The following is a 57,671-nucleotide window of genomic DNA, read 5'->3' on the forward strand; positions in this document are numbered from 1 at the left end:
TTAACCATTCCATTTTTCAAAAAGATTTTGGGAAAAATGGGCCGAATCGATGAAGAAAGAGAAAAGATATCACTTGCCAACCCTGATCCTATCCTGTAGAATCTTTGTTTAGTCCATCTTAAGGTAAGGGTATATGATCAAAAAACTTTTGATACTCAGCACATTGACTTCGGTTCTATTCTTAGTTTCCTGTTCCTCTGGAAACAAAGTACAAGCGGGAAGCACTAAAGTCCATCCACACACAGCGCTTCGTAAATTGGAAATCGATATGATTAAAGTGGGGGACGGTTTGGTAAAAACAGAAGCTGTTCTTGGCAAATCGACTGAAAAATCAATCGATCCTAGCGGAACGGTTATGGTATGGTATTTTGCAGAAGATCGTGATGTTCCAGAACAATACTACACTTTGAAAGAAAAACCAGATGTTGTAGAAAAGTTTTTGAAACTCACATTTGATCCCAAAAACAAAATCACAGCCAAAGACTTCAAACTATAAAATCATTCTTCAGATTCGGATTCTGTTTCCGCATCGGTCGGCGCGGGGAAAGGAAAACCAGGGAAACTTGGTTTGACTTTTCCTTCCACATCATCATCTAACAAATCAACGGTGGTGAATCCTAACAAAAAATCAAATGCTTCTGCCACATTGAATCCGAGTCTCGCTCCGCCATACAAACCCGCAGCCAGCTCCACATTCCAAGAATAACCAGGGGGATACCCAAAAGGTTTTAAATCTTCCTGGGGAAGATACACTAAAAATTCTTTTTGTCCTGTTGCTGCCACCAAATCGTTTGTTAACTCTCGACGGAAATGCTCTTTTTTTCTTTTTTTGCGATCTTTCACTGGATCATACCAATAAGAATAATACCGCATCTTATAACTTTTTACATTGGCTCTTTCCTCTTTAGTAAGAGGAATTCCTTTTTTATCCACGAGCCAATTCCCTTTGGCGTCCATTGTAGGTAGGCCCGAATGGAAACTTTCACCACCTAATATACCAAAGACGAGCTGTTGGGAGTGGTAGGTTCCGAATTGGCCTCCTCGAAGTCCAATCCCTCGACCCAAATCTTTTTTCCCCATCTCGGATTCCCCACCTTGAAAAAGAACTCCAATGGGAAGTGGACCCACTTTAACAGCTGCTCCATACATAGGTGTTTCGGCACCAACAGTCACAATGTCTTGGAAATCATTTTTACGATTTTTCCAATAAGTTGCACATTGTAGAAAAAAGGAGAGGCTAAGGATGAGGCCTGTGATTCGCATACTTTTCCAGTTTTTTTCATTTTCTACTTTTCGGAATCAAAAAAACAAACAATTTGGGAAGATATGACTTCTTTTGAAGACTTCCCCATGATTGAAGTGAAAAAAATGAATGAGACTGAGGTTCGTCTCTTTGCACTACTTTTCAATCTCCTCCGCGAACCCAAAGGGATTAGTTTCCAAAAATTTCGTAACATCATGCCTCGGTTCTATAAAAATGAGGATATGGAATCAGATCGTAAAAAACTCTACCGCGATCTAAACCAACTCAAAAGTCTTGGATTCAATATCAAAGTAGCTCAGTTTGGTTACCAATCAGAAGATTTTTTCCCTTACTATTTAGAGAAAGAATCTCTAGATCGTGCCCTGAAGTTCACCAAAGAAGAGTTAGAATACCTATCTCATGTTTTGTTTTCTACAGAACCCACGCAGGAAGGATTCAGCCTTTCACAAAAACTCTTCTCTCATCATTTGGATCTCATTCCCAAATTTGCGAAACAACCAAAGGAAGAACCTACATCGGATGAAACTTTCGACTCTTCCCATACAGAAAAAATCCTCCAAGCCATCAAAGACAAAAGAGCCCTCACCATCCAATACGGATATGATGTAAAAGAAAGAATCATCGAACCCTATAGGCTCGTTCGCAAAAATACAACCGACTTCTATCTACTTGCTTATGACCGTGGGAAAAAATCGTTACGCAGGTTTATCCTTCCCAAAATCATTGTCAAAAAAGAATCCAAAGAAGAATTCCAATCCAATCTTAAAATCACAAACCAAGACCTAAACTTTCATCCGCTGCTTCTTACTAAACATCCAGAAGTCGAAATTCTTTTCCAAATTCATCCTGACTTTGAAGACCGTTGGAAATTATTTTTAGAAGGTGCGAATTTTGAAAAAGTGGGCGCCGAATACCGAGTGAGAACAACAAACCAAAATGCCCTCTTCCAATTTTTTGTCCTTTCTCCTGAAGCTCTTGTCTCTACTTCCGAAGGTTGGAAGAAAAACTTCCAATCCTATACAAAACATTGGGAAGATTTATATCAATTTGTTTGATCAACCGGTTACACCCGTTACCAAGTCTCAGTTTTTACAGTATTTAAGATGTAATAATGCTTTCCATTTAGTAAAAGAAGGTATAGTTCCCAAACCTTCTTCTTCATCTTACGGTGGTTATTTGGAATGGGGGGATTTTCTCCAACTTTGTAGAAACCAGTTCCCAACTTCAGTTACTATAGACAAAACTATGGACAGAGAAGAAAGTTTTCTAAAAACACAAGAATGGATTTTAGAAAAGAAGTCCATCTTCCATGCTCACCTTCGTTACAATCATTTTGTTTCAACCGTAGAGTATTTAGAATACGATCCAGAAAGGGACGGTTGGATTCTCTGGGATTTTCGTCCCATTGGTTCGGTAAAACAAGACATTCTCCGTTCCTTTTACTTTCACAAACAAGTGGCGGAAGGGATGTCACTGAATATCCTCGGTTACAAACTCATTCGCATCCAGACCAAATACCTTTTCCCTGGGGGCAGCATCACTCCAGAGGATTATTTACTGATAGAAGACATAACTCCCCGAATGGAATCGGAGGCAGGAACTCGTGCAGAAGAATGGAGACAGTTTCAAGAGGAAGTAGAAAGAACAAACGGACAATCTGTACGGTTTTCCTTCTTGGATTCCAAACGCAGTTGCCGATCGCTAAAAACCTGTTTATCCCCTAACCATTGTGCGGCAGGGAAAGAAAATGCCAAAGAAATCTTTGACTTCCGAGACAGTTCCGAACTAGCCAAACAGTGGTTTGCCTCGGGTTATCATTCTTATGAAACCGTCCCCGATTCGGAACTTACTCCCATTCAAAAGATTCAAAAACAGGCCCATATTACGGGTAATACTTACTTCGATCGAACTGCTTTTGAGAATTACCTAACGAATGTTACAAAAACTGTAGCATTTTTAGATTTTGAGTCTATCAATCCCTACATCCCTCTCTACCCGAATACTAGGCCATTCCAACATATTCCCTACCTCTATTCCTTACATATATGGGACACAGAGAATGATACCTTGACGCACAAAACGTACTTACATGAAGACTTGGGAACAGATCCCCGTGTCCCCGTCATGGCCCAATTACAAAAGGACCTACCGGAAGGGATTACCGTCTTCTCCTTCAATGATTTCTTTGAAAAACTGATCATCCAAGAGACATCCACTGCCTTTCCTGAGTTTTTAGAGTTTTGGGAGAGAGTCAAATCGCTGTTTATCGACCTGGCGATGCCTTTTAAGAAACTTTGGATCTACCATCCCGGCCAAAATGGCAAAGCATCACTAAAAGAAATACTGCCTTGTTTTAGTACAGAAAGTCATGGAGGACTTTCCATTCGTGAAGGACAAGACGCAAACTACCAATATTTGAGATTAATAAAAAAGCAGATGACAGCCGAAGAAAAAAAACGTGTTCTGGAGGATTTGAAAGCTTACTGCAAATTAGATAGTTACGGTTTGTTTTTAATCTATAGAATGTTATTAGAACGATTATCGGTTATTTAATGTTAGGTATCAAAAAATCAGTCGCACAACTTGTCTTTTCGTTACCAGAACATTGGATTTCCACTTTGGTTCGGAAAAATAACCAACCGGAAACTAGCGCTTTGGATCCGCATTGCGCATTGGCATGTAACATTGCCAGATTCCTACCTAAAATGGAACAAATGAGCCCAGAAAAGGCACGCCGGCATTACCGCGATCAAATGCGGATCTTCGATGAGCCGGAATTTCCTATCCCACACATCGAAGACAAACTCATTCCCACTCCCAGCGCCTCTTTCATTCCTATCCGAGTCTACAACGCAAACCCACAAAAAAGAAACCTTCCCACCATCCTTTTCTTTCACGGTGGTGGACTCACTATTGGCAACTTGGACACTCACGATAATTTTTGTCGTAAAATGTCTCATTACACAAAGAGCATTGTGATAGCTGTGGATTATCGTTTAGCACCAGAACATCCATATCCGGCGGCCCATGATGATGTATGGCTTGCTTACCAATATGTTCGTAACACTGCCTATCTCTTTGGAGGATCCCCCAATGCAATTGCTGTTTGTGGAGATAGTGCGGGAGCCTTACTTGCCACTTCCCTTTGTCTAAGGGCCAAAAAAGACAAAATTCCGGTTCCCGTTTTCCAAGCACTTCTCTATCCCATGCTTGATACGTCGAAGGAATCGGAAACTTACGAACTCTTTGGGGAACGTTATGTCCTTACACGTTCTCTCATGCGGTGGTTCATCCAAAACTACCTTCCCAACAAAAAAGATAGGCTCCTCCATAACAACTCACCAGTTCTCGCCGACTCCAAAGAACTAAAAGGACTTCCTCCCACTTACATAGGAATTGCTGGTTTTGATCCCTTACGTGAAGAAGGGGAAACCTATGCAAAACTCCTGCAATCTGCCGGTGTGAAGGTGGAAGAACGACTTTTCCCTTCTCTGGTCCATGGATACATCCAACTGACAGGACTCATTCCGAAAGCCAAAGAAGCGGAAATGGACCTTTTCCAATCTTTCATACGATTTTTTTCACAAATAAAAATCTGAGTAAGTCCATTCAAGAATCGACAAGGAAGGATTCGATACTATAAAAGACAGAAATCTCTGAGGTACGTCATGATTCTACGATTCTCCATCGCTCTCTCTTTCCTACTTGGGATTTCGGCACTATACGCTGAAAAACCGGCATCTGCTACTTTGAAGGAACGTGAGACACAAAAACAAATCGATCTTCAAAGAAAAAACGGGTTTGGTGATAACGAAATTGATACCTTACATGCAAGTATCATTGGAAACTTACGCAAAATGAAAAAACTCCAGGATTTGGGAGTTGATAAAACAGCAGCGCAATACTTAGCACAAACTCCCGATGAACACAAAGAACTTTATAAAAAAGATAAAGACGGTAAACCTTACCTGGAAATCAAACTTCCACAAGGGCAGTCATACATTGATTACCCGACAGTGTTTTTGTATGATGGAATTGCCTACATTTATCCTAAAGAAGACTATAGCGACCTAGATAAAATCATCCTAACCTTTCGTCGTGTGAATGCAGATGGAACCATCCATGTAAAGGAAATGCGAAGACTAGTAAACCCATCTCCAAAATCAGAAAGTTCAGACAAAGATGAAAAAGGGGAAGCTAAATTAGATACAAATTCTGATATCCGATTGGAATACTATAGATCCTTAACTTCTGATACTATTTGGCCAAATGATCCAGTACAACCCGCAGAACCAGACATTGCCATGGTTTTGAATGATGAAAAAGATCCGCTTCCTTATGATAAACAAAAACATATCATGAGATCTTACAAAAAGATGTTACGTAAAATCTCGAAACAAACGGCCTTCAAACTCAGAAGTATCGAATTAGATCAAAAACAAATGATCACAAAAATTTTGGACTACAATACAAACTAAAAGAAGAACCCTTCCTTTTAAGTTTGTTGTTTTTCTCTCCGACTGATGAGGAGTTGCGAAATCGTTTGCTCCTCTGTCACATACTTCCTCTTTAAATACGAAAGTGCATTGTTTATAAAACGAGGCACTTTTTTTTCTGCATCCAATAGATCCATCTTCGTTAACATAAGTTCATCGATGGTAGCCAATGCCAAATTTCTTTGGCTTTGGTGTAATTCAAAATCGTCTTCGTCTTCTACTATCATGTTTTTTCTTGGAAACGATTTGCCGCCTCCACTCCCCTTTCTTCGTTTACAAATAAGTTGATGAGTAAGGATAGAAAATAAAAGAAAGCAACTACAAGGAAGGCATTTCTTAAGGTGACTAATGTTTGGATGTAGCCAAAAAGAAATAGTCCGGCAGCTGCGGCAATCTTACCAGAAAGTCCCCACATTCCAAAGAACTCTCCCGATTTAGATTCAGGACTAAAGATACCTACAAGGGCTCTGGAGGCAGACTGAGTAGAACCAAGTCCCATTCCCGCAAGAGAAGAAATAAACACAAAAACCCATTGTACTGTCCAAGTTTTACCAAGAGTGGCATTAGCAAAGTTAGTAAGATCGTGCACAAAATAAATCAAAGCACAAGTCACAAGCCACAGAACAAGCGTCAGGTTGAATGTTTTTTTAGCGCCAATACTATCTTGGATGACTCCGAAGGCAAGAGCACCCACTGCGGCAAAAATTTGAATAAAGATAAACATGGCTTGTTTGTGTTCGGCCTCAATATGAATTTCTTGTGACCCATAAATGAAAGCAAAAGAAATCACAATGGCAAGAGCCGCCATAGTAAAGAACAAAGACACTAAATAAATCATCAAATCTTTGAAGTGGCTTGCGTCTTTTAAGGTTTGTACCACGCGATCCTTTCCAATCTTAAAATAGTTTACATGATGAGAAACACCGAGTGGCAAATGTGGTTCTCTCAGAAAAAGGAATGTCGGAATGGCAGCAACCATAAAGAAAACGGCAGTGTAAGGTCCCACTAACTTTAAGTTCTGGAAATTATCCAAAGTATAATCACCAAGCGTTGTTGCAAGAGCAACAGAACCTATTCCGCCGAAGTAACCAATCCCCCAAGCATAACCAGAAATTTTACCTAAGTCCTCTTTGGAACCAAGGAAGGGTAAAAAGCTGGAAGCAAAGTTCTCGCCCGAGGCAAAGAAAAAATTGGAAAGGGCAACAAGGACCATTCCAAGCCAAATCATTCCTGGTTCCACATAGTAGAGTAGAAAGGTAGCAACAACACAACCCACATAACTAAGGAAGAGAAAGAGTTTTTTCTTAGAACTATAGTCCGTAATGGCACCAAAGATGGGACCTGTGGCGACTACAAACAAATACGATGCCGCAAGTGCCCAAGCCCAAAGGGAATTTCCCATTCGGTACGGACTGTCCGAGGTCATATCTGCAGGAACAACGAGTCTTGTAAAAATCTCACAATAAACAACACTGATGATGACGGTGGTGTAGGAGGAGTTCGCAAAATCGAACATACACCATCCAAAAATTTCACGGTTTTTTTTCTTTTTGGCTTCCGGGTTTTTGTCTTTGGACATAGAGGGCGTTTGAATTTTCCTTGGTTGAAAGTAATTAAAGAGTTTCCCTCCCTTTCGTAAATCTGTCAAATGAATAGTTCAGGTATGGATCCTTTCGATTTAAATTCCCTCATGAGACCCAAACGGGTCTGTTTATGTCGAATGGTGACTGAAGATGAATTAGTCCGTGCCATCCATGCGGGCGCCGTGACAATGGAACAAATCAGAGAAACAACAAGGGCCTCTACCGGCTGCGGCACCTGCTCCATGCAGGTGTACCACATCCTCCAGCGCGAATTGCAGAATCTCTCACGGAGGAAAATTTCATGAAATTATCGATCAATATGGCTATGACCTTGGACGGGAAGGTCGTTCGACCGGATGGTCGTTGGTATGGCCTCACATCCAGCGAAGACAAAACCCAGATGGATGTCTATCGTTCCCAGTCAGACGCCATCCTTATAGGAAAAAACTCTATATTAAACGACAATCCCATCGTCAAAATCCGAGCCATACCCAATGTTTTAAACCCAAGACCAGTCATTTTGGTTCGCAAAGGAACCCTCCCCCCTGACAAACATGTCTTCGAAGAATCTGACCATATCCCCTTAATTATCTGTACAAAATCGAATTTGAAAGAGATCAAAACAAGCCTGGAGAACAAAGCCGAGATCTTTGCTCTGGATTCTGACGACATTGATCCTAAAAAAGTCACCGGGATTCTGAAACGAAAAGGATACAAAAATGTCCTTTTGGAAGGCGGGCCCAAACTCAATTTTTCCTTTTTGGAAGCGGACCTAGTGGACAGAATCTACGTCACCGTGGTTCCTTTTATCATCGGAAAGACAGGACTTGCTGGGATTGCCGACAGGAATTCTGAACTCCCCGGTTTTGACAAAAACAGTTGGACCCTAAAAGACCATTTTGCCAAAGGAAATGAAATCTTCCTAGTTTACGAAAAAGGCTAAATTTTTTTAAAATTAGGATTGACGAGTTCCATCAGCATCAAATAGTTTGATATTAAACTATTTAGCAATAAGAGGTTCTATGTTTTATAAACTACTCGCAACAAACAAAGACATTACACTCACCATCCTCCGTGTCACTCTCGGATTGGTGATCCTTCCCCACGGAGCTCAAAAAGTTCTAGGTGCATTCGGCGGATTTGGATTCGAAGGAACTATGGGTTTCTTTACAGGAACATTGGGCATTCCATACTTCTTTGCTCTTCTTGCCATCATCGCTGAATTTTTTGGCGCACTTGGTCTTATCCTTGGACTTTTCACAAGAGTAGCTGCGTTTGGAATTTTTTCAACCATGCTTGTAGCAGCAATTCTAGTTCATTTACCAAATGGATTCTTTGCTGATAAAGGTGGATACGAATACCAACTCTTAACTTTTGGTTTGGCAATTCCTCTGATCATTAAAGGTGCTGGTTCTTTTTCACTTGATGATATCATTGCGCATAAAATCGAAGGATAATTAGCAAAATCATGACTGATACTATCTAATAGTGTTAGCCAAACTTTGACCTCTCTGATTCCTTGTCTTAAACCATCGATAAGGAATCGGAGATGAACCAAATCAACCTATCTACTCTCCAGTCACTACTACCAGAAGCAAAATTTCAAAATACAAATAGTATCGTTTCTGTTTCTTTTACTGGACTCACCTCACTTTCATTAGCGACTGCAAACGAAATTTCTTTTGTAGCATCCAAAACCTTTGTTAATGAAGCAAAAGCTTCTAAAGCTCCCGTACTCGTTGTATCTTCCGATGTTGCGGATTCACTCACAGAAAAAGCTTTGATCATAGTTCCGAAAGTAGAACTAGCGACAGCAAAAATCATTCGCCACTTTTTTCCAGAAAAACAACCTACAGGAAAACAAAGTACACATATCGTCATTGATCCCACAGCTAAAGTCGGATCCAACACAGACATCGGACATTTTGTAACCATCGGCAAAGATTCTACCGTTGGAAAAGATTGTATCATTGAAGATGGAGTAAAAATCGGAGACCGCGTTCATATTGGTGATGGTGCTCGCATTGGCAAAAATTGTGTATTTTTTGATGATACCATTGTTGGTAAACGTTTCATCGTATTTGGAAATTCTAGTTTCGGTGGCGATGGGTTTGGATTTGTATTTGCCGAAGGAAAACACAACAAAATCCCACAAGTGGGTCGGGTTGTGATTGGTGATGATGTGGAAGTAGGAAGCAACTGTACCATTGATCGCGGTGCTCTTACAGATACAACCATCGGAAACGGATGTAAATTTGACAATATGGTTCATATTGCTCACAACTGTAAGGTGGGAGACCATGTCATCATTGCAGGCCAATCTGGTCTTGCCGGTAGTGTCACACTAGGAAACCACGTAATCATAGGTGGTGCTTGCGCCATTAGTGACCACATAACACTCGTCGAAGGAACCATCATTGCTGGTGGATCCAGCCTACGCACTTCTCCCAAAACAAAAGATGTTTATGTGGGTTGGGATTTAGGACTTACCTTCCCCGAGTTTCAAAAGTATCGTGTGAATATCAAAAACATTGTGAACTTAAACAAATGGCTGAAACGCATCGAAAACATCGAAAAAAAAGTGGGGATTGAGACTAAGGAATCTTAAGTCAAAATTCATTCCTCTTATCATTTAAGAAATCGAATCTATATACAATTGGATTCGATTTTGGATGTCTTTGTGAATGGACGGGTCGGGAAAGGGGACAGGATTTCCTTCTGGATCAGTCCAATGAAATTCACCCCCATCTTTTTTTCTAAGACTCAAATAAAAAATAGGAGCCGGGTTTCTTCGATTCCCTTCTACTCCACCTAACCGAAGAGTGACGGAACCCATATCCGAAACCACCCATTCCAAAATCTGCCCCATTTGTTCCGTCTTCCAACGAATGGGAAATTCGATGTTCTCATTGGTATCAATTCGATTCTGTGATTGAGAAATTTTCGTTTCTGGGGATGGATGGTCCTTCAATTCCTGAGTAGGAATCTTCATTTCCTCTATCTCTGGATACTCTGCGAATAACCAACGGTAAACATGAAGAGACTCTTCTTGTAAAAATGGTAAATCGTTTAAATCAAGAGAATGCATCATTAGTTTGGATTGGATCCTTTGCGGTTGGAGATTTTATTTCCTTGTATGGTGGAATTAGCATCGGATGTGATTTCCGATTTTATTTTAAGTTGTAACTTTGCTTGGTCCCAAAACAAATCGAGTTCCTCTAAGGAATGATCCTTTAAAGTTTTTCCGGTTTGCAAAACCAAGTCTTCTACTATGCGAAACCGAGTTTCAAACTTTTCATTGGCACGACGAAGGCAGGTTTCTGGATCAATCGATAGTTTGCGGGATAAATTTACTAACAAAAAGAAGAGATCACCTAACTCATCTTCCACTCTTTCGTCATAAGGTAATTTTTTGGAATCGAGAGACCCTTTGGATTGTAATTCCACATCCAGTTCCTTAATTTCTTCCTGAAACTTTTCAAAGACACCAGAAACCGTGGGCCAATCAAACCCTTGTTTGGTGACTTTTGATTGAATCTTTTCCGATCTTTGGATGGCAGGGAGTGCTCTTGGAATTCCTGCGAGAATACTTTTGTCGGAATCTGTTTTCTCTTTGGATTCTTTTTCTTTTTGTTTTAACTGGTCCCATTGGTTCAGGACCTTTTCACCCGAATCAATTCCTGATTTGTTTCCATAAACATGGGGGTGGCGAAAAACTAATTTTTGGAATACATCGTTTGCTACATCTTGAAATCCAAAAGCACCGCGTTCTTTGGCAAGTTGGCTATGGAAAGTGATTTGGAAAAGTAAATCTCCCAGTTCTTCTCTTAAGTGGTTGTCGTCTCCCCGTTCGATGGTATCCACCACCTCATAGGTTTCTTCCAGTAAATGGGGAATGACAGAAAGATGGGTCTGTTCTTTGTCCCAAGGGCAACCCTCGGGGCTTCGGAGGTCGGCCGTGAGCGCGAGTAGGTTTTCCAAGGGAGAATCAAAATTAGGAGGGTTCACTGATTGTATTTTTCCCGAACCTTGCGGGAAGCAAACGGAAATTTTATCTTGCGAAAGCCCCCCCCCTTTACGAGTCTATCCCTATGTTCCAATCCCGTGTCTCCGTTGCCATCCTGATGGTGATCGCTACTGTCATCAGCCGTATCCTACCACACCCACCGAATTTTACGCCGATTTTGGCTGTTTCTTTGTTTTCGGGTGCTTATTTGACAGACAGACGACTTGCTCTTTTCGTTCCTATTTTGGCTATGTTCGTTTCCGATTTCTTTATTGGGTTTCATGACCTAATGCCAGTGGTTTACGGATTTATGATCGTGGCTGTCCTTTTTGGAAAACAAATTGGATCTTCGCTCACCAAATCTTTCGCTTTTACAGTGGCAGGATCGGTTGTATTCTTTATTCTCACAAACCTTGCAGTGTGGGCAACGAGTGGAATGTATACTTTGGATGTTTCTGGCCTTGTGACTTGTTTTACACTCGCCATTCCTTTTTTCCAAAACTCGATTGCGGGAGACTTAGTGTATTCGGGAATCCTTTTTGGATCTATGGCTTTTCTCAATAGAACTGTTTTCGTTACAGCAAAACAAAACGTTTAAACAAAGTTTATTAGTTTATTCTTTTTACAATTCTTGAAACATTCGGTGGACTCTAGTAGCTGGACCATCTGCCGAATTCTTTATCCTCTCCACTAACTGCAAACGATCTCGTAACCCCATCCGGTTTGCAATTTGAATTCCAAGTCCTGGCCTTGCGTTCATTTCCAAAAGTAAAGGACCTCTCGATTCATCGAGGACAATATCCACTCCTAAATATCCTAAACCGGACATATCGTAACACCGAGAGGCCATTTCTAAAATGGTTTCCCAATGCGGTAGGATCCGTCCGCTTAATTCCTGTTTTGTGTCCGGATGGATATGGATGATTTTATCATTACAAATTGCGTGAGTGAGTTTTCCTGTGCGAAGATCCACTCCTACACCGAGGGCTCCTTGGTGTAGGTTCGCCCTTCCCCCTGATTCCTTTGTGGGCAATCGTAACATTGCCATCACTGGATATCCTAAAAATACAATTACACGAATGTCTGGAATCCCTCGAAAGGAAATTTCCCGAAAGAAAGTATGGCATTCCAATCGTTCTTGTAAAACACAAGAATCGGAGTTTCCATCTAACGAATAAAGTCCTGATAAAATTCCTGAGATATGATGTTGTAGTTCTTTTTCCGAAAGGATTTTGTCATCTACCTTGTGGTATTGAATAGATCCGTTGGCCGCTTCCGACTCACGGACAATCACAAGGATCCCATTTCCCATTCCACCGTTTGCTGGTTTCACAACAAATCCCGGTCGGTCTTGGATGAGTTCCCGAGTATTACGAATCCCACCAAAAGTATCCACAACTCCATAATGGTAGGGCATAGGAACATGGAACTGCCTTGCGAGTTCTGCTGTTTTCCATTTATCATCAACTAACGGATAGTATTCTCTTGGATTATAAGGTAAAATATATTCACCAATCCTGCGGTTGATTCCAAGGATTCCCTCCTCTTCAAATTTTTTGAAAAGAGAAATCACGACTTAAATATTTCCTTAAACCGAAAAAGCTCCGATACACGGTAACCTTTGTATTGGCCAAGAAGGATTTGGATAGCAATCACCACGAACAATAATTCGGGATGTGTGAAAAAGAGAATTTGTAAGGACCCAAAAAAGAATATCATATAGCTGATAAGAGCGATCAGTAATGTCCCTGCTAAAGTGGCAAAGGAATGCATAATCCCTTCTTCAATGATCATAATCGAAAATCGTTCGATAAAAATCGTTGTGATCACAATCGGAAATAAAGTTACACTCATCTGATTGAAAAAAGAAATTTCTTCGTTTAAAACAGAAAATAAAATCAACGTAATAACGGTGATAGTGAGTAGGATGGAAAGTCTAGGAACTGCGAGTAGATAGTATTTATCCAATGCATACCTTTCAAAAAAACCAAGCGCTATCATCAAAAGAAAAAAACCAATTCCAAAGAGGAGGTTGGTTTCATAAAAAAACATCGCAAGTAAAATAGGAGTAAAAATTCCAAAGGTAGGGATTCCAATCATATTCCTTGCCACAGACAAAACCAAGGCTCCGATAGGAATGAGGATCACCAAACGAAACAGATTTTGCAGTGGTGTTGGTAGACTATATAAAGAATAATACCGTAAAAAACTATTACTAGAAGCAACTTCTTCGCTATATTCTTTGAAATTATAACGATTTACATTGGACTTTGTGATATAAGTCGTATAACGAAATGTAGCTGGTTCTTCCCCAAGAGAACGCCTTTCTTCCACAGACTTCCAAAGAGGCAGATATCCGTTTACGCTATGAGCAAATATATTTTTGTATGTAGACACAAAATACCATTTTCCATGGACTCGGATCTCATTCCAAAAACTGAGTTTAACCTTATTATCTTTTGTGTTTTGTTTGGACAAATCGAAACCGGCAACTGTTCTAACCTGAATTCCTTTCATACGGCAGAGTAAGGAGAATAGCATTGCCTGAGTGTAAGCGCTGCCATTGTTCAGGCGGATTGTATCTGCGAGTGTGATCTCTTTGGTTGTATTAAGAACTTCCTCAGAAATAAAATAGTATATTTGTTTGGCAGAAGCGACATTGTCTTTGTCGTAGGGATGGATTTGTTCAAACAACTTTTTTGCTAAACGGATTTCTTCTGGAGAAAAGTTTTTTAAAGAGAGATAGTATGGCTCTTTGGCTGGTTGTTTTCTATTTTCAGTAACAATTTCTGGCTCTGGATTGGTATGTGAATAAGGCAGGATTTTTATTTTTGCATAATATCCAATAGAAGAATTCCAATCCTCTCCTTCCCAAATTCCTAAATGACCATATTGTTTTTTCTGCAATCGAAAATCTAAATCTTCCATTTTGGTATTGGATTTTAGAACTCTTGATTGGATGAATTGTTTTGGAATTGGGAAAGTTACTTCGGATACAGCAACATTTTCTTTTGGCTGAATCACTACTTGTAAGTTAACAGTATCATCCACTTCCATCGGAAGTAAGGACAGTTCAGCAATTTTCAACTTATAAAGAATCGAAACAACAGGCAAAATAATGAGTATGAATACTGTAATAAAAGTTTTACGGTCCAAATCAATCACCTAATGCATGTGACAATGAAACATCTACAAGAAACTTACCCATTAGATAGTTTCGGCCAATGAGTATAGGATAGGTAAGATTGGTTCTATCATTCAAGTTTATGATAACTTCTTCCTTATATTTTCCCATCTTCATCACTTCACTAATGATAATTCTAGTTTCAGATACACCCGAAGTATTAGTTACTTTTGCTTCTTTGACAAACTTACTTTTCAATCGAACTGGTTTTTCGTCTACAAAGGTATCAAATAAAACAAAAACTTCTCCATTTTCCGTGATCCTTTCGATATTGACCGCATGAATCGAACAGGATTTAGCACCCGTATCAACTCTTGCACGAAGTTTGAGTTTCCAATTGGGAAATTCGGCCCATTCCACTCGACCAATGATGGGTTTTAAATATTGCGGAGGAATGACAATCGGTTTGATATGAGAATCTGGTTTTTTCTCAATGATTTGTTTAGATCCAAAACAGTTGGCGAATAAAAAAAACTGACTAAGTACGAGAAAGTATAGGAAACATCGGAAAAATAATCCCATTGGGGGTTGTAGATATTTCATAAATTGACCGACGATTCTCATACTGACTTACGCTGTTTATTTTTCACTTCATTTTGGTATGCATTGAATAGATCAATGTATCGCAAATAACCCAAACATTTACCATCTTCAACAATTGCAAGTTTGTCGACATCATATTCTAATAGAATTCGAAGTGCCTTACCTAAAGTGTCATTCGTGCAAACAGAAGGGACATCTTGTACAATTTCTCCGCAAGTGATCAGGTTTTTCAAATCTGCTTCAAATTCTGGAAGGATTCTATTTTTTCGAAGTGATACAATGCCCTTATACTCATCGCCCGTTCCGAGCAATATAAAATCACTGGCTTGGATTCCCAGCGCATTGGATTGTAATTCAGTGAGCGAGAGATTTTCGGAGACCATAGCATACTTACGAAATTCAGAAAAATGGTCAGTGATACGAATCCTGTCCATAATGTCTTGGTTCATATCCCAATGATGGGAGGGAGATAAAAATCTATTTTTGATTTGGTTCCTATAGATAGAGGTTCGGTGAGACAAAACTACTGCAATGACTGAGACAATCATCAGCGGTGGCAATAGTTCATAACTTCCAATCATATCGCAAACCATAATCATCCCTGCAATGGGAGCTCTGGCTACACCTGCAAAAAATGATCCCATTCCTACCAAAAGAAAGGGAAAGATGATGATGTTTAGTTCAGGAAATAACACTTGCGCCATAGATCCAACAAAGGCACCTAACATACCACCGATGGCAAAAGAAGGTCCAAGTAATCCTCCAGAACTCCCTGAACCAACAGTGAGAGAAGTGGAAAATACTTTAAACATAGCCACAGCCAAAAGAAAAAAGGGACCAGAAAATCCAAAACTAGTGGATTCTACAACTTCTCCATTAATCATTTTTTGTATAAGACCAAAACCAGAACCTAAAACTTCAGGAAATAATAAAGCAATACAACCTACAAGTAATCCGCCAAACGCTGGTTTTAGATAGTTTGGTAAAGGAAGTTTGGAAAATACATCTTGTACTAAATGATAAACTTTCACAAAAAAGTATCCCACAACATAACAAAGAAGTCCGAGCACTACATATAATGGGATATGTCTATAGTCATTGAGACTATATTCTTGTACTGAAAATATAGAACCACTTCCCGCAATACTTGTATAGGTTAAATAGGCCGTCACAGAGGAGAGAATGCAAGGTACAAGAGAATCACTTTCGATATCTTCTTGGTATACCATTTCAACCGCAGTGATGGCTCCGCCCAGGGGAGCACGAAATATGGCCCCAAGCCCACCTGCCGTTCCGGCTAACATCAACGTCCTTCGAGCCCGGGCTCCTGCACCCAAAAACCCAGCCAAACTAGAACCAAATCCAGCTCCAATTTGTGCGGTGGGACCTTCCTTTCCTCCTGACCCACCGGAGCCTAATGTAAGTATGGTGGCAAGTGCCTTATAAAAAGGAACTTTGGCCTGAATTTTTCCTTCATTAAAATGGAATGCATAGATGAGTGAATCTGTCCCACCACCCTGGGCTTCTGTACAAAAGAAACTAGTGATGATGCCAACAAGGAGTCCACCGAGTGCGGGTAGAAAAACGACCCAAAGTGGGGAGATGGGCCCAACCGAGCCTATGGAATGGAAATTTGAATCTCCGGTTGGAATGCCTGGATCATAACCCATCAGGTTACCAAAGGTAAAGGATTCTGTCCAGGTTAAGGTCCAGTTGAATCCATAAGCCCCAAATCCAGAAAGTAGACCAATGAGTAGAGAATAGACATAAATCGATCGCGGTCCCTGGATGGAAAACACGCCCTTTAGACCGAAATTTGACCCCATACGGCAAGATTGTAATTTCGCTTAAAATTCCCAAGGAAATTCTGAATCCTCTTGACCCAAGAATGAATTCCTGTGACGATTGGATGGTATGTTCCGATCCATTGTTATTCTTTTGGCATTTTCCTCAATTTTTCTCGCTTGTGGTTTAAAAAACGAAAACAAAGCGGAAATAACGATTTTACCAGAGGGAGAGGCTTCCCTCTACTTTTTAGGGGAAGTGGATAACGACGTTACAACGAGCTGTGGACAAGCCACTCCCGCAACAACGACTACGACAGGAACTGGAACTACAACCGGAACCACGGGAACTACAACAGGCAACACCAATAACACACGTTTTACGGTCATTTCTCAGTTAATCTTTAAAACAAAAGAAACTCTCAACCTACGTTTTACTTACGACAGTACTCAAATCCAAGGGAAAATCGACCCACAACAGGGTTTTGTCCTTGCGGGTGGAGCTTTCGGAAAAACCGTACAAGGAACACAAGGGACTGTGGAGTGGTTCAACCAAGGGATCAATATTGATACAGCACTCCAAAGTGCACAACAGATATCCTTCTTTAACTTAGAAGTTACACTCAATGGAACTTACAGTACTTCAACAACATCTACAACTTCAGTGCTTAACTCTTGTAATACTCTAGATAGTGTCAATTGTACTTCCGGAACATCCACAACACAATGTTTTACATCTGATAACAAAACTTGTTTAGTGCAGAACACGAATACAGATGCAAAATCGGTTATCATTCGCGGAACATTAAAATGTAACGCGCCGAATATCGTTCCACAATAAAATCCAAACAACGATCTTTAAGATTGTATCGATTCTTCTTTTGCCTTTTTTTTCTTCCCCTTTCGCTTTGGGCGGAAGGTGGTGTAGGTCTTTGGCATTTAGGAACAAACCCAAATACCAAACTATCAGAGCTTAGTTCCAAGGACCACAGTTCCCTCTTCTATTTCGGATTCACAAAAGATAGCCACTATTACCAAATTGATTTAGACGAAAGCCCTTCGAGATACTTTCATTTTGAAAATGGAATGATTTCTGAATTGGATTACGAGTTATTTCAAGATGGAAAAAAAATCTCTGAAATCAAAACTGGATTGGTTAGAAAAAAACTACCTGAAGTATCTTTTACAGGTGGATTTGTATTTCCTGCGAAAGAAAAAGGAACTTACCTATTTCGAATTCGATCCGAAGACACTCACAGAATCAATTTTCGAATCCGCGACGAATTCAGCTTATTACAATATACGAAATCCATTTCTCTTTGGCAAGGTTTCTACTTTGGACTTTGTATCTTAGTTTGCCTTCTTTCTGCGACTCAATACATCATCCTAAGAGAAAGAATTTATCTATTGTTGACCTTCGCAACAATAACAATTCTATTCACAAATGTTCTTAGATCGGGCCTCTTTTATGAATATGGTTTTAGTAACTGCGTTTGGTTTTATCGATATGTTCCTGGTCTTGTCTCTTTAAGTCCTTTTGGGCTCGTTCTTTTTTTGCGTGAGTTCATTCAAACAAAACAAAAATATCCCAATGCAGACAATTACATCATTTTCTACGCCTATTCTTTGTTTGTTTCCATTTTCATAGTTTTGATAGACTTGCAATTATACTTTCGATTCATATATGCGAATAGCCTAATGTTATCAACTGCAAATTTCGGTTTTGCAATTTACTGCATGATTAACAAAAAAGAAAATGCGAACGTTTTGTTTTATGCATTTTTGGTTAGGCAGATCAGCACAACATTACTAATTTTTGCCAATCTTGGATATTTACCTTCTTTTCCATTCTTAAGTTCTGCAAATGAAATTGGTGCCGCCGTACAGATGACAATCTTTACGATTGCGATTTCTAAATTTCAAATTCAGAACCGTATCAAAAAAGAACAAACTGTAACCAAAGAAAATGCAGAATTGGAAACAATGGTTTTGGAACGAACCAAAGAGATCCAAACCCAAAAAGAAAAATTAGAAAAGGCATTATTACAAATCAGTCATACAGAAAACCAATTAGTATTTTCAGAGAAGATGTCTGAACTGGGAAAACTTGTAGCAGGTGTAGCACATGAAATCAACAACCCGCTAAGCGCCATCAAAGCCTCAATAGAAACCTTAATTGAATCCAAAGACAATGAAATTAAGAATTTAGGCTCCAAAGAAAATATATATTCATCGTTGGATCCAACTGAAATAAAAACCATCAAACAAATTCTCACCTACCAATCTGATTTTGGTCTCGTAGCAAGTTACACGGAACGAAAAGACAAAAAGGCAAGTCTTAAAAAAGTCTGCAAAGACAATGGCTTAGAACTCGAGGAAAGTATGTTGGAAAGGTTTTTGGATGTTGGGATTACCAAGTTATACGATGAAGAAATAGCCTTACTGAAATCCGGACAAGAAAAACTTTCTAATCTAATTTTTGAAGAAAAAAACTTCAAACTCCACTTGTCCATCATTCAGATCGCAGTAGATAGATCTTCGAAAATCATCTTAGCTCTAAAAAACTTTTCTCGTGTGACAAAAGTAGAAGAAAGAAGGATATTTACTCTTCTAGAAAATATTGAAACAGTGCTTACCATTTATCAATATAAAATGCGAGGAAAAGTTTCCCTTAAGAAAACATTTTTAACAGATGCGACGATCCTGGGTTGGCCAGAAGATTTAATTCGCGTTTGGACAAATTTGATTTTGAATGGATTGGAAGCAATGAACCAAAAAGGAAACCTTATGATCACTACAGAAAAAAAAGGTGGTTTGGTGGAAATCAAGGTGATAGACAATGGTCCAGGTATCTCATCAGAAATTCAGAATAAAATCTTTGATCCCTTCTTTACCACCAAAAACCACGGCGAAGGAACGGGAATGGGGCTGGGAATTACAAAATCAATTATCGAAAAACACAAAGGAAATATATTCATAGAATCAGAACCGGGTAGAACTTGTTTTTCCATCCAACTTCCGATCATTGAGTTTATAGATCCCAATGAACCATTCTCGGAAGATTGATTAAGTAAGCCGATCGAGTTGTTCTACAAATAACTGCCGTTCGGAGCTATTTGGAAATTGATTTAAAAAACCCAGCAGATAGTTTTTTTCTAAACTGAGTTCTTTGTGCAACATTGCAGAAATTTTTTTAGATTCCATCAAACCAAGAATATAGGATTCATCAGAGGAATTTCTTTCTTCTTTTTTGAACACAGATTCCAATTTTCTTTTTTCCATAAGCCCTAGATGGTTGCGAAGGACAAGAACAGGATAAGTAAATAACCCATTTTTGAAATCTTTTAAAAATTCCTTACCACTTGTATTTGAATCTACAAAATAGTCTAAACAATCATCTTTCTTTTGGAAGAGTTTACCCAACCTAACACCGAAATCACGAACGAGAGATTTTTCTTTTTTGGATTTACCGGCAAGGATCGCTGCCGATTCCGTACAAACTCCAAAAAGAGAAGCTGTTTTTCCATAAATAATAGAATCGTATATTTTTAAGGATATCTTAGGGTTTTTTTCCCATTCCATCTGCAAGAGTTCACTTACAGAAAGATCCTTTAATACTTGTGAAAAAATTTCCATAAGTTCCGGATTTCCAAGGGAGTTGAGCCGACTGATCCCACAAGCTAACAGATAATCGCCGGCAAGGATGGCCGTCTTGTCTCCAAACAAAGATCCAATGGTTGGTTTGCCACGACGGATGGGCGCATTATCCACCACATCATCATGCAGTAAACTAGCAGCGTGGATAAGTTCGGCAACACTTCCTACATCTAGCCAATTTTTATCTTTTACATTAAGGAACTGACAAAATAGATAATGAGAAAAGGGTCGAATCCGTTTTCCACCAGAAGTGATTACATGTTTTTTGATTTTTTTAAGAACGGGAATATCTTCTTTAATGATTCCATCCAAATTTTTATCAAACTTAGCTAAGATGGATTGGATTCGAAGATTTGATTTCATTCGTTATTCCACATGAGTGGATCGGCTTTCTAGAATCTGCAGGTGGTCCTTAATTGTATTCTCCATTTCTTTGGTTTGGTTGTCCCTGTAGATATGGATGAGATTTCTGCACATACGTTTGATCATGGAAAGTGTAGAAGCTTTTGTAAAATATTTTGGTGAATTGGTGTAGCCATTCGCTTCCAAAAACTTTTCACAAGTGAACTTATCTAACAAAACACCACCATGAAATGGATCAATATAGGTAAAGTAACCTTCCGATTCATATTGTAAAAGAAAATGAAGTGGGAGATTGGTTCCGTAGAGTGGAAGGCCCAATCTTTGACCAACTAACAAATAAACTACGGACAAAGAAATAGGAATTCCTAACCTGCTTTTGATTACCTGAAATAAATAAGAATTACCGGGATCATTATAGTTCTGAATATTCCCAACAAAACCTTCTTCCTGAAATAAAACCTGGCAAAGAATTTGGACTTTAAGCTCATCAGTTAGATAACCGGAATGGTCATCATACAACTCAGATACACGAAGTGCAATTCGGTCCAACTCATGTTTGATCTCTGCATAGTTTTGATCAGGAAAACCAATGCTAGACAACTGTACCGCCATCTCTTCTAAATCTTTATAATGATTTGTATTCCCACGTAACGTGAGTTTGAAGAAGGAATGACGTAGTCTATGACGAGTGATTTCTGATTTTAAATTGCGAGCTTGGACGCGAAGGTAAGGATCTTTTACTTCATCCAAAGCAGATTCCAATTGGATCTGCCATGGAATTCGAGAAGCGATGAGTTTTAATAAAAAACGTTTTTTTTCAGGAGGGGCAACTTCCCAATCATACAATAAACGAGTGATATCGTCCGGATAAAAGTCTGGAAAGGAAGTTTGTCCCATGCAAAAACTATCTGTATAAAAACAAAAATGTCAATCGAATCTAAAAGATTATGCTAATTCCGCAAGTGCTTGCGCTTCTTGTTCTTTGTTCGGAGGAGTTCCGTGCCACTTAGGATTGTTTTCCATATAAGAAACACCTTTTCCTAAAATAGTTCTAAACACAATGAGAGTTGGTCCGCCTGTATGTTGTTTCGCTTTAGCAAAAGCAGCAAAAATATCATCCATATTATGTCCGTCAGCATTGATTACGTTCCAACCGAACATTTCGAACTTTTTATCCAAAGGTTCTAACTTCATTACTTCTTCTGTGTTTCCGTCGATTTGGATGTAGTTACGATCCATAAAGGCAATGAGGTTATCTGTTTTGAAGTGGACTGCTGATTGTGCCGCTTCCCAAGTCATTCCTTCGCCACATTCACCGTCAGATATGCATGTATAAATTTTATATGTCTCTTTTTTTAGTTTCGCACCGAGCGCCAAACCAACAGATACTGATAAACCTTGTCCAAGAGATCCGGAACTAGATTCGAGTCCCTTCATATAACGAGTGGAAGGGTGGCCTTGGAGATACGAATTGATATTACGAAATGTAAGTAAATCTTCTACAGGGAAATAACCGGAAAGTCCCATGGATGCATACCGAACCGCACAAACGTGGCCGTTGGAAAGAATGAGCCTGTCTCTTTCTGCCCACTCAGGATTTTTAGGATCATGATTTAAAATAGAAGTATAGAGTGCAGCATAGATATCAGCAAGTCCAAGAGGACCACCTGGGTGACCAGAGTTGGCAGCCGTAACCATTTTGATCACTTGGATTCGAATATCTTTTGCAAATTTTTTTGCGACTTCAATTTTTTCCATGAACATTCCTTAAAGCGGTTTTGATTGAAATAAAAACAGACCGGAGATATAAACAATCGTGTACAATGGCAAAAAGATGTAATGCAATTTTACGTGTAAGTTTCGTTTTCTTTTCCATCCCAAATAACCCATACACAACATAAGAATTAGGGCTATGGCTGCAAAAAAACGGTGGGTGTGAATGATGATTTCAGGCGCCGTGGGATAAATTTGGTGTTCCGCAATACCACCTAACAAATATTTCATGCCGAGCAAATAGACAGCTGCGGAGAGATTTGCCAAAATCCCAAGTGAATTGAAAACCTTGTGCCGTTTTTGGTCAGTCTTTCGAAAGAAATAACCCAAATAGAATCCAATTATGGAGATCGTCATGAGAGAATTGACTAAAAACAGTGCCATCTCCTGTCATTCTGAAAGAATCCACCTGCGCTCAAAGAATTTTTATTTGACCTTAACTGCATTTCCCAAAAATTGGAAATGCATGCCGCCTTAGCTCAGTGGTAGAGCAGCTGTTTTGTAAACAGCCGGTCGGAGGTTCAAATCCCTCAGGCGGCTTCATGCAACTTCTTCGGGTAGGTACTCAAGTGGCCAACGAGGGCAGACTGTAAATCTGCTGGTTTTACCTTCGAAGGTTCGAATCCTTCCCTGCCCAAACTAAGTTCCTTTTCAACGGAACAAATTTCCCAACTAACAACTGATCGAAGGATTCGAATAGAACCCGAGCGACTGCGACAATAGGAGCAGTTTCCGCACGATGCGGAAAAGCGAGCGGTGACGGGCCCGAGCGAGCGAAGCCAGGATGGCGGAGCGAAGGGTGGGCGAATCCTTCCCTGCCCAAACTAACATCTGTTTACTTGTAAACCACTAATCAGCCCATCTAAAATCTACTTGCAAAGACATCTAATGTCCCATTCTCTCTAAGTCAATACTTGGTATTTTCACACGATTTAGAATTTAGGGAGAATTCATGAATAAAGAAGAACTCAAAAAACTAGAGGACAAACTTTGGAAGTCGGCAGACACGCTTCGAGCCAATTCGGATATGAAGGCTTCTGAATACTCAACTCCTGTTTTAGGTCTTATTTTTCTAAAATTTGCTGATAATAAATATAGTTCTGTGGAAAAAGAGATCGAAGCGGAATTTGAATCTCTTAAAAAATCAAGAATATCCAAATCAAAAGCAGAAATAGCAATTGCCAAATGTGGTTTTTACCTACCTGGCGAAGCTCGTTATGATTATCTATTAGGACTGGAAGAATCAGAAGATTTGGCGTTAGCAATCAAAAATGCGATGGCGGCCATTGAAGCACACAAACCAGAACTCGAAGGAGTATTGCCAAAGGAAGAATACTCACGTCTCAATCGAAAAAAAGATAGTTCGGGGAATCTAACTTATGATAACTCAATCCTGATACGATTATTAAAAAATTTCAAGGACATTCCAAAAGACGCAACAGGCGATATCTTCGGTCAAATTTATGAATACTTTCTCGGAAACTTTGCCCTTGCAGAAGGACAAGGCGGAGGAGAATTTTTTACTCCTAGGTCTGTTGTTCGTTTGATGGTAGAAATCATTGAACCAAAGGAAGGAAGAGTCTTTGATCCGGCATGTGGATCTGGCGGTATGTTTGTCCAATCGGCTCATTTTGCAGAGTCCCATAAAGCTGCTGGAAATCAGTCTGATTTTTATGTGATGGGCTGTGAAAAAACAAGAGAAACAGTAAAACTTGCAAAGATGAATTTGGTTGTCAATGGTCTGAAAGGGACAATTGAACAGGCGAATAGTTATTACGAAGACCCGCATCAAAGTTTTGAAAAGTTCGATTATGTATTTGCCAACCCGCCATTTAACGTGGATGATGTGAACCTTTTGCAAGTGGAAAAAGACCCTCGTTTCAATGCGTACGGTGTACCAAAAAACAAATCGGCTATCAAATCCAAAGACAAAGGAACTGTCACCGTTCCCAATGCCAATTATTTATGGATCAACCTCTTTGCCAGTTCCCTAAAACCAAAGGGCCGCGCTGGCCTTGTCATGGCAAACTCGGCCTCAGATGCAAGACATAGCGAAGCTGAGATCCGCAAAAACCTGATCCAAAACAATTTGATTTATGCGATGGTGACTCTACCATCTAACTTATTCTATACGGTGACATTACCTGCCACACTTTGGTTTTTTGACAAAGCCAAAACATCCAAAGACATCCTTTTTATCGATGCACGAAATATCTTTACACAAATTGACCGGGCTCATCGTGAATTTTCCGAAGAACAAGTGCAAAACATTGCCACCATTTGTCGATTGCAAAGGGGAGACAGAGCCTCCTTTGTCCATCTGGTGCACGAGTACCTAGAAAAAGGTCACCTAGGCCTAAAAGAACACAAACAAAAATTAGCAGATGCCTTCCAACAACTCAAAGGGCAATTGAAAGCGAATCAATCCAAGGAAAGTTTTGAGGAATTGGGACTTATCAAAAATATGGAAAAAGCCCTCTCTCTTTTAGAATCCTACCAAAAATCTGTGGATTTGGCCTCGGTAGACAAGGCAAACAAAGCACAAAGAAAACTCATCGAATCCATCACACCCGTCTTTACTGAGTTACACGAAGTGATGAAGTCCGTGGACAAGGCTGTCCGCCATTTGGAAAAAGAAAATAACAAATCTAAGGATTTAAAAAACTTAAAAACCGAACTCGAAATTCTCCACAAAGAAGCCAAGGCCAGCGAATATTATTTTGGACATGTGGTATGGCTAGAGGAACGATTCCCCGAAGCCAAATACGAAGATGTAACAGGCCTTTGCAAATTGGCAAATCTAACCGAAGTGGAAGAACAGGAATACTCCCTGAACCCTGGCCGTTATGTGGGGGTCGTCATCGAGGAGGATGGAAAAACCGAAGAAGAATTTATCTCGGAGATGATGAGCCTCCAAGAAACATTGGAAACCTTAAATAAGGAAGCCCATGGTTTGGAATCCATCATTGCCAAAAATATCCGTTTGGTGGCCGGGGAAGTATGAAGGATTGGGAATTTTTTAAAAATAGCGAATTAATTTCAGAAAAGATTCTTGAAATAGGTGATGGTTATAGAGCAAAGAATACGGAATTTGCGAATGAAGGACTACCTTTTGCGCGAGCAGGAAATATAAACGATGGATTCCAATTTATCACGACCGACTTACTTAATCCTAAAAGTGTTCTTAAAGCAAGAGAGAAAATCTCAAAAGTTAACGATTGCGTTCTAACTACCAAAGGCACATTTGGAAGGGTTGCTTACGTTCGAAAAAATACACAGACCTTCGTTTATTCTCCGCAATTATGTTACTGGAGATCGAACGATCAATCTAGATTAAATTCCAGATTTCTTTTTTATTGGCTTCAGGGTCCAGAGTTTCTGATTCAAGCAAACCAAATTAAAAGTTCTACCGACATGGCGGATTATGCCAATTTAACGGATCAAAGGCAAATGGAAATCCACCTCCCTCCCCTCTCCATCCAAAAAAAAATCGCCGCCGTTCTTTCCGCCTATGACGACTTAATCGAAACCAACGAACGCCGCATCCAAATCTTAGAAACGATGGCGGAAGAATTGTACAAAGAATGGTTTGTACGATTGCGATTTCCAGGACACGAAACAACAAAGATCGTCAAGGGTGTGCCGGAAGGTTGGGAGGTGAAGAGGGCAATAGATATATTTAATATTCTCGGTGGCGGAACACCAAATACGGACAGGCAGGAATATTGGAATGGAAATATTCCATTCTTTACTCCGAAAGATTCACACCAGGGTTACTTTTGCATGGTTACAGAAAAAGGGATTACTCCTCTTGGTTTAGAAAATTGTAATAGCAAGCTTTATTCAAAATTTACTATCTTTATAACAGCGCGAGGTACTGTGGGTAATATTTCATTACCATGTAAACCGATGGCGATGAATCAATCCTGTTATGCTCTCGTTCCAAAGGAAAATGATAATCTTTATTTTCATTTTCTTGCATTAAAGAATTCAGTTGATGTTATCAAAGGTCGATCAAACTCGGGAGTGTTCGATAACATAATTACTGACAGCTTCAAAGTTTTCGGATATTTTATACCGGACGATTCGACGTTAAAAATGTTTAGCAATATAATTAATCCTTTTTTCATTCAGCTAGAAAATCTACTTAATGCAAACTCCCTTCTCAAAACCTCCCGTGACCGCCTACTCTCTCGTTTGGTGTCGGGGAAAATTGACCTTTCTAATTTGGACATCCAATTCCCACCGAGTATGAAAGAGGAGATCAACCATGGTTGAACTGTCTCCTCTCTATTTACATGGACTTGTGGGAGAGCTCACCGCTTTGCCACGGGAGACAGAATGGTTGGAGTTCAAAACAAATGACGACAGGGAGTCGGAAATTGGGGAGTACATCTCGGCCCTTGCCAATTCAGCTCTGCGACTCGGAAAACCCAAAGCCTATTTGGTTTGGGGAGTGGAAGACGGCACCCATCAAATGGTGGGAACAAACTTTCGACCTACTGCCAAAAAAGTGGGAGGAGAAGAACTTGAGAATTGGCTTTTGCAAAGGCTCTCTCCTAGGCTTTACTTTCGTTTTTATGAGTTAGTTGTTGATGAGAAACCAGTCGTTTTACTAGAAATAGACCCGGCATATGGCCACCCCGTCCGTTTCTTAAATGAAGCCTATATCCGAGTGGGAACTTACAAAAAGAAGTTAAAAGAATTTCCCCTGATGGAAAAAGAAATCTGGCGGACACTGGACAAAACTCCTTTCGAAACCCAAATTGCCGCAGAAAAAATTTCGGGAGATGAGGTCTTAAAGCTTTTGGACTTCACCTCATACTTTGATTTGATGCAACTTCCACTTCCTGACGGGAACCATGCTATCCTAAATGCTTTAAAAACGGAGTCCCTCATCCTAGATTGTCCCGCCGGTGGTTATAATATAACCAATTTAGGAGCCATTTTGTTTGCTAAAAAAATAAGCGAGTTCCCTTCATTCAAACGAAAGGCACTGCGCCTTGTCCAATACAAAGGGAACGACCGCATCCAAACCCAAAAGGAACAAGACGGAACCAAAGGGTATGCCACTGGGTTTTCGGGGTTAATGGACTTTATCAAAGCAATGCTCCCCGCAAACGAAGTGATAGGTGAAGCCCTTCGCACAGAAACTCCGATGTATCCAGAAGTCGCCATCCGTGAGTTAGTGGCCAATGCCCTCATCCACCAAGATTTTTCTGTCAAAGGGGCAGGTCCTATGATTGAAATTTTTTCGGATCGGATGGAGATCACAAATCCAGGGACGCCTTTGGTTTCCGTGGATCGATTTTTAGACTCGCCACCTAAGTCGCGTAATGAGATACTTGCCTCACTGATGCGGCGACTTGGAATTTGTGAAGAACGTGGCAGTGGGATCGATAAAGTGGTGTTTGAAACCGAGTTCCATGGACTCCCTGCACCACTCTTCGAAGTTCCCGAAGAGTCCACACGTACCGTACTCTTTGCACACAAAGACTTTGATGCCATGACCAAAGACGATAAAGTCCGCGCCTGTTACCTGCACGCTTGCTTACAGATGGTCAAACGAGAAAAGATGACAAACAAATCATTACGAGTTCGGTTCGGACTAGAGGAATCTAAGAACTCTATCGTGTCTCGTATCATTGCAAACACAATCGAAGCAGGACTTGTAACCCCAGACCCCATGTCAGAATCAAGAAGAGATTCTGCTTATGTCCCCTTCTGGTCGAGTTCTAAGGAGCTCGGAACCTAAATGAAATGTGATTTCGCCCATTTGCAAAAACACAGGTTGGGAATGGGATTTCCATCCTTAGTGTGCATAAATAGTGTCCGAATGGCGCATTCAGGCTCTTCTGTGATTTCGCCCATTTGCGCATCAGCGAAATTTCCAAAGATCTGTAGAGCAAAGTAGGAACGTTTGATGTCCAATCCGATCACCGAAGACTCACTCGAAAAAGCAACGTTAAAACTTTTAACAGAAACCTATGGATACAGTCATCTCAATTGTATGACGGCAAATCCAGAAGATAAAAACGACCGATCTAGTCGGAGTTCCAAAAAGGAAGTTATATTCACATCCATCCTCCATAAGAAACTAGTCGAATTAAACCCAACCATTCCCGAAACTGCCATATTAACAGCCATTAGTTCCCTTGGTGCTAAACGATATGGAGTGAATCCTCTCGTTACCAATAAAGAAATGTACAGTATGATCCGTAATGGTTTGCCCATATCTTATGTTTTGGATGGGAAAGAAGTATTAAGTCATTTATTACTCATTGATTTTAGTGAACCGGAGCCGAATGAATTTACGGCTGTATCTCAGCTTTGGATCCAAGGGGAAAGACAAACAAGACGCCCCGATATTCTCATCTATGTAAACGGGCTTCCCCTTGTATTCATAGAACTCAAAAACGCCAACGTAAGCACCCAAAATGCATACGCTGACAACCTAACAAACTATAAATTCGACATTCCCCAATTATTTTATTACAATTCCTTTTGTATTCTTTCTAACGGAATTGAAACAAAAGTAGGAAGCCATTTAGCAAGTTATGAATACTTTTTCAATTGGCTAAGGCCTGATGACGAAGAAGAAAAAATCAGCAAAGAACAAATTTCGAAAGATGGAACCAGTTTGGAAAGGGTGATCCACGGCCTACTTCCCAAAAAGCGTCTGTTAGACTATATTGAAAATTTCATTTTATACTACAAAAATGCGATCAAAATTATCGCACAAAATCACCAGTTCATTGGAGTCAATCGTGCTATCGAATCTTTCAAATCCAGAGACGGTAAAAAAGGTAGGTTAGGTGTTTTTTGGCATACACAAGGTTCGGGAAAAAGTTATTCCATGATATTCCTAAGCCAAAAGGTGTTTCGAAAATTTGGAAATCATTTTACCTTTGTTATCATCACGGATAGAGAAGATTTGGACAGTCAAATCTATCATAACTTTTTAGATACCGAAGCTGTCCAAAAATCCGATGTGGCAAGACCTAAAAACTCACAAGAAATGCGAGGGTTTCTTGGTCAAAACTTACGGATAGTATTTACCCTCATCCAAAAATTTCGTTTCGATAAAGGGAAAGAATACCCAGTTCTTTCTGATAAAAAAGATATCATCGTCATTGTGGATGAAGCCCACCGCACACAGTATGCTGACTTAGCCGCCAATATGCGAAAGGGACTTCCCGGAGCTCAATACTTTGCCTTTACTGGCACGCCGATTCTCGGTAAAGGAGACGAAAGATACAAAGGCATCACCTACAATTGGTTTGGTGATTATGTTAGCCAGTACAACTTTTCTCAATCCATTGATGATGGTGCCACAGTTCCATTATTCTACCAAAAAAGAGTCCCTGAAGTATTAAATCAAAACTCCAATCTGGATACCGAATTTTATGATTTGATTGAAAACGAAGATATCGAAGAAAAATACCAAGAAAAACTCGAAAAAGAATTTGCCGCCGAACTCCAAGTCATCAAACGAAGTGACCGTTTGGAAACTATCGCCAAAGACATCGTCGAACATTTTCCTACACGCGGTTATCTCGGCAAGGGAATGGTTGTTTCTATCGATAAATTCACCTGTGTCCGAATGTATGATTTTGTAAAAAAAAATTGGGATGAAAAAATCAAACAACTCGTAGGTGAAATCAGTAAAGAAACCAATACCTATAAAAAAGAAGAAAAACAAAAACAGTTAGAGTTTATGCGATCTGTTGAGATGGCAGTTGTTGTGAGTGAAGAAGCCGGAGAGGAAGAAAAATTTAAAAAACATAACTTAGATATCAAAACCCATAGAGACAAATTAAATACCCCTGATTCCCATGGCCGGTCCATTGAAGATCGATTTAAAAAGGATGAGGATAATTTAAAATTAGTCTTTGTTTGTTCCATGTGGCTGACGGGATTTGATGCACCAACAGTTTCCACTCTGTATTTGGACAAGCCGATGAAAGACCACACTCTTATGCAAACAATCGCCCGTGCCAATCGGGTCACTTCGTATCGAATCAACGGCAAATCAAAAATCAATGGTGAAATTGTAGATTATTTCAATGTATTTCGAAATATGAAGCAGGCTCTCAAAGACTTTGGGAAAGGAAGTTCGACAGAAGAACCAAATGAAATTGCAACCAATGAAGAGTCCCAAGTAAATGAGAAAGAAAAACTTTTTGATCTTTTAGATACGGCAATAGCCGATGGACTTCAATTTTGCAAATCCATCCAAATCGAATTGGAAAAGGTTTTGGAAAGTAAAGAAGTATTTTATAAAATCCAGCTTTTTGATTCGTATGCCAATCAAATCTTAGCCAAGGATGAGTATTGGAAAGAGTTCAAAGTGTACGAAAATACAATTTCTTCACTTTATGAAGCCGCAAGACCAGAAATTTTGACAAACACAAAAGACCGAAAGCTTATTGCTGTCTTTGCCTATTTACGCGGTGTGATCGATGGCATATTGGAAAATACAAAACTAGATGACATCAAAGCAAAAATAGGGCGTTTACTTGACCAAAGTATAATCACGAAAGACGAAGAACAGTTTTTCCAAAAACAAAGTGAATCTTACTCTTTAAAGAAAAAGGGAAAAATTTGGGATTTAAGTAAAATCAATTATGATAAATTAAAAGAAGAGTTTAAGGATTCAAAACATAAAAATATTGAGATTGCCGACTTAAGACAATTCATCCAAAAAAAATTGGAAGATATGCTCGCTGAAAATTCAACTCGAATCAGTTTCATGGAAAAAATGCAAAGTATCATCGAAAAGTACAACTCTGGTGGCGCAACTACCGAAAACTATTACGAAGAACTCATACAATTTGCAGAAGATTTAACGAGTGAGTCCGAGCGTCATGTCAAGGAAGGACTCACTGCTTACGAATTAGAAATTTTTGATCTTTTGAAAAAAGAAAAAATGACGAAAGACGAAGAAATTAAAGTCAAAAACGCAGCGAAACATTTACTTCATAGATTAATAGAAGAACAACCCAAAGTTCTTGTCCAAGATTGGTATAGAGATTCACAAACCCAAGCCCAAGTCAAATCGGAAGTGGAAAAGATTTTAGACCAAGACCTACCTGCAACCTATGACCGAGCTCTCTTTGCAAATAAAACAAATTTATTATATCAGCTTATCTTTGATTATTCACAGAAAGGAATCAAGTGGGCAGCATAAAGTATATCTAAGTGATCAAGTATTATTCAAAAATATAACAACCTACCTTCTAGATCACCCAGTTCTGCATCTTAGTGCGATAGAAAAAATAGGCTCCGTCTTTTTTCCTTTGTACTTGAACTCCGAATTGTCCGCGTTTGGAGCGCACCACTGATATCAAATTCATTGGCTCTTGTCCTTCCCAAGATACTATGGGAAACAGTTGTTTACTCGATCCATCATAGAAGGCCCATTGTGTCTCTTCAGTGTCCGTAAGTTCTTCCGTAAAGAACTGATCCAAATTCACCTCTGTTTCCGGTAGGAACTGACATGCGAGAGAAGGAGAAATGGCATTTCGCCCAAACACTTGTGTGGGCTTTTGTTTACAAAAACGAATTTGATCTCTGGAAGATCCAACAAGTTCCAATCGTAAGTTCTGTTCTGGTGTGACTAAAAAATTAGCTAATGCTGGATAAGTGAAAAAAATAAAGCTCAAAATGAGAGAATAAAAAAAGAAATTACGTTTCATTGGTTTATCCCAGGAAAAAGCAAAGTTAAAAATTCATTCCCTTCTCTTTCCGCTAAGATACGAATGCTTGGTTCATAAGGTTTCCAAGAATTATTGGCATTCGGAGAACAATAGAAGTATAAAAGAGTTTCGATTTCATCCGTGGATGAAGGAGTGAATTTGAATGTGGAACACATCTCTTTTGTATTTCCCTTTAGTACAAGAGATTTGGTAGTTTCCAAATCGGCCCTTGGTTTGGATCCGAAACTACCACTCATTCGAAAGTAACGAGCAGACAATTCATATTCTGTTGTTTGGCGGTAGTATACCCCCATCAAATACAAAACATCTGACTTTTCTTGGTCTGTGCGTTCACTTTCCGATTCTCCGAGTATGGTTTTCAAAAATTCCTTACCAGAATCGGCTCCAATTTTAAACTCAGAAATCCCTATAAACAAAGGGGTTTTGGCCATCGACGGATTTTCAGCATAAATGGATAAAATCACTTTGTATTGTTTGCGTTTCAAAAGAAGAATGGATGCAAATTCATATAACTTTTGTGCGTTGGATATTTTCAAATGTTCGGATAGTTCGGAGAACTTATCGGAAGAGGCCTTGGATGCTAATACATAAGTAGCCGAAAGTTCGGATACTCCAATGGGTTTATAAATTTCTGTTAGGTGAGACCAAATCCAACTTCTTTCTTTGGAGGGGATGAGCGATGGATACTTGCTCCCCAAAAACAAAGCATCCAAAAGTTTTCCATGTTTTTTATACAAAAAGAAAAGTCTTGAAACCACTGCCTTTTGTAATTTCCCAGATGGTTTTTGACTGAGGGCTTTTTCATACAAAGGAATAGCAAAGAGAGTATTCATTTGTTCCATTTCATACCCTTCCTCATAATACGAATTGGCAGAAAGCGAAAGGGTAAATATAAATGAGAATAGAACGCTGCCAAAAGAAATGAACTGTATGTAACTTGTTTTCAATTAATACAATCCTTTCATCAAATCTTTATTCTCTGATTGAACAGACTTATGATCTTCCGTACAAATTCCTTCTGGTGGATAATCAGAAAGATAGAGTTCATTTGCCACAGGGCAGGTGGGGGATGCTAGTTTTCCTGTTAAGGAACAAATTTTATGCGATTTTGCATACACAGGCTGACTAAACTGGATTTTTGGAATTATATTTTTTTTATCGATAGCAGAAACTATCTCTCCCCAAAGTGGTGCGGCCACAGCCCCACCAAGTCCACTGCCACCCATTCCAAATTTTGGATTGTCGTAACCAATCCATACTGCCAAAGCTAAATCGGGTCTTGCCCCCACAAACCAAGCATCTTTATAATCATTTGTCGTTCCCGTTTTTCCTATAAGGTCTCCCGCATAACCACCGTTTCGTACTCCACTAGCGCGACCACTGTCTTTAAGTAAAGACACCATCACCTCGGCAGTATCGGGACGAATCACTTGGCGCTCCGGAGGCAATTTTAATTTAAACTCGTCCGTTCCACCCGCTTCATACAAAATCACACCCTTTGCATTTTTTATTCTTTGGATGAGATAAGGCCTCTTTACGGTTCCTTGGTTGACAAAACCAGTAAAGGCAGAAGCCATCTCCAGTGGGGAGATCTCTAAGGTTCCGAGAGCCAATGACAAATCACCTCGGTAGCGAGCTTTCTTTTCCGCATCATTCGGGAAAAAATATTTTGTAAAATAACGTTCAATCCCGGCACTTCCCAATCGTTCTGCCACTTGAACGGCTGCTGTGTTTTTGGATTTCACAAGGGCTGTGCGAAGAGAAATCTCACCATCAAAACTTCCACCCAAGTTTTCGGGAGCCCACTCCTTCCCTCCCCCACCACGATAGTATAAAGGTGCATCCAAAATTCTTGTTCCGGCTTGGATTACACCTGCGTCAATTGCCGAGGCGTATAACACTGCCTTGATGGAACTACCCGTTTGCCTACGCATTTGTGTGGCCCGATTGAACTGGTTTTGTGAGTTAAATTCCTCACCCCCATGAATGAATAGCACCTGACCCGTGTTTGGTTGGATTCCTACAATGGCAGCTTGGACTGCACTGGTATCTTTTTCTGAATCCAAACTGTCCGTATTCCAAACCATTTCGTTTAAGATAGCAACTTCTTCCATCTTTTGTCGAAATGCTAAATCCATGGGTGACTCTGGTTTCAATCGGATTCGTTTTTTTTGGATTTTTCCAGACTTTCTTGTTTTGTTTAGATACTCACGAACCATCGGACCAATCAATTCCTGTGCCCCGCGATCCAAAGTGGTTTCCACTGTATAGCCACCACTTTCGTAAATATTCTTATCTCCTTCTAAGGAGGAAAGGATTCCGCGAACATGTTCTGTTACATAAGGAGCGATGTCTTGTCTGGAACCAAAAACAGTTTCATTCGGAGAACGAGTAGAGAGATTATGATAGAAACTAACGAACTTTTCACGATCCAAATTAGGATAAATTCCACGATTGCGAAACATCTGTAAAATGGCCCGAACACGAGTATAGGAATCTTCTGGATTTTTGAGTGGAGAGTATTTGTTCGGAGCCGATGGAAGTGATGCGAGAAGCACCATCTCTTCTTTACTTAACTCCATCGGATTTTTTTGAAAATAAAATTTAATTCCTTCCCCAAATCCAAAAGCTCCATGCCCCAAATAGACATGGTTCATATAGGTTTCCAATATTTGTTCTTTGGTTAGCACTGATTCTAAAGCAAAGGCAAGTTGTGCTTCTCTCCACTTTCTATTCAAACTTTTGCGACGATCATCCAATATGATTCGTGCTAACTGTTGAGTGATAGTAGAGGCCCCTTGTTTATAACTTAGGTTGATGATATTTTTAAAAAAGGCTCGAAGGATTGCCGAATAATCAACTCCTCCATGAAAGAAAAACTTTTGATCTTCAATATTCAAAAGGATTGAAATCATATCTTCTGGATAGTCTTGCAAATGTAAGGTGGAAGTTCGTTTTTGAAAAATTTCACTAACCATCTGTCCGTTACGATCCAAAATTTTAGTGGGAATGTTTTTGGAAAGTGACTCCAAATACATTGGCACTTCTTTTTTAGTCGCAAGCACTCCCGCCACAAAATAAGAAAACCCGAGTATAAATAAAAACAAACAAATAGAAGTGACTGTAAACGCAAGTTTCACATAGGAAAATGATGGAGTTTTTCCTCTTCCACTAATGAGTCTTTGTTTTAAGGGTTTAGGTTTGAAGGCCCGAACTTCTGGTTCTCTTTCAAAGACCACCTTTCTTTCCCAAAATGGTTTTGATTTTGGCTCTGATCTTTCCTTAAAGGAGTTTGGTTTGGTGATGGAAGGTGTGGGAATTTTAAAGGGTTGGAACGACTGAGTCCCATCAGAAACCTCTGGTTCTCTCGGAACCACCTGTAAAATTTCAAAACGATAATCTGTAAAATTAAGAATTACCTTTTCCTTACAGTGAGCACATGTTAGCTGAAATTTACCGTCCCTAGGGATTGGCTCTGGTAGCCGAGATGCCTTTTGGCAGTGGGGACAAAGGTATTTAGGAGAAGGTGCCGACATAGGTTCTCCCTAATCTTATCGGCTGTTTGTTAAAATTACAAAATCAGCGATTTTCGCAAATTCACGACTCTCTTCCCGATCTTTAACAAATCCAGAGAGAACTAAGACAGAAAGCCCCATTTCCCGTAGTCTGTGGACGACACCGCCTGTGCGATCTGAGTGGAACCTGCCATTTAAGTGAACCACCTTCTTTCCTGTTTTGTAGAATTCACGGGAAATTGCCTCGGCCATCCCTTGGTCCCAAGTGGCTTGCCCGAGAACAAGGTGTTGGTTTCCCATACCATGGCCTCCTTCATGCCCTTCCACAAAAAGAGCCGTTAACCTTTGTTTGTAATCTTCGGTAAGATACTTTTCCAAACTATAAGCAGGCGGTAGGTATTGTATGGCCCCGTCAGAAAACTCCCGATAGGCGGACAAACCCTTTCTTGAAATTAAATTTACATAACGTCTAGGGGGATTAGCAGCAACCACATTACATTTTTTATCTTTTGCAATGGAAACTAACGGCAAATAATCTCTTTTGAAATTTTTCCATTGAGTTACAGAAGAAAGAAAATGGGATTCCGAAATGGTTCCTTTCATAAATTCATTCACTATATTTTGTTGGTCTTGTTCCAACATTTCCAAAGACAAAGAAGTGGATTCTAGATCGGATATACTTTTAAATAGAGCTTCATAAAAACGATGGAGGTCTTCGTTGTCATGTTCTTCTCCCAAAACAATGACGTCATACTTGGAAGATTCCTTTACAATTTCCGTGATGGAAACGGTTTCTGCTGTGGAAGTCCGAACAATTTGTACGGATAAGGGAATTTCCTCAGCAGAAATTTCGTAAGTCACGAGAAGAACTAAAAAAATCGAAAACCTAAACAGACTAGAGAAGAGCTTCAATCGCTTGTTTTAACTCCGCACTTTCCGGTTTAGTTCCAGAAGGAAACCGATACATTACATTCCCTTTTTTATCGATCAGGAATTTTTCAAAGTTCCACTTCACATCCCCTTTTTCCTTAGAATTCTCTGTTAGAAATTGATAAACGGGATCTTTGTCATTTCCAAGAACTTTGGTTTTTTTCATAAGATCAAAAGTGACCCCAAAGTTTAGTTTGCAAAACTCGGCAATTTGGGATTCTGTTCCAGGTTCCTGACCACCAAAATCATTGGAAGGAAATCCAACCACTTTCAATCCTTGATCCTTATAAGACTGATGGATTTTTTCTAAGCCTTCATACTGTGGCGTATAACCACACTTAGATGCAACGTTGACTACCAGGACAGGATGTCCTTTGTATTCGGAAAGGGAAACTTCTTTCCCTTGGATTGAAACTGTTTTGAAATCATGGAATGACATCTTTTTTGCTCCAGCATAGATATGAAAACCCATAAAGAGAAAAATGGCAAACAAAACTTTTCTTTGCATGGAACCCCCCTGTTTCATGTTTAGACTATGTCTGCATTGTTTTTCGCTGTTCTTTCCGAGGCCAAACCATGGTTGGAACTATTACAAGCGAAACCTTTGTCCCATTCTGGCAAATTTCGGATCTTCCAAAAAGGTTCTCATTCTATTATTATTTCCGGCACAGGAAAACTTTCCATGGCCTTGGCTGTTTCGGAATTTGCTCACACCTTATCTAAAGAAGAAAGAAACCAAATGAAAGTTTGGAATTTGGGAATTGCCGGTGCCACTACATCCGAACTATCATTAGGTGATTTTTTTTGGATTCATAAAATTACAGATACCGCAACAAAAAGAGATTTTTATCCCGATCGAATCGTAAACTCTCAATTGACTAAGGAAACAGATCTCAAAACCTTTGATCAGCCAGTCACCAAAGAAAAAAACGTAGACAGGTTTTTATCTCTCACAAAAGAAGAGTTCGCTGGAACCAGTCTAGTAGATATGGAAGGTTCTGGTTTTTTTGAAGCAGCTTCCCTTTATTTTCCCTTAGAAAACATTGCAGTGGGGAAAATAGTCTCAGATCACCTCGAGGGAAAGTTTTGCCAAACGGAAGATGTGGAAAAGATGATGGCAAAAACTGCCGGGACTTTATTCGAAGAATGGATTTCTCCTTTGCCATGGGTTTGTGTTGACGAAATCGAAACCATTGACTGGCCAAAGGTGGAAAATTTTATCCAAAATCTTCGCCTAACAGAAACTATGAAACATGATCTAAAAAAATCGATTCGTTTTTTCCGATTACGAAATCCCAAGGCTCAACTTCCCTTTCCCGATGAATCAACAAAAGCAAAATTAGAATCCAAAACCGATTTAAAAACCTACTTTGAATCATGGAGAAACTCGCTTCATGTTTAAATCATTTTCTCATATTTATATTGAAGAAGGGATTAAAGACCACTTTCGAACCAAAGAGATATTAGATAAGTTTCCAAATGCGATACATATTCCGATTCGTCATTATAAAGATAGTTTCAATCGCAATTCTCAAAACTTCAGAATCCAAAAAGAAACTCCCAAATTAATTTTAGCCGCAAAAAAAGATCAATTCTTATATCCAGGAAGTGATTTTTCACCGAACTTTTCTCATCCGCATTTTTACTATAATACACTAGCACTCAACTGTATTTATGACTGTGAATATTGTTATTTACAAGGGATGTTTCCTTCCGCAAATCTCGTGTTATTCGTGAACTGGGAAGATTTTTTTTCCGCAACAACTGATTTTATAGAAAAAAATCACTCACTTTACCTCGCCTTATCCTACGACACAGACCTGCTTGCGTTGGAATCATTTTTCCCCGCAACGAAAACATGGCTCAAATTTGCCGAATCACAGCCAAACTTAAGTTTAGAAATCCGAACCAAGTCAACTAACTACAGTCAAATTGCCAAATCCTCTCCCAATCCCAATGTAATTTTAGCTTGGACTTTGAGCCCTCAAGCCATCATCGACGTTATTGAACATGGAACCCCATCGCTACAAGCTAGATTGAAAGCCATCAACCAAGCAGTCTCTGATGGTTGGAAGGTTCGCATTTGTATTGATCCGATCCTACGAGTTCCCAACTGGCAAACCCATTACCAATCGTTAGCCGACAAACTAGGGAAAGAACTAAATGTTGAGGGCATTACAGACATTAGTTTTGGCGGATTTAGAATGAATATTGATTTTTTGAAGAGAATGGTAGAGGTAAGAAAGGACTCTTCCATTTTATTTCATGCTTTTGAAAAAAAAGATAAAATAGTTTCTTATTCAAAATTAGAAACAGAAGAAATTTTAGAACTAATGTCATCGTCTCTGAACAAACATTTCTCTCCTTCGCAAATAAAAGTAAGTTATTCCTGAATTTTTCCTTTTCTTTTCTGTCACTAGTTCTTAACCTTAGTGCCTACCTATGAAGAAAAGAGCCATTTTACTATTCCTATCCAGCATGTTCTTTGCGTTATCCGGCTGTGCGGAAGTCAATCGCAACAAACCTATTGCTAAGGAAGGGAAGTTGGATTTATCTTCATGGGACTTCACAAAAGATGGAAACATCACTTTGGATGGAGAATGGGAATTTTATTGGAAACAAACGGAGAAGGGAATCCAAATTGACACCGAACTCGGCAGAGAACCTAAGTACATCTACCAAACTGTACCTTCTAATTGGAAAGGTGTCGATTGGTTTGGAGAACCTCTTGGTGGATTTGGTTATGCGACATATAAGTTAAAAGTATTTTTCCCAGAAAACACCCCTAACCTCGCCTTTCACAACCTTGATCTTTCCTCTGCGTACAGATTGTACATCAATGGCAAATTAGTTGTGGAACAAGGAAGTTTCGGAATCAATCCCAACTACTTTGAGCCATCTTATAAATCCGTTCTTATGGATTTAGAACCGCTTTCTGGCGAAACCGAAATTGTATTTGAGATTTCGAACTTCCACTACTCCAAAGGTGGATTTTGGGAAAGTATGGAACTCGGCGAAAGACGAATGTTATATGACAAAGTCAACCGAAGTTATCAAATCACTTCCTTTCTAGCTGGAAGTATCTTTCTCTGGGCTTTGTATCACTTGGGTTTGTTTGTTATGCGCAGACAAGACAAAGCCAGTCTCTTTATATCTCTTTTTAGTTTACTTATTGTCATGCGGCTTCTTACCATCGGCGAAAGGAATATTCTAAACATCTTTCCTGGGATGCCTATGGATTTTCTCATTCGATTGGAATTTGCCACTATTTATGTCGCAACCATTGTCTTTGCTTTTTTTTATAGGTTGGTATTTCCCAATACAGTGGGTAAAAAAACGATGTGGGTTCTTGGTATCCTCATCACACCATTTCTTGTTTCTATATTTTTGCCAGTTGCCTTCTTCAGTGCCCAAATTCATTACTTCCAAATCTTTTTGATACTAGTTTGTGTAAGGATCACTATCGCCATCGTCATGGCTTACAGATCCGATACAGTGGGTGCGGGTTTATCTCTGATTGGGTTTAGTTTTGTCTTTGGAACTGTTGTCCATGATATCCTTTACCAAAACAATGTAATCAACACAATGAACCTTACTCCCTTTGGATTTTTGGGTTTTATTTTATTCCAAGGATACATTCTTTCTTATGGATTCACAAGAGCCTACCTTTCGATAGAAAAACTAAAGGAACGATTAGAAGTTTCCAATAAGGAACTAAACATCCTAAAAGAAGGATTAGAAGACATTGTTGTCGAGAGAACTCACGAATTAGAAAATTCTAAAGCTAACATCGAGCGACTAAATGAATTTTCAAAAACACTAAACACCTCTCTCGAACTTGACAGCATTCTCGCGAAGGCCTTTGATTATTTGAACGATGAAGTTTTTTGCGACTCGATGATTTTACTTTTAATAGATGCAAAGAATTCAAAAATCATTTATCACAAATCTGTTGTATCTCCTGACTCTGGATTAGCGTTAGAATCCAAATTACAAGGAATGAGTTTTCCCTTGGATCCAAGTGCAGGACTTTTTTATCATGTATACAAAAGGAATCGTCCTTTCCGGTTTGCAAAGGTAAAAGAGTCACGCCTCACAGAATCAAACAAAAAATTTGTGCAACTAATCGGAAAACATCCAGGAATGATCATACCCCTCAGTTCCCAAGGAAAAGTCATCGCTATGTTGGCTCTTTTTAGCGAACAAAGAGGAACTAACTTTTCAAGATCACAACTCCAGTTAGTCGAAAACACTGCAGAGAACATTGCGACTGCCGTAACAAATTCCATCCTTGTGGAAGAAATGAACCGTGAAAAGTTCATTGCGGAAAATGCAAGAATGCAAATGGAAAATGCGAAAAACGAGGTTGTGAAGTTAAACGAATTCACAAAAAAAATCAATTCGGAGTCTAGTCTCTCACAAATCATCCAAGAGATGTTTAATTACATTTTAAAAACATTTGAAATCGAAGCGACCCTCCTCCAACTCATCGACACAAAGAAAAAAGAATTATATACTTACAACACAACCATTCCTGCTTATGCCACAGAAGAACAGTTGTCATTTGCAAAATCAATCCGTGTTCCCTTAAACGAAAAAGGTGGTATTATCTACAAAACTTTTCTCAGAAAAAAAGCCTTGTTTGTTTCTAAACCACCAAAACGATACGAATCAGAGTTAGACGAACAAATCTTTTCGAAACTAAGTCTTTCTTCTTTTGTCGCAGTACCTCTCGTGGTACAAAACGAAGTCATTGGTATTGCATATTTTACTTCCTACCAAAAACCAATGGAGGTCACACGTGAAGTACTGAGAAGGATCTCTGGATTTTGTGATCAAATTGCCGGTGCCATTCAAAACTCTTTGTTATTACAAATCACAGAAGAGGAAAGAAAAAAATCCGAAAGAGCCAAGGCAGAAATTCAGAAAATGAATGAGTTTGCCAAAAACGTAAACTCGCAAAATAACTTAGAAAATATCCTCGCAGAAATTTTCGGATTCATCCGCAAGAACTACAAAATCGAACATTGTGTCCTATATTTTTTAGACAAAGAATACAATGAATTCCGTTACCTTAACCACTCTGGCTTCGATCTGTTAGTTGATGATAATATAAACTTTTTCAAAACCCTTCGTTTCCCTCTGAGAGAAAAAAGTGGATTTATTTACAAATGTTACAAGAGAAAACGCCACTTCTACATGAAACATATCCCTAAAGATATGCCGTATGCAGTAGACAAACAAATCACAGAAAAATCAGGGATGAATGGATTTCTTATTTCTCCTCTTGTCAACAATGATGAAGTAGTTGCCATGGCAGTTTATGGAATCAGCGATGAAAACATCCAACTGACAACCGATGAAGTCAATTCCATAGTAGGTGTTTCAGAACACATTGCCAGTGCCATCAACAACCACTTTTTGCTTAAAAAAATAGAGGAGGAAAAACAAAGATCCGATTCTCTTTTACTTAATATCCTCCCCAAAAACGTAGCGGAAGAGTTGCAGAAAAAAGGAAGAGTCAATCCTGTAGAATTTGAAAATGTAACTCTGCTCATGACAAGTTTTCCTGGATTTTCTCAAATTACAGGACAACTCACTCCAGAAGAACTCATCGAAGGTTTAGATTTATATTTTTCACGGTTTGATGAAATCATCAAAGCCCAAGGAATGGAAAAACTTCGGATGACTGGGGATATGTATTTAGCGGCGGGAGGACTTCCTGTTGGAAACTTTACTCATGCCGTAGATGCTTGTCTAGCCGCCTTACAAATCAAAAACGAAGTGATACGAATGATGGATGACTTTAAAGACATTCCATTCCGCCCCAATGGAATTACGATTGCTATCCATTCAGGTCCAGTGGTTGCAGGAGTCATCGGCAAATCAAAGTTTAATTACGATGTTTGGGGAAAAACGGTAACACAAACTCAGGCTATACGACGCGGTGGAGTGGGTGTTCCGATCAATATCTCACTAGAAACAATGGAAAAAGTTAAACGGCTTTTCCATATAGACAATCAACGGCAAATCGATACATACGAAGGTGACCAGTTCCCAATTTATGAATTGTTATCTTTAAAACCAGACTTGTCCGATGATACAGGGTTTATGCCTAACGAAAAGTTTGGACGGTTGTATACACAACAGAAACGTGGAGCAAAAATTCTAATCAAATGATCTACGGACTTTTCGGTATCGCAATTCTTTTTATTAGCATTCTGTATTGGATATTTTCTTTATACAAACAAAAAGAAGACAGAGACAGTGCAATCATTACCTATCAAGCTGAATTGAATTTACTCAAAGAAGACCTGGTTAAAAAAGAAAAAGAACTAATCAACACCAAATCTATCTCAGAAGAATTTTCGGATAAACTGGTTGATTCCTATACCCAACTTTCTGATTTAGATGGCCTACTTAGAGAAATCAATTCTGCTTCAGACCTAAAAGAAATTCTCAATATCTTAGGTCGTTACATCAGAGAAAAATTTAAAGTTCCACATTATCTATTATATGTTTACAAAGAAGAATTAGAAGCATTAGAATTCTTTCATAGCAACTTTCCAGAAGACCTCACAGAGAAAGTAAAAGAAGAAATTATGGGCCGTAAGATCCCTGTTTCCGATTCCTATGTGACAATGTATGCTCATGCCTACGTTCGGAAACGCAAACGAAGTTTTTATATCCAAGATTTTGAGTCGTATAAAACGGAAGGTGTCGAACTTGCAAACAAACAATCGGCAAATCTAAAATCTCTCCTGATCGTTCCACTTTACTTACGAAACAAATTCATAGGCACACTTGATTTATTAGATTATTCCGGAATTTTTGAACTCACAGAACAACAACTAAACCAGATCAAAATTATTGCTGATTATATAGCAGGAACAATTGAAACTGGTTACCTTTTGAATGAACTCAAACAAGGTAATATTACGATTCAGAGGGAAAAAGAGAATATTGAAACCAACCGATTGAAATTAGAAAACTTACATCGATTCAATCGAAAGATAAACTCTTATTCACAAATTGAAGATATCACTCGAGAAGTTTTTTCTTATCTTAAAATCAATCATAGGGTAGAGTTAGGGTTTATCCTTCTTGTAGACCTAAAAACTAATTCTCTTGTTCCCCTCATGGAAGGAGCAGAAGTTTTTAATAAAGGGCTTCTTGTAAGTAATTTTCTTAGAACCTTTCGGACAGTTTTATCACCAAACATAGGTTCTCTTTTTAGAACCTACCAAAAACAAAAACCAGTATATTTAAAAAAATCAATCAAATGGAAACAACTCTCTACGATTGATACCTCCATTGTGGATAGTTTTAAATTGGAACTCTTTGGACAGATTCCACTTGTTGTCCAAGGTCAAACCATTGGAATCATTTGTGTCACTCGTCTCACACGAGAACAAGCTTGGACCAAAGACGAATTCGCAGAAATTATTTCTTTTTGCGAACAGGTGGCTGGTGCGATCCACAATGCAAACCTTAGGCGAGACTTAGAAAAAGAGAGAGAAAAAACTCTGCACTTCATTCGAAACATTCTACCGGGAGATTTAGCCGACGAGTTGATTGAAAGAGGAGAAGTGGCTCCGATGGAATACGAGTCGGTAAGTATTCTATTCACTGACTTCAAAAACTTTACTTCTGCCGCCGAATCGCTCTCTCCTGAAGATCTCATTGAACAGTTGGATGGATGTTTCTCTCAATTTGATGACATCGCTGTCCGCCATAATTTCGAAAAACTAAAAACCATTGGTGACTCTTATATGGCGGCCGGAGGGATTCCACAGGGGAATTTCACTCATCCGGTGGATGCCTGCCTTTTTGCTATGGAAATTAAATCCTTTATGACTCAAATCAAATCCTTCAAACAAATGTTAGGTCAAGATTTTTGGGAGATCCGAATTGGAATTCATACGGGCCCAGTTGTTGCAGGTGTTGTTGGCAAAACAAAATTTGCTTACGATGTTTGGGGAGATACAGTCAACACAGCAAGTCGAATGGAAAGTTCTGGCGATGCGGGAGAAATCAATCTTTCAGAAACCACTTATGATAAAGTAAAACGATTCTTTGAATGCGAGTATAGAGGAAAGATAAAAGCCAAAAACAAAGGTGAGCTGGGGATGTATTTTTTAAAACGGCTACGCCCTGAATTTTCAAGAGATGTGGAAGGTATGGTTCCCAACCAAATCTTTTTAGATTTATATAAAAATTTGCAGATTGGTGCTAAGATCATCTATAGACAAACAGGCTCCTAGTTCAATTACCTCCTCCCGAAGAACTGGACCCACTACCGGAACCTGATCCTGAACTGGAACTGCTTCCACCTTTTTTGCCCGAACTAGAAGAACTGCTGGATCTTGTTGTCGTAGTAGACCTGCTAGTGGATGCCACGGGACATTTTTCATAACACATCACATACATCGTGATACAAGTTACGGTTGTGGATGTGGCATTGTCCAATTGAGGGGCAAGTGCCAAAGCACAAACATATTGTTCGCGAACACACCGATCCATACACTGAGATCGTGTCTCATAGTTTTTTGAATTGGTACATCCGCTAAATGCCAATACAAATCCGAAACAGAGAAAGCAAAATTTGAAAGCCCACCGGTTCATGTAGGTAGGATCTCATAATTTTATCGATCCTTCCATGGAGGATATCCGCAAATGTGGTGATTACCTAAGAAACTGACTTGCGTATACAAGGACTAGTTGCAAAAGTCAGATAGATATATGGACACTCGCAAGGTAAGAATTCTTTTTTTAGGTTTTTACGTTTTATCTCTGATTGTTTGGATTGCTGAAGAAATTTTCACCCTGACCAACCCACCTGAGTATTTTGACCGATTCCGAATTGTTATTGCCACGGTAGAGTCCTTCATTGCCCTTTCTTCCTTTCTTGTGGTCTTCATCCTTTATAAAGAACTGAAGGCAGAAGCGGTTGAAAACGTACAAGCAAAGTCCCAAATTCACGACTTAAAACGCACTAACAGAATTTTAAAAAATCCAGAACTGGGTTTTTGGGCAGAGGCAAAGGCCCAAATGGAAGAATGGAACCTATCGGAAGCAGAAACGGAAATCGCCATACTTTTACTACGTGGGTTCTCTCAAAAACAAATTGCCGCGGTCCGCAAAAAAAGCCTTCGCACCATCGAAAATCAAACTGCCTCTATATATGAAAAATCATCAATGAGGGGAAAATTGGAATTTATTTCTTACTTTTTAACTCCCCTGTTACCCGAGGAAGATTAAACAAAAAACCTTGACCATTCTCATTTTCTTTGGTTTCTTATAGCTTGTTTTATGAAAAATCAGAGAATCCTTCTAACGTCTATTTTTCTTTTCTTCTGTTACTACCCTATTGCTTCTCAAACCACATTGGAAGAAAGGGATAAACAAAGGCAATCCGGTCTTGTTACTGCAAACCAAAAGAAACAGGAAGAAATTTTACAAAAGTACAATGACTTTGTAAATCGAGTACAAACCAAATTCCCTGGACTCAAAATTTCCTCATCCCCCATCGACCTAAAACAAGCAGAAGGAATTGCAGATCATAATGCGGCACCAGGGGCAAAAGAGAAAAAATCAAAATCTCTTTTGGCAATTGCCGGAGATAGTTTTTTTCTCCAACTAGAACCTTCAAACAATGTTTCCAATCGTTCGACAGTGAAGGTAAAAAAAGGAGATTCCTTGGAAGTGGTTATGGTTCTAAAACAAGACGTAACTGCAAAAAAAGAAGGTCCACATTGGGTTTTGGTTCGAACCAAATCCAAACAAGAAGGATATATTACCCAAGACTTACTTTCTACAACTAAACCCGCAGTTAAGTCAAGAAACACAGAAGGCATTTCTTTAGACTTATCTTCTCTTTCTGGACGAATATCCGATTCACCTGACACCGGTTATTCGGATTCAAAAAAAGGAAAAGATATGTGGGTGGAAGCAAGTTCTCTTAATATGAGAGGCGAACCTGATGTGAATGCCTATGTTGTGGCAAGATTACCCAAAGGACTGAAAGTCAAAATCGAAACATCCACCACAACAGAAGAAACCATCGACGGTATCACTGCACATTGGCATCAAATATCATCTGCTTATGGAAATGGTTGGGTGTTTGGTGGGTATTTGAGTACATCAGAAGTGGTATCTTACGATGTCCAACCAGGAGAAATCACCTACCCTCAAGAAAATCCTGATGAACTAAAGAATGGAGAGAAACGATATGTGCGCTCCACAAGTCTACGGATGCGGGACGAACCCAATGACTATGGCTCAGTTGTAACCACAATTGCAGGTGATGAAAAAATCAAAATCATAGATACAAAAAAAGAAATCGAAACCATCGGTGGAGTTCGTTCTAAATGGCTGTATGTTTCTTGGAATGATGAATGGGAAGGTTGGGTATTCGGAGGGTTTGTATCCAAAGAACGTGGACCCCTTGTAGACAGTGACGATATTTCCAAATATTTTCAGATCCCTGTTGATAACGATCGTTATGTATCTTCCAACTTTGGAACCAGGGTAGACCCGGTCACAGGTAAGGTTGGTGCCTTCCATTCGGGGATTGATTTACCGGCATCCATTGGCACTCCGATAAAAGCTGTGAGTGATGGGAAAGTATGGAGAACCACGACAACTAGCGGTGGTTATGGGATGCTCACTATCATCAGTCATAAAAATAATATATTTACCTACTATGCCCACCAAAATGAACGCCAAGTAAAAGAAGGTGACACTGTCCGAACTGGAGATATCATTGGTCAGGTAGGAAATACCGGTAAATCGACCGGCCCTCATTTACATTTTGAAGTTAGGAAAGGCCCTGACCAACAAGCTTTGGATCCAGATGCTTATTTACCCAAATGAAACATAATCAAATTACTTTAAGTTTATTCCTTCTACTCATTTCTTTTGGTAGCAGTTTTGCACAAGAAAACTTAGCCGAAACTACATCGGCCACTGTTGTGGTTCCCGACATGGTCCAAATTCTATCCAAAGGGAATCTAAAGGAATTTGAAACAGCCATCACCAATGGTGGTGACATCAATGCAAGCGATGAATCGGGAAAAACCCTCCTTGTTCTAGCAGTGGAAAAAAACAAACCCAAACATTTTGAGATTTTACTGAACCAAGGTGCTGACCTCAACAAAAGAGATTTATCCGGCAAAACGTTGTTACACTATGTAGTCACATCCCGTTTCACAAATCAGATTAAAACCATTGTGGATAAAGGTGCTGACCTCAATGCCTACGATGCGGATGGAAACACCGCACTACACGTAGCCATTCTGAAAGCGAATCTCGCCGTACAGAAGTTACTTGTTGAAAGCAAAGCCGATGTAAATTTGAGGAACAATCCAAGAAAATCCCCCCTTTACTTAGCATTTGAAAAATCAAAAATAGACTCCATCACCTATCTTCTTCAAAATGGAGCAGACATCAATCTTCCCGACTTAACGGGTCGAACTCCAGTTTTTGTTTCCATAGACCAAAAGAATTTAAAACTTTTAAACTTAAGTTTGGATTCCAATGGAAATCCCAATACAGAAGATACTAAGTCCATTCGTCCGATTGTTTTTGCCATCGAAAGAGGGTTTACGCAAGGATTAGAAGTTCTTTTGAACCGCGGGGCCGATGTAAACGCCAAAACTGCAGACGGGGAATCCTTACTTTTTTATGCTGTAGAAAAAAAGAACCTAACGGCCGTAAATTTACTTTTAAAAAAAGGGCTTAATGTAGATTCCAAAAACTTACAGAACAAAACGCTATTTGAACTCGCTTTACAAAAAAATGATTCTAATCTTTTAAAACTCGTTTTGGATGCGGGGGCCAACCCCAACCAAACACTATCCACAAATAAAAATCCACTTGAAGAATCCATTGAATCCTCCAAGTGGGCGGTCGCTGAAATCCTAATCCAAAAAAATGCAGATTTAACGATACCGAATCCATCCGGATACCTTCCCATTCATTTAGCTTCCCGGAAATCTGGACTTAAGATCGTAGAAGAGTTGGTGAAAAAAAATGTCCCTGTGGATGTCTTAAACCAAAAAACCAATGAAACATCACTTTCATTAGCTTTAGAGAACAAACAACTTTCCATTGCAAAATTTCTTTTATCAAAAAAAGCCAACCCCAACCAGAAACAAAAAGATGGGGCCAGTTTGATTTTTTCAACCATTGAAAGAAAGGATGCAGAAGCATTTAAACTTTTGGCTACAGCAGGTGCCGATCTCCAATCCTTAAACGAGGAAGGAGAAAACCTAATCACCATAGTTTGTAAATTGGATATTGATAAAAAAGAACAAAAGTTTGCAGATGAAACGATTAAACTTTTGATTACGAAAGGTGTGAACCCTAATACAAAAAACAAACGTGGATTAAGTGCTCTTCATATTGCACTTAATCGAAATCGTATCGATACCATGTCGCAACTCATTACATTGGGTGCAGATCCCAACCTAACAGATAACAACGGCCTCACTGTTTTACACAAAGCAATTCAAAAGTTTTTATCTTCAAAAGACAATACCCAATCAGAAAGTTATAAGAAATTAGTACTATTCCTAGTGGAAAGAAGAGCGAACATGAACCAACAGGATAAACTAGGGAAAACTATACTTTCCGAACTGGCAATCCAGTTTGATCCTGGTAAAAGTGATTCCATTTTGGAATTGGCTAGGGTTTTCGTTTTAAATGGCGGAGATTCTAAAATAGAAGATAAAACAGGAAAATCGCCTTTGGAATATGCGGAGGATAAGAAAGTACCTGAACTGATTGAGATTTACCGCGGCCTTTAATGTCCATTCCTAAAAAAGATAATCGAATCAACATTTTTGACTTCGTTAACACTGTCCCTACAAAGACGTTCAAACGAGGAGAAATCATAGTAAGGGAAGGAGAACCGTCTAACGAGAAGATGTATTTCATCCTTAGTGGTTCTCTTTCTGTAGGAATGGGTGCACCCGATCAGGGAAATTTTCATGAAGTGCGTAAACTTTCCACAGGCGAATTTTTTGGAGAGATTGCACTTATCTCAAGCCACCCAAGAGCGATGACAGTTTTTATAGATTCAGACCGAGCACAACTTGGCATCTTAGATAAACAAAATTTAACACGTATCGCAAATTCAAATCCCATGTTTGTTTATGCATTGTTACAAACTTACGTTGAACGTTTGATAGAAGCAGAACAAAAACTAAAAGATCTAACGGAGTCAAGTGATGGGACTTAAAGAATCTCTCGCAAAACTTAGTATGATCAATATCAAACGGGGAGAAGTTCTCTTTAAAGAGGGTGTACCTTCCAACGGAGCTATGTTTTTCTTATTTGAAGGACAGTTAGATATTTATAAACAAATCGATGGCAAACATGTCAAACTGAGAAGTATTCTTCCTGGTGAGTTTTTTGGCGAAATGGCCATTATCAACAATAGCCCGAGAGCAGCATCCATCGTAGTAGTATCCGAATCAGCAAAACTGGGAATCATCAATCGGACAACTTTCGGACAGATGAGCCAAGAAAGTCCAGAGTTTCTATTTCTATTACTTAAAAAAGTAATAGAACGACTTTATGAAACTGATGGAAAAATTCGTGCCATCAAACGAAAGCAAGACGAAGATACAATGATAGCGAAAATAATCCCGACTTCTGGTGGAAGTGCAGAACGCGATGGATCAACAATACCCAGTGATCCATTTTCCGATAATGCAACACCCATCGGAGAGTGATTTTGCTAATTTTGTTTTTTACGTTTTAACTTAAAAAGCTCTGGCGAAATTTGAATTTCTGGGATCATCCAACTCCGATCCCCAACAACTAACTCTTCAATCACTTCTGCAATTTGATCCGGCAATAAATAAGACTTTGGATCCTCGTCAGGTTCAAAGTTTAAGTTGTTATAAAAATCAGTTTTTGTTATATCAGGAATGATCAAATGTACTTTTACACCAAACTTTCGTAACTCTGCAAATAACTCCCGAGCATAATGATGAATTCCTGCTTTCAGAGATGCATAGACATTCCCCCAAGGCGAAATTTCTTTACCAGCCACAGAACCAATAAACACAATACGGCCTTGGTTTTGTTTCAAAAATCTAGTCAATTGACTGGTCAACAACATAGGTGCTGTTATGTGGAGGTTAATCATCTCACGGATTTTTTCTGAAGATAGCTCTTCTACCGGAGAAAAATAAGCAATCCCGGCATTATGTATTAATAAACTAATTTCTTTTTTTTCAGGAATACGATCAAGCAGCTGATCCAATTGTTTTGCATTGGAAAGGTCGCAAGCAATCAAATGAAACAATTCATTTTTATAATTACAGTTCTCCGGATTTCTTGAGATACCATAGACTTTGTAACCCACACCAACTAACATTCGTGAGATAGAAAGACCGATCCCTCGAGAAGCTCCAGTAACCAAAGCAACTTTTGGCTGATTCACAAACTTTCCATAAAGTCCCAAACAAGTTTGGAACCATCCAACACTTTTGTAGTTTTTCCTTGGTCAATAAAAGGAATCATCGGCGTTTCTCCAGGCCAACTATGACCAAGTCCATTGAGTTGAATCAAACCAACCTTGGTATTTTCAGCACAAGATTCATACCGATAAAAATCTATATGTATATCAGTAAGATCCTCTTTAAATATTTGCGTTTTTTTTTCAACCGAGGTGCTGCAAACGTTCCACTCTTTCCATCGTTGAATAGAATCTTCTACAGATAGAATTTCACCTCCATCTCTCACGTAGCCACCGCTATACGGAACAAGGGGATCATCCGTTCCGGCAATGATCCCAACGGAAACGGGGTTCGATTTTAATGCCAATTTCCTTTTAAGAGTAAAAACTGAAATTTGCGCAGCTACACTTACAACACCTTTCCATAAATCAGGTTTTTCCGCAGCCAATCTTTGAGCCATAAATCCACCATTGGAATGGCCAACTAAAAATACTTGTTTAGGATTGACAGAACCTTCTGCAATCAATCGTTTTACCATTGATTCAATGAAAACGATGTCGTTGATTTGGCTTTCATCTGCTGGAGTATTTCCTCTTCCATCGGCCCAACTTCTTTTATAACCATCAGGAAATACGACAATGAAACCCTTTGCATCAGCTAAAAGATCCAACTTAGTTTGTTTGATCATAGTTGAACCCGACCCAAACCTACCATGTAACGCAACTAATAAAGGTATAGCTGAGCCATCCCATTTTTTTGGATAATGAACGATGTATGTCCGTTTATGGTTTTGAATGTCTATGGAATCCAACTTCTCATTCGACAATAGTTTCCGATTCAACCCCATACAAGAAAAAACCAAACAGGAAATCATAATTATATAGAAGATTCTCATATTTCTTTTATCTCCAATTTTGTTGCTTCAATCAATTGTTCTTTATAAATTTTATTTGGCCAATGTGTTATCATAAAAATAACCACCGGTATACCCCGCCACTGATCCATTCCAATATCATATACAGATTCTTTTTCAACCGCACCCAATTTAGAATATCTAAAGGTAAGTGTTTTTTCTGTCCGAATATGAGATGGCACAAAACCTCCCGACAATAAAGTTATAATAAAATTCAATCTATGTATGAATAAATATTTATAAACTGGTTCTTTTTTTTGAAGAATCACTTCTAATTCGAGATTGGAATCAGGATCTTCAACAATGCCTTCTTTTAAGAAGATTTCAGCAATTGTATTTTTTTCCTGTTCGTAGCGGTAAAACCCAGTAAAAACAATTCTTACTTTTTCTTTTCCTATAGATTGAAACTTGCGCTCTTTCGATATAACTGTATCTGAAAAAGCTGCACAATTCAGAAAAAACGCAATAAAAACCGAATGAAATAGTGATAGTATCTTATGATTAAAGGTCATTGGCAGTATCTCCTAAAAATTCTGATACTTTTTCTGTAAGAATAGGTTTCCATTCCTTTCTATCATCCCCCCACATCAATAGGAGAGAAACCCAACCAAACACTCGATAGGATTCCATTGGATATCTGTATTCCTTTTCTAGTTTTCCTTTTTTACTCAACCTAAAAACTAAATAATCATCATCTCGATCAATATCAGGAATGATAAAAAAAGTAGTAATTGCGAGAAACCGATTGAACAAATAAATTCCAAACCTCAGAGGATTTCGCTCAGGCAAATACGATACAGGTTCAGATGCTTCTCCCAAAAAGATTTTGAATCTTGGGCTTGATTCTAATATGATTTGAACATGGGCATCAGTATTTGTTTGGTCTTGGTAACGTAAGGAGGTGAATTTTCCGGATGATTGTAAAGCCGCAAGTATATAAGAAATTCGGCGTCGATCTGCTTCGTCATCCCAACCAACCAACTCATAACTCAATGATTTATCTTTGATAAGTTTGGAAAAATCAACTTTAGGTCTTTCAGAAGAGTAAAACACAGAACAGGACCAAAGAGGCAGAAGGAAAATAATTCCCCAAAAAATTATTAAAAATCTTTGCAACATTAATTGTTATCCTCTTTTTAATTCAAACTTTTGTGATTTATACTCATTTCCATTGAGTATAATGGATATTGTATGTGTTCCTGGATAATAAACCCTGGTGGTGATCGGAGCAAATGAATGTTTTTTAGAAATTGTAATTTTATCATTTGGTAACAACAACTTTTCACCCAACTGAAATACTTTATAACCATAGGAACCATTGGACAATAAAAAACCGATTTTATATTCCAACCTAATCTTAGTTTTATCTTTAGGCGTTTGGTTGAATGAAATTGTAAACTCAAGTGAACTTCCAATTTTGATTTCCTTATTTAATACAGAAAACTTAATTTTCTCTGGTTTCCATTTTGTATCATACGAAAAGAAACCCAAAGCTTTGGTATTTCCTTTTTTCAAAAGGGTTCGTAACGCATGTTTTAAGTTTTTATCTAACTCTTGTGATCTGCCAAACTTGGTTTTACAAAACGCTAATACAATATCAGGATTTAATTTGGAGATATCATTCAAATGATTGGCAGCACTTCTTCTAACAATTTCATCTTTATCATTCCAAAGTGTTTCTAATATAGATAAATGAATTTCTGGATTTTTTTTAATTTCAGGAATTCCCATACCCCAAGGTAACATGGGGCGACTGCCTTCGCTTGCTAACCTTCTAACCATTGGCTCTTTGTGTTTTGACCAATGATGCATTTGTTTTAGAGTTTTATCAAAATGATGTTTATAAAAAAATCGAATTGCAAACTCTGCACTAGAAAATACTGTAACTTTTTCCAATACCTTCATGGACGTTTCAAATTCATCTAATCCAGATTTGGTGACAATATCATTCAGAAAAATGTATGGGAAATTAAAATCAGAGATTCCATCACCACGAAGTGATTCTATTAATTTGATTAAGTTAGGATAAATTTGAGAGATAGGACCTTGCCAATATTGAACCAAAACATCAGAAAGACGATTGATCCTCTCCTTCAATTCCATTTCTTTCCATGGAGAGGCAAATACCTGTTTTTGAAATTCCAAAGGATTGATTTTGGAATCAACCCGACTTAAGTGACCACCCAACCCGAGAACCCATTCCCGAGAATACATTTCTTTCAAAGGTTCCATACGAACTAGAACGAATGTACATTCCCCTACAGTAATTGGAATCGAAAAAGGAAACTTAAGCTAATTTACGAAATGCAGATATTCGCCACCACTGTTCGATTTCCCGCCATGATGTCTGATAATTTGCCATCAGTGAGTGAATAAACGACATTCGATTAATTCCCCGCCACCCATTCCAAAGTTTGCCGCCCCAACACCAACACAGAGGACGGGGCCTAAAGGGAAATAATTGTAATTCGTCTATTACCTACTGGCGTTCCAATCGGAAGTTTATTTTTTATCCACGCTGACCCATGGATGAATATGGATATCCTTTTGGGCCTTTCTGCGTAATGGATTCAAGTCATGACCAGGAACAATGAGCACTGCGGGGTTTGAAGACTGAAATGCTAATAATTGACCGAGTGATCTTCTTGCAGCTTCTCCATCAGAAGAAATAAAAGGAAGGCCAATGGAAGCAGAACGAATGTTATATTCTGTCCATGCCATATCGCCAGTAAGAAGTACAGGTCCAGATTCTAAATTGACTAAAACAGAAATATGCCCAGGTGTATGACCAGGTGTTGAAAGTATGATTATGGATCCATCTCCCACTAAATCATAATATCCTTCAAAAGAGCCAAATTTGTCTGTCTGAGAGAAATCAATTTGATACCAGTTTAGAACACCATCATATTCATTTTTCACATAATTATAGTTTGGTGATTCATTTCCATGTTTCACTTCTCTACGATCTACCACAATTCTCGCCTTAGGAAATTCTTCGACTGCACCTACATGTTCTGGATGAAAATGAGAGACTAAAATATCTCGTAGAGAGTCTGGATTTTTGCCTAACTTTATCAATTGGCTGCGAAAGTCCTGACCCGGGTCTTGCTCCATAGGCATCAGACCCATTCTATGGATCCAACCCAGATGTTCTGTAGGATCAGTTGCAATTGCTGAATGGTGGCCCGCTTCAAATGCGATGAGTCCATACCTAGGATGTGAGATCAAATAGGCAGGTTGGTCCATACTGATTTTCCCCTCACCTCCCGTATACACGGCCCAACCGTCAATCACCATACGACCCGTTTGAAAGACTTCCAGTCTCATACCTGAGATTGGTTTTTGTAATTGGATTGGAGATACTTCCTTCGAATAGGCAACTGCGGCCCGCCCAAAACATCCAAAAAGGGAAAATAAACCGACCAAAACTAAGATCGGAAATAATGGTTTCATATATCTCTCCATAAAGACTCTTAATGTGAAGATATATTCGTTTTTATTTTGACGTCAAGATAATTTCTCCCAAGCTAAGCAAATGGATCCAATGGATGAGATTTTAAGGCAATGGGAAAAGGAAAATCCCTCGCTCTCGCTTCGCGGGATGGAAGTTTTCGGCCGTTTGGGCCAAGCTGCCCTTTTGGCAAGTAGTGTTGTAGAAACTAATTTAGCAAGGTTTGGATTAAAACTAGGGGAATTCGATGTTTTAGCTTCACTCCGCAGGTCGGGTCCACCCTTTCGCTTAAATCCAACTCAGTTGTGGCAAGGAATGTTACTTTCATCGGGTGCAATGACAAATCGGCTGGATCGCTTAGAAGTAGCAGGTTACATTGAAAGATTAGCAGATCCAAATGACCGGCGGGCCACACTTGTTTCGCTGACAGAAAAAGGTTTAAAACTAGTTGAGGAAGCAGTTCTTTCGCACACCCAAAACGAAAATGCCTCCATACAAGATCTCACTGCTGAAGAAATAAATACATTGAATTCCCTATTAACAAAATTGAAACTGTCTATTGAAAAAAGCCAAAGAAGTAACGAAGATTAGGTTTACCTAAACTTCGTTACTAGCAGAAGAATCAAAAGTTGGTAACCAAACAGAGAAACAAGCTCCCTTGGGAACATCTTCTAACTCAATCTTTCCACCCATTTGCAAAATAATCTTTTTACAAATATCAAGTCCTAAACCCATACCTTCGCCATCAGGTTTTGTTGTAAAAAATGGATCAAAAATTTTTTCTTTAATCGAATCTGGAATACCAATGCCTGAATCTATGATTGAAACTTTGATCCATGGATCCAAGGCTTGAATTTTAATTTCGAGTGTCCCACTATAAGCCATTGCCTGAAGTGCGTTGTTTAATAAGTTAATCCAAACTTGATTAAGTTTATCCCTGCTTCCTTTACACTTTTTATCCGTTAAATAATTTTTAATTATATTAACTTTGTTTAGGTTATAATGGTAAAGTGAGAGGATAGTTTCTATTTCAAATACGAGATCGACCATAGTATCCCCGTTCAAAACATCCTTATCCGAAACAAGATAACTCTTTAAAGCTTTAATTACATGGGTCGCTTTCTCTGATGCAACAGAGATAATTTGATTGGATCGATACGCAGCGGATATACTGGCAACAGTTTCTAAAATTCGAAGTGAATTTTCACTTTCCAGGATCTGATTCAGTCCTTCACCTAATCGGAACGCGCCCGTTTCCATCACCAACTGTATATGTTTTCCATATAAATCCATCTTTTCAAAAGATGAATACTTCAAAGCAAGTTCCTTCTTGATGGACCTTTCCATTTTTCCCTCAAGAAAAGTTTGATTCCTTAAGCTCTCCTCCAAAACTTTATTGAATCGCGAAGAATCCTCTTTATTGAATCCAACAATTGTATCCATAATATTGTTTATTTTATTTTTTAGAAAATCAGAAAGCGATTGGTTGGACGATACAATTGCACCCAATGGAGTATTTAGTTCATGAGCCATGCCGGCAGCCAATTGACCAAGAACTGCCAATTTTTCAGAGGCCAAAAGCCTATCTTGGGCCTCCGTAAGTTCTTTTAATGTATTCAATAAACTTTGATTTAGAACTTGTAAATATTCGTTTGAATGTTTGAGTTCTTCAGTTCTGACCTCAACTTGTTTCTTTAGATTCTCGGAATATTGTTTATTCAATCGCCTCCATTGAACCAACCAAACAACCGCAAAAGAAAAAACAAGAATTCCAAATGAATAATAAATAAAATCATAGTTAGCTGGTGGATTTGGATCGTATACAAACCCTTTTAAATTAATGTTTCTGGGAAGCATCCCTAATTCAGAATACACTTCGTTGATATGTTTCCAGCGACCCGGATTCATGTATCCCATCTCAACAAGGACCGGTTGAATTAAAGGAGTCATCTGTTCTGCTTCAAAGAGTAATCTTTCTTTTGTATTTCGCTTTGAATATTTCTCGTAAATCAAATCTAC

At 39.0% G+C, this 57,671-nt stretch carries 53 protein-coding genes and 2 tRNA genes (2 of these 55 cut by a window edge); 29 read left to right on the forward strand and 26 right to left on the reverse strand.

Translation table 11 applies throughout. From position 1 onward, the window contains the following. Together LEP1GSC195_RS11110 and LEP1GSC195_RS11115 are read left to right on the forward strand one after the other, a co-directional pair. Nucleotides 1-99, forward strand: the 3' portion of a protein-coding gene (locus LEP1GSC195_RS11110; RefSeq protein ID WP_015680908.1) for an MFS transporter. 1,155 nt of this gene lie to the left of the window's left edge; 99 of the gene's 1,254 nt are visible here — the last part of the coding sequence; the start codon falls outside the window, past its left edge; its stop codon occupies nt 97-99. A 34-nt stretch (nt 100-133) separates the two neighbouring features. Further along, the gene (locus LEP1GSC195_RS11115) at nt 134-496 is read left to right on the forward strand and encodes an LIC13410 family lipoprotein (RefSeq protein WP_015681540.1); all 363 of its coding nucleotides are present in this window, start codon (nt 134-136) and stop codon (nt 494-496) included. Between the two features lie 2 nt (nt 497-498). Here the strand turns inward: LEP1GSC195_RS11115 and LEP1GSC195_RS11120 are convergent, their stop codons facing one another. Continuing rightward, nucleotides 499-1,263, reverse strand: coding sequence for an LIC13411 family adhesin (locus tag LEP1GSC195_RS11120; RefSeq protein ID WP_015681811.1), 765 nt, complete (start codon nt 1,261-1,263; stop codon nt 499-501). Between the two features lie 63 nt (nt 1,264-1,326). Here LEP1GSC195_RS11120 and LEP1GSC195_RS11125 point away from each other — a divergent pair, with 63 nt between their 5' ends. From LEP1GSC195_RS11125 to LEP1GSC195_RS11140, 4 genes are all read left to right on the forward strand, one after another. Further along, entirely contained in the window at nt 1,327-2,319 is a 993-nt protein-coding gene (locus LEP1GSC195_RS11125) for a helix-turn-helix transcriptional regulator (RefSeq protein WP_015682523.1), read from the forward strand. Further along, nucleotides 2,312-3,817, forward strand: coding sequence for a DUF2779 domain-containing protein (locus tag LEP1GSC195_RS11130; protein ID WP_015680547.1), 1,506 nt, complete (start codon nt 2,312-2,314; stop codon nt 3,815-3,817). Before LEP1GSC195_RS11125 ends, LEP1GSC195_RS11130 begins: the two co-directional genes overlap by 8 nt. Then, on the forward strand, nt 3,817-4,863 hold the full coding sequence (locus LEP1GSC195_RS11135; RefSeq protein WP_015681188.1) for an alpha/beta hydrolase: 1,047 nt from the start codon (nt 3,817-3,819) through the stop codon (nt 4,861-4,863). Before LEP1GSC195_RS11130 ends, LEP1GSC195_RS11135 begins: the two co-directional genes overlap by 1 nt. Before the next feature lie 69 nt (nt 4,864-4,932). Next, entirely contained in the window at nt 4,933-5,742 is an 810-nt protein-coding gene (locus LEP1GSC195_RS11140; RefSeq protein ID WP_015682119.1) for an LIC13212 family protein, read from the forward strand. 17 nt (nt 5,743-5,759) lie between these two features. Here the strand turns inward: LEP1GSC195_RS11140 and LEP1GSC195_RS11145 are convergent, their stop codons facing one another. Continuing rightward, complete coding sequence (locus tag LEP1GSC195_RS11145; protein ID WP_002971906.1) at nt 5,760-5,987, reverse strand: hypothetical protein; 228 nt, start codon at nt 5,985-5,987, stop codon at nt 5,760-5,762. Further along, a complete protein-coding gene (locus LEP1GSC195_RS11150) occupies nt 5,984-7,339 on the reverse strand; it encodes an MFS transporter (RefSeq protein ID WP_015681323.1) in 1,356 nt (451 codons plus the stop codon). Before LEP1GSC195_RS11150 ends, LEP1GSC195_RS11145 begins: the two co-directional genes overlap by 4 nt. 111 nt (nt 7,340-7,450) lie before the next feature. Between LEP1GSC195_RS11150 and LEP1GSC195_RS19550 the strand changes: the two genes are divergently transcribed. The 4 genes from LEP1GSC195_RS19550 to lpxD all read left to right on the forward strand — a co-directional run bounded on the left by LEP1GSC195_RS19550 (nt 7,451) and on the right by lpxD (nt 9,951). Next, nucleotides 7,451-7,648 carry a (2Fe-2S)-binding protein gene (locus LEP1GSC195_RS19550; RefSeq protein ID WP_265370187.1) on the forward strand — a complete coding sequence of 66 codons (198 nt, stop codon included), beginning with the start codon at nt 7,451-7,453 and terminating at the stop codon, nt 7,646-7,648. After that, nucleotides 7,645-8,286, forward strand: coding sequence for a RibD family protein (locus tag LEP1GSC195_RS11155; protein WP_015681359.1), 642 nt, complete (start codon nt 7,645-7,647; stop codon nt 8,284-8,286). The genes LEP1GSC195_RS19550 and LEP1GSC195_RS11155 overlap by 4 nt, the downstream gene beginning before the upstream one ends. 79 nt (nt 8,287-8,365) lie before the next feature. Continuing rightward, on the forward strand, nt 8,366-8,800 hold the full coding sequence (locus tag LEP1GSC195_RS11160; RefSeq protein ID WP_015682758.1) for a DoxX family protein: 435 nt from the start codon (nt 8,366-8,368) through the stop codon (nt 8,798-8,800). Nucleotides 8,801-8,892: 92 nt separating this feature from the next. Further along, nucleotides 8,893-9,951, forward strand: a complete 1,059-nt coding sequence (gene lpxD / locus LEP1GSC195_RS11165; protein WP_015682194.1) for a UDP-3-O-(3-hydroxymyristoyl)glucosamine N-acyltransferase — start codon at nt 8,893-8,895, stop codon at nt 9,949-9,951. Nucleotides 9,952-9,975: 24 nt separating this feature from the next. Here lpxD and LEP1GSC195_RS11170 read toward each other — a convergent pair whose 3' ends face one another. Further along, on the reverse strand, nt 9,976-10,431 hold the full coding sequence (locus LEP1GSC195_RS11170) for an LIC_13241 domain-containing protein (RefSeq protein WP_040507097.1): 456 nt from the start codon (nt 10,429-10,431) through the stop codon (nt 9,976-9,978). Between the two features lie 2 nt (nt 10,432-10,433). Beyond that, nucleotides 10,434-11,351, reverse strand: coding sequence for a nucleoside triphosphate pyrophosphohydrolase (mazG, locus tag LEP1GSC195_RS11175; RefSeq protein WP_015681623.1), 918 nt, complete (start codon nt 11,349-11,351; stop codon nt 10,434-10,436). An 83-nt stretch (nt 11,352-11,434) separates the two neighbouring features. Here mazG and LEP1GSC195_RS11180 point away from each other — a divergent pair, with 83 nt between their 5' ends. After that, a complete protein-coding gene (locus LEP1GSC195_RS11180) occupies nt 11,435-11,947 on the forward strand; it encodes a DUF6580 family putative transport protein (protein ID WP_015681108.1) in 513 nt (170 codons plus the stop codon). A gap of 24 nt (nt 11,948-11,971) precedes the next feature. Here the strand turns inward: LEP1GSC195_RS11180 and LEP1GSC195_RS11185 are convergent, their stop codons facing one another. Genes LEP1GSC195_RS11185 through LEP1GSC195_RS11200 form a run of 4 tightly spaced genes read right to left on the reverse strand, consistent with a single transcriptional unit; the run spans nt 11,972 to nt 16,875 of the window. Next, the gene (locus LEP1GSC195_RS11185) at nt 11,972-12,922 is read right to left on the reverse strand and encodes an alpha-L-glutamate ligase-like protein (protein ID WP_015680638.1); all 951 of its coding nucleotides are present in this window, start codon (nt 12,920-12,922) and stop codon (nt 11,972-11,974) included. After that, a complete protein-coding gene (locus LEP1GSC195_RS11190; protein WP_015681859.1) occupies nt 12,919-14,505 on the reverse strand; it encodes a 7TM domain-containing protein in 1,587 nt (528 codons plus the stop codon). Before LEP1GSC195_RS11190 ends, LEP1GSC195_RS11185 begins: the two co-directional genes overlap by 4 nt. A 1-nt stretch (nt 14,506) precedes the next feature. Then, entirely contained in the window at nt 14,507-15,055 is a 549-nt protein-coding gene (locus LEP1GSC195_RS11195; protein WP_015681092.1) for an ATP-dependent zinc protease family protein, read from the reverse strand. Nucleotides 15,056-15,093: 38 nt separating this feature from the next. After that, nucleotides 15,094-16,875: a chloride channel protein gene (locus LEP1GSC195_RS11200; RefSeq protein WP_015680913.1), complete on the reverse strand. Its 1,782-nt coding sequence runs from the start codon at nt 16,873-16,875 to the stop codon at nt 15,094-15,096. Between the two features lie 115 nt (nt 16,876-16,990). On the opposite strand from LEP1GSC195_RS11200, the gene LEP1GSC195_RS11205 reads away from it, so the two are divergent. Then, a complete protein-coding gene (locus LEP1GSC195_RS11205; protein ID WP_015682391.1) occupies nt 16,991-17,701 on the forward strand; it encodes an LIC10920 family plasminogen-binding lipoprotein in 711 nt (236 codons plus the stop codon). Between the two features lie 23 nt (nt 17,702-17,724). Continuing rightward, nucleotides 17,725-19,926: an ATP-binding protein gene (locus LEP1GSC195_RS11210; RefSeq protein ID WP_015681558.1), complete on the forward strand. Its 2,202-nt coding sequence runs from the start codon at nt 17,725-17,727 to the stop codon at nt 19,924-19,926. Here LEP1GSC195_RS11210 and LEP1GSC195_RS11215 read toward each other — a convergent pair whose 3' ends face one another. Genes LEP1GSC195_RS11215 through LEP1GSC195_RS11230 form a run of 4 tightly spaced genes read right to left on the reverse strand, consistent with a single transcriptional unit; the run spans nt 19,927 to nt 23,037 of the window. Further along, on the reverse strand, nt 19,927-20,880 hold the full coding sequence (locus LEP1GSC195_RS11215) for a polyprenyl synthetase family protein (RefSeq protein WP_015681313.1): 954 nt from the start codon (nt 20,878-20,880) through the stop codon (nt 19,927-19,929). Nucleotides 20,881-20,883: 3 nt separating this feature from the next. Then, entirely contained in the window at nt 20,884-21,777 is an 894-nt protein-coding gene (locus LEP1GSC195_RS11220) for a transglutaminase-like domain-containing protein (RefSeq protein WP_015682642.1), read from the reverse strand. A gap of 48 nt (nt 21,778-21,825) precedes the next feature. Further along, nucleotides 21,826-22,638, reverse strand: coding sequence for a transketolase (locus LEP1GSC195_RS11225; protein ID WP_015682001.1), 813 nt, complete (start codon nt 22,636-22,638; stop codon nt 21,826-21,828). 9 nt (nt 22,639-22,647) lie between these two features. Then, nucleotides 22,648-23,037 carry a hypothetical protein gene (locus tag LEP1GSC195_RS11230; RefSeq protein ID WP_015681577.1) on the reverse strand — a complete coding sequence of 130 codons (390 nt, stop codon included), beginning with the start codon at nt 23,035-23,037 and terminating at the stop codon, nt 22,648-22,650. Nucleotides 23,038-23,121: 84 nt separating this feature from the next. Here LEP1GSC195_RS11230 and LEP1GSC195_RS11235 point away from each other — a divergent pair. From LEP1GSC195_RS11235 to LEP1GSC195_RS11265, 6 genes are all read left to right on the forward strand, one after another. Then, nucleotides 23,122-23,193: transfer RNA gene (locus LEP1GSC195_RS11235), tRNA-Thr, on the forward strand. A 15-nt stretch (nt 23,194-23,208) separates the two neighbouring features. Then, nucleotides 23,209-23,290: transfer RNA gene (locus LEP1GSC195_RS11240), tRNA-Tyr, on the forward strand. 315 nt (nt 23,291-23,605) lie between these two features. Further along, nucleotides 23,606-25,657, forward strand: coding sequence for a type I restriction-modification system subunit M (locus tag LEP1GSC195_RS11245; protein ID WP_015681035.1), 2,052 nt, complete (start codon nt 23,606-23,608; stop codon nt 25,655-25,657). Beyond that, the gene (locus tag LEP1GSC195_RS19375; RefSeq protein WP_015682643.1) at nt 25,654-26,931 is read left to right on the forward strand and encodes a restriction endonuclease subunit S; all 1,278 of its coding nucleotides are present in this window, start codon (nt 25,654-25,656) and stop codon (nt 26,929-26,931) included. Before LEP1GSC195_RS11245 ends, LEP1GSC195_RS19375 begins: the two co-directional genes overlap by 4 nt. Beyond that, nucleotides 26,924-28,408: an ATP-binding protein gene (locus LEP1GSC195_RS11255; protein ID WP_015681585.1), complete on the forward strand. Its 1,485-nt coding sequence runs from the start codon at nt 26,924-26,926 to the stop codon at nt 28,406-28,408. Before LEP1GSC195_RS19375 ends, LEP1GSC195_RS11255 begins: the two co-directional genes overlap by 8 nt. Nucleotides 28,409-28,576: 168 nt before the next feature. Next, complete coding sequence (locus LEP1GSC195_RS11265; RefSeq protein WP_015680962.1) at nt 28,577-31,843, forward strand: type I restriction endonuclease subunit R; 3,267 nt, start codon at nt 28,577-28,579, stop codon at nt 31,841-31,843. A 49-nt stretch (nt 31,844-31,892) separates the two neighbouring features. Here the strand turns inward: LEP1GSC195_RS11265 and LEP1GSC195_RS11270 are convergent, their stop codons facing one another. From LEP1GSC195_RS11270 to LEP1GSC195_RS11290, 5 genes are read right to left on the reverse strand one after another with little or no spacing between them, the layout of a single operon-like run. After that, nucleotides 31,893-32,351 (reverse strand): hypothetical protein, encoded by a 459-nt coding sequence (locus LEP1GSC195_RS11270; RefSeq protein ID WP_015682323.1) that lies wholly within the window; start codon nt 32,349-32,351, stop codon nt 31,893-31,895. Further along, nucleotides 32,348-33,319, reverse strand: a complete 972-nt coding sequence (locus LEP1GSC195_RS11275) for a hypothetical protein (protein WP_015681590.1) — start codon at nt 33,317-33,319, stop codon at nt 32,348-32,350. Before LEP1GSC195_RS11275 ends, LEP1GSC195_RS11270 begins: the two co-directional genes overlap by 4 nt. Continuing rightward, nucleotides 33,320-35,908, reverse strand: a complete 2,589-nt coding sequence (locus LEP1GSC195_RS11280) for a transglycosylase domain-containing protein (protein WP_015680936.1) — start codon at nt 35,906-35,908, stop codon at nt 33,320-33,322. Nucleotides 35,909-35,923: 15 nt separating this feature from the next. Continuing rightward, entirely contained in the window at nt 35,924-36,799 is an 876-nt protein-coding gene (locus LEP1GSC195_RS11285; RefSeq protein ID WP_040506663.1) for a ChaN family lipoprotein, read from the reverse strand. Beyond that, nucleotides 36,783-37,343, reverse strand: coding sequence for a glutathione peroxidase (locus tag LEP1GSC195_RS11290; protein ID WP_015681071.1), 561 nt, complete (start codon nt 37,341-37,343; stop codon nt 36,783-36,785). Before LEP1GSC195_RS11290 ends, LEP1GSC195_RS11285 begins: the two co-directional genes overlap by 17 nt. Nucleotides 37,344-37,352: 9 nt before the next feature. Between LEP1GSC195_RS11290 and LEP1GSC195_RS11295 the strand changes: the two genes are divergently transcribed. From LEP1GSC195_RS11295 to LEP1GSC195_RS11310, 4 genes are read left to right on the forward strand one after another with little or no spacing between them, the layout of a single operon-like run. Then, on the forward strand, nt 37,353-38,219 hold the full coding sequence (locus LEP1GSC195_RS11295) for a nucleoside phosphorylase-I family protein (RefSeq protein WP_015680584.1): 867 nt from the start codon (nt 37,353-37,355) through the stop codon (nt 38,217-38,219). Continuing rightward, complete coding sequence (locus LEP1GSC195_RS11300) at nt 38,212-39,210, forward strand: SPL family radical SAM protein (protein ID WP_015681259.1); 999 nt, start codon at nt 38,212-38,214, stop codon at nt 39,208-39,210. Before LEP1GSC195_RS11295 ends, LEP1GSC195_RS11300 begins: the two co-directional genes overlap by 8 nt. 49 nt (nt 39,211-39,259) lie before the next feature. Continuing rightward, the gene (locus LEP1GSC195_RS11305) at nt 39,260-42,997 is read left to right on the forward strand and encodes an adenylate/guanylate cyclase domain-containing protein (protein ID WP_015680682.1); all 3,738 of its coding nucleotides are present in this window, start codon (nt 39,260-39,262) and stop codon (nt 42,995-42,997) included. After that, on the forward strand, nt 42,994-45,081 hold the full coding sequence (locus LEP1GSC195_RS11310) for an adenylate/guanylate cyclase domain-containing protein (RefSeq protein WP_015682581.1): 2,088 nt from the start codon (nt 42,994-42,996) through the stop codon (nt 45,079-45,081). The genes LEP1GSC195_RS11305 and LEP1GSC195_RS11310 overlap by 4 nt, the downstream gene beginning before the upstream one ends. Nucleotide 45,082: 1 nt before the next feature. Here the strand turns inward: LEP1GSC195_RS11310 and LEP1GSC195_RS11315 are convergent, their stop codons facing one another. Further along, complete coding sequence (locus tag LEP1GSC195_RS11315) at nt 45,083-45,340, reverse strand: hypothetical protein (protein ID WP_015682055.1); 258 nt, start codon at nt 45,338-45,340, stop codon at nt 45,083-45,085. Nucleotides 45,341-45,559: 219 nt separating this feature from the next. On the opposite strand from LEP1GSC195_RS11315, the gene LEP1GSC195_RS11320 reads away from it, so the two are divergent. Genes LEP1GSC195_RS11320 through LEP1GSC195_RS11340 form a run of 5 tightly spaced genes read left to right on the forward strand, consistent with a single transcriptional unit; the run spans nt 45,560 to nt 50,556 of the window. Further along, entirely contained in the window at nt 45,560-46,078 is a 519-nt protein-coding gene (locus tag LEP1GSC195_RS11320; RefSeq protein ID WP_002971604.1) for a helix-turn-helix transcriptional regulator, read from the forward strand. A gap of 51 nt (nt 46,079-46,129) precedes the next feature. Continuing rightward, a complete protein-coding gene (locus tag LEP1GSC195_RS11325; protein WP_015682407.1) occupies nt 46,130-47,692 on the forward strand; it encodes a peptidoglycan DD-metalloendopeptidase family protein in 1,563 nt (520 codons plus the stop codon). Continuing rightward, entirely contained in the window at nt 47,689-49,626 is a 1,938-nt protein-coding gene (locus LEP1GSC195_RS11330) for an ankyrin repeat domain-containing protein (protein ID WP_015682562.1), read from the forward strand. The genes LEP1GSC195_RS11325 and LEP1GSC195_RS11330 overlap by 4 nt, the downstream gene beginning before the upstream one ends. Next, nucleotides 49,626-50,060: a Crp/Fnr family transcriptional regulator gene (locus LEP1GSC195_RS11335; RefSeq protein WP_015681290.1), complete on the forward strand. Its 435-nt coding sequence runs from the start codon at nt 49,626-49,628 to the stop codon at nt 50,058-50,060. The genes LEP1GSC195_RS11330 and LEP1GSC195_RS11335 overlap by 1 nt, the downstream gene beginning before the upstream one ends. Continuing rightward, nucleotides 50,050-50,556 carry a Crp/Fnr family transcriptional regulator gene (locus tag LEP1GSC195_RS11340; RefSeq protein ID WP_015680574.1) on the forward strand — a complete coding sequence of 169 codons (507 nt, stop codon included), beginning with the start codon at nt 50,050-50,052 and terminating at the stop codon, nt 50,554-50,556. The genes LEP1GSC195_RS11335 and LEP1GSC195_RS11340 overlap by 11 nt, the downstream gene beginning before the upstream one ends. A gap of 5 nt (nt 50,557-50,561) precedes the next feature. Here the strand turns inward: LEP1GSC195_RS11340 and LEP1GSC195_RS11345 are convergent, their stop codons facing one another. From LEP1GSC195_RS11345 to LEP1GSC195_RS11370, 6 genes are all read right to left on the reverse strand, one after another. Further along, nucleotides 50,562-51,272, reverse strand: coding sequence for an SDR family oxidoreductase (locus tag LEP1GSC195_RS11345; protein ID WP_015682247.1), 711 nt, complete (start codon nt 51,270-51,272; stop codon nt 50,562-50,564). Further along, nucleotides 51,269-52,183: an alpha/beta hydrolase family esterase gene (locus LEP1GSC195_RS11350; protein ID WP_015682182.1), complete on the reverse strand. Its 915-nt coding sequence runs from the start codon at nt 52,181-52,183 to the stop codon at nt 51,269-51,271. Before LEP1GSC195_RS11350 ends, LEP1GSC195_RS11345 begins: the two co-directional genes overlap by 4 nt. Beyond that, a complete protein-coding gene (locus LEP1GSC195_RS11355; protein WP_015681438.1) occupies nt 52,180-52,713 on the reverse strand; it encodes a hypothetical protein in 534 nt (177 codons plus the stop codon). The genes LEP1GSC195_RS11350 and LEP1GSC195_RS11355 overlap by 4 nt, the downstream gene beginning before the upstream one ends. Next, complete coding sequence (locus LEP1GSC195_RS11360) at nt 52,703-53,320, reverse strand: hypothetical protein (RefSeq protein ID WP_015680822.1); 618 nt, start codon at nt 53,318-53,320, stop codon at nt 52,703-52,705. Before LEP1GSC195_RS11360 ends, LEP1GSC195_RS11355 begins: the two co-directional genes overlap by 11 nt. A gap of 6 nt (nt 53,321-53,326) precedes the next feature. Further along, on the reverse strand, nt 53,327-54,433 hold the full coding sequence (locus LEP1GSC195_RS11365) for a DNA alkylation repair protein (RefSeq protein ID WP_015681444.1): 1,107 nt from the start codon (nt 54,431-54,433) through the stop codon (nt 53,327-53,329). A gap of 270 nt (nt 54,434-54,703) precedes the next feature. After that, nucleotides 54,704-55,654: an N-acyl homoserine lactonase family protein gene (locus LEP1GSC195_RS11370; protein ID WP_015680802.1), complete on the reverse strand. Its 951-nt coding sequence runs from the start codon at nt 55,652-55,654 to the stop codon at nt 54,704-54,706. 91 nt (nt 55,655-55,745) lie between these two features. Between LEP1GSC195_RS11370 and LEP1GSC195_RS11375 the strand changes: the two genes are divergently transcribed. Continuing rightward, complete coding sequence (locus tag LEP1GSC195_RS11375; RefSeq protein WP_232227770.1) at nt 55,746-56,243, forward strand: MarR family winged helix-turn-helix transcriptional regulator; 498 nt, start codon at nt 55,746-55,748, stop codon at nt 56,241-56,243. Nucleotides 56,244-56,249: 6 nt separating this feature from the next. On the opposite strand, the gene LEP1GSC195_RS20175 is transcribed toward LEP1GSC195_RS11375, so the two are convergent. Continuing rightward, nucleotides 56,250-57,671: the 3' portion of an ABC transporter substrate-binding protein gene (locus LEP1GSC195_RS20175; protein ID WP_015681707.1), read on the reverse strand. 747 nt of this gene lie beyond the right edge of the window; 1,422 of the gene's 2,169 nt are visible here — the last part of the coding sequence; its start codon lies off the right edge, out of view; its stop codon occupies nt 56,250-56,252.

The sequence above is a fragment of the Leptospira wolbachii serovar Codice str. CDC genome (assembly GCF_000332515.2).
Taxonomy (GTDB): Bacteria; Spirochaetota; Leptospiria; order Leptospirales; family Leptospiraceae; genus Leptospira_A; species Leptospira_A wolbachii.

What these genes read in the sequence shown, in the direction of transcription:
- LEP1GSC195_RS11115 (WP_015681540.1), top strand. Translation starts at nt 134, where the DNA reads ATGATCAAAAAACTTTTGATACTCAGCACATTGACTTCGGTTCTATTC.
- LEP1GSC195_RS11120 (WP_015681811.1), bottom strand. Translation starts at nt 1,263, where the DNA reads ATGCGAATCACAGGCCTCATCCTTAGCCTCTCCTTTTTTCTACAATGT.
- LEP1GSC195_RS11125 (WP_015682523.1), top strand. Translation starts at nt 1,327, where the DNA reads ATGACTTCTTTTGAAGACTTCCCCATGATTGAAGTGAAAAAAATGAAT.
- LEP1GSC195_RS11135 (WP_015681188.1), top strand. Translation starts at nt 3,817, where the DNA reads ATGTTAGGTATCAAAAAATCAGTCGCACAACTTGTCTTTTCGTTACCA.
- LEP1GSC195_RS11140 (WP_015682119.1), top strand. Translation starts at nt 4,933, where the DNA reads ATGATTCTACGATTCTCCATCGCTCTCTCTTTCCTACTTGGGATTTCG.
- LEP1GSC195_RS11145 (WP_002971906.1), bottom strand. Translation starts at nt 5,987, where the DNA reads ATGATAGTAGAAGACGAAGACGATTTTGAATTACACCAAAGCCAAAGA.
- LEP1GSC195_RS11150 (WP_015681323.1), bottom strand. Translation starts at nt 7,339, where the DNA reads ATGTCCAAAGACAAAAACCCGGAAGCCAAAAAGAAAAAAAACCGTGAA.
- LEP1GSC195_RS19550 (WP_265370187.1), top strand. Translation starts at nt 7,451, where the DNA reads ATGAGACCCAAACGGGTCTGTTTATGTCGAATGGTGACTGAAGATGAA.
- LEP1GSC195_RS11155 (WP_015681359.1), top strand. Translation starts at nt 7,645, where the DNA reads ATGAAATTATCGATCAATATGGCTATGACCTTGGACGGGAAGGTCGTT.
- LEP1GSC195_RS11160 (WP_015682758.1), top strand. Translation starts at nt 8,366, where the DNA reads ATGTTTTATAAACTACTCGCAACAAACAAAGACATTACACTCACCATC.
- lpxD (WP_015682194.1), top strand. Translation starts at nt 8,893, where the DNA reads ATGAACCAAATCAACCTATCTACTCTCCAGTCACTACTACCAGAAGCA.
- LEP1GSC195_RS11170 (WP_040507097.1), bottom strand. Translation starts at nt 10,431, where the DNA reads ATGCATTCTCTTGATTTAAACGATTTACCATTTTTACAAGAAGAGTCT.
- LEP1GSC195_RS11180 (WP_015681108.1), top strand. Translation starts at nt 11,435, where the DNA reads ATGTTCCAATCCCGTGTCTCCGTTGCCATCCTGATGGTGATCGCTACT.
- LEP1GSC195_RS11195 (WP_015681092.1), bottom strand. Translation starts at nt 15,055, where the DNA reads ATGGGATTATTTTTCCGATGTTTCCTATACTTTCTCGTACTTAGTCAG.
- LEP1GSC195_RS11205 (WP_015682391.1), top strand. Translation starts at nt 16,991, where the DNA reads ATGTTCCGATCCATTGTTATTCTTTTGGCATTTTCCTCAATTTTTCTC.
- LEP1GSC195_RS11215 (WP_015681313.1), bottom strand. Translation starts at nt 20,880, where the DNA reads ATGAAATCAAATCTTCGAATCCAATCCATCTTAGCTAAGTTTGATAAA.
- LEP1GSC195_RS11220 (WP_015682642.1), bottom strand. Translation starts at nt 21,777, where the DNA reads ATGGGACAAACTTCCTTTCCAGACTTTTATCCGGACGATATCACTCGT.
- LEP1GSC195_RS11225 (WP_015682001.1), bottom strand. Translation starts at nt 22,638, where the DNA reads ATGGAAAAAATTGAAGTCGCAAAAAAATTTGCAAAAGATATTCGAATC.
- LEP1GSC195_RS11230 (WP_015681577.1), bottom strand. Translation starts at nt 23,037, where the DNA reads ATGGCACTGTTTTTAGTCAATTCTCTCATGACGATCTCCATAATTGGA.
- LEP1GSC195_RS11245 (WP_015681035.1), top strand. Translation starts at nt 23,606, where the DNA reads ATGAATAAAGAAGAACTCAAAAAACTAGAGGACAAACTTTGGAAGTCG.
- LEP1GSC195_RS19375 (WP_015682643.1), top strand. Translation starts at nt 25,654, where the DNA reads ATGAAGGATTGGGAATTTTTTAAAAATAGCGAATTAATTTCAGAAAAG.
- LEP1GSC195_RS11255 (WP_015681585.1), top strand. Translation starts at nt 26,924, where the DNA reads ATGGTTGAACTGTCTCCTCTCTATTTACATGGACTTGTGGGAGAGCTC.
- LEP1GSC195_RS11265 (WP_015680962.1), top strand. Translation starts at nt 28,577, where the DNA reads ATGTCCAATCCGATCACCGAAGACTCACTCGAAAAAGCAACGTTAAAA.
- LEP1GSC195_RS11270 (WP_015682323.1), bottom strand. Translation starts at nt 32,351, where the DNA reads ATGAAACGTAATTTCTTTTTTTATTCTCTCATTTTGAGCTTTATTTTT.
- LEP1GSC195_RS11280 (WP_015680936.1), bottom strand. Translation starts at nt 35,908, where the DNA reads ATGTCGGCACCTTCTCCTAAATACCTTTGTCCCCACTGCCAAAAGGCA.
- LEP1GSC195_RS11290 (WP_015681071.1), bottom strand. Translation starts at nt 37,343, where the DNA reads ATGAAACAGGGGGGTTCCATGCAAAGAAAAGTTTTGTTTGCCATTTTT.
- LEP1GSC195_RS11295 (WP_015680584.1), top strand. Translation starts at nt 37,353, where the DNA reads ATGTCTGCATTGTTTTTCGCTGTTCTTTCCGAGGCCAAACCATGGTTG.
- LEP1GSC195_RS11300 (WP_015681259.1), top strand. Translation starts at nt 38,212, where the DNA reads ATGTTTAAATCATTTTCTCATATTTATATTGAAGAAGGGATTAAAGAC.
- LEP1GSC195_RS11305 (WP_015680682.1), top strand. Translation starts at nt 39,260, where the DNA reads ATGAAGAAAAGAGCCATTTTACTATTCCTATCCAGCATGTTCTTTGCG.
- LEP1GSC195_RS11310 (WP_015682581.1), top strand. Translation starts at nt 42,994, where the DNA reads ATGATCTACGGACTTTTCGGTATCGCAATTCTTTTTATTAGCATTCTG.
- LEP1GSC195_RS11315 (WP_015682055.1), bottom strand. Translation starts at nt 45,340, where the DNA reads ATGGATCGGTGTGTTCGCGAACAATATGTTTGTGCTTTGGCACTTGCC.
- LEP1GSC195_RS11320 (WP_002971604.1), top strand. Translation starts at nt 45,560, where the DNA reads ATGGACACTCGCAAGGTAAGAATTCTTTTTTTAGGTTTTTACGTTTTA.
- LEP1GSC195_RS11325 (WP_015682407.1), top strand. Translation starts at nt 46,130, where the DNA reads ATGAAAAATCAGAGAATCCTTCTAACGTCTATTTTTCTTTTCTTCTGT.
- LEP1GSC195_RS11330 (WP_015682562.1), top strand. Translation starts at nt 47,689, where the DNA reads ATGAAACATAATCAAATTACTTTAAGTTTATTCCTTCTACTCATTTCT.
- LEP1GSC195_RS11335 (WP_015681290.1), top strand. Translation starts at nt 49,626, where the DNA reads ATGTCCATTCCTAAAAAAGATAATCGAATCAACATTTTTGACTTCGTT.
- LEP1GSC195_RS11340 (WP_015680574.1), top strand. Translation starts at nt 50,050, where the DNA reads ATGGGACTTAAAGAATCTCTCGCAAAACTTAGTATGATCAATATCAAA.
- LEP1GSC195_RS11350 (WP_015682182.1), bottom strand. Translation starts at nt 52,183, where the DNA reads ATGAGAATCTTCTATATAATTATGATTTCCTGTTTGGTTTTTTCTTGT.
- LEP1GSC195_RS11355 (WP_015681438.1), bottom strand. Translation starts at nt 52,713, where the DNA reads ATGACCTTTAATCATAAGATACTATCACTATTTCATTCGGTTTTTATT.
- LEP1GSC195_RS11360 (WP_015680822.1), bottom strand. Translation starts at nt 53,320, where the DNA reads ATGTTGCAAAGATTTTTAATAATTTTTTGGGGAATTATTTTCCTTCTG.
- LEP1GSC195_RS11365 (WP_015681444.1), bottom strand. Translation starts at nt 54,433, where the DNA reads ATGGAACCTTTGAAAGAAATGTATTCTCGGGAATGGGTTCTCGGGTTG.
- LEP1GSC195_RS11370 (WP_015680802.1), bottom strand. Translation starts at nt 55,654, where the DNA reads ATGAAACCATTATTTCCGATCTTAGTTTTGGTCGGTTTATTTTCCCTT.
- LEP1GSC195_RS11375 (WP_232227770.1), top strand. Translation starts at nt 55,746, where the DNA reads ATGGATGAGATTTTAAGGCAATGGGAAAAGGAAAATCCCTCGCTCTCG.